Source organism: Roseateles sp. PN1 (assembly GCF_038419725.1).
Classification (GTDB): Bacteria; Pseudomonadota; Gammaproteobacteria; order Burkholderiales; family Burkholderiaceae_C; genus Paucibacter_A.
Genome location: NZ_JBCARA010000010.1, coordinates 57,094 through 113,531, shown reverse-complemented (window position 1 = coordinate 113,531; position 56,438 = coordinate 57,094). Strand labels below are relative to the sequence as shown.

Below are 56,438 nucleotides of genomic sequence, written 5' to 3'. Positions count from 1 at the left end.
CGGGAAAGGCATCGCGTAAATCCTGGGGATATCAGCGAATGGGCGATACGCCCTTCCTCCGGAAGCGTTACCGCCAGTGGCGGCTCCGCCTATGTTTTCTCGACGCGGGAAGGCCCCTTGTGGCACTCGGATTGCTCGGGTCTGTTTGCAGAGAGGGCATGAATGACCGTGAGGGCGCCGTGCTTGCCGCTCATTGGGTCATGGCCTCCAGATAGGGCTGCATGACTCGTTCAACCCGGTTGATCTTGGCGAATCGGCTCAGCTCAGCCATGGTGACCTTGCGGCTCCGCCATGCATCCTTCAGTGCCTCTAGTGCCACGTCCAGGCCAATCTTGTTGCGGAACTTGAAGCAGTCGGTCACTGTCTTGGCGGCGCTGTACACGCGGATGGGGGCGCCATGCTCGGACACCGTCTCGATACCGTCGCTGTACGCCGTGCCGCGCAGGCGCGTGATGCGCAGCGTCGGATAGTTCATCGCCGGGGTCTGTGTCGCCTCGGGCAGCGCGATCCACACTTCGTGTGGCATTTGCGTGCCGATCTCATGGAATTGCAGCGCACTCAGCAGGCACAGCACGCTCTTGGGCACACGCTGGCAGACCTCGATCAGCGTCTGGTGTTCGGTAATTTCGGCGTCGGGCAGTCCATACAAGCCACGCGCGATGCGTTGTAGCTTGCCGGTTTGGTGCAGCCGGATCAGCAGTTGTGGAGACCAACCGTGCGCACGCACATCCGCTGCCCGCAGTACACGCTGGTGCTGGGCTAGGTCGAGGATGCGGTCAGACTGGTTCATGAGACCGAAGTTTAATATTCGCATTACTTATATTCAAGTAATGCGAATATTAATCAGGCTGAGTTGTGCACTCAAAGCTCGCGTTCTGCGCATGGCTCCCCTTGCTTCTTCGATGGCACTGCGAACGAGTGCAACGATCAAACGGGCAGAGGCCTTTGCCAGTGAGCCCTAGTAAGTGATCGACTTTTCTAGTGTGACCGCTAGGCAAAGGCGCCCACTTGAGTCTCCCGATTGTCCACTTGGATGCTTGTGTCGGCGCTCTTGGGCTCAGCCGTGAAAGCGCACGCTGTCCGTCAAACTGGCGCGGCCCACACGGCATTGGTTCGCAGCCACGCCGGGGTCTTCGTAGCCGAAGGAAATGCCCAGCAGCAATTGCCGGCCTTCTGGCACGCCCAGAAGCTCGCGCAGGATGTGGGGCTGAAAACTCAGCGCCGTCTGCGGGCAACTGGCCAGGCCATGGGCCGTCAAAGCCAGCATCAAAGTCTGGGCGTACATGCCGCAGTCGGCGGCCTCGCGCAGGCCGAAGCCCGGCGGCAGGTAGATGAAGGCCGCATGCGGTGCATCGAAGCAGGCGAAGTTGCGCAGAAAGCCCGCGGCCCGGCCGGCCTTATCCTCGCGAGGAATCTGCATCGCGGCGTAGAGCTGCGCGGCCGCGTCGAACTGGCGCTCTTTGTAGACGCCGTCATAGCGGCCGTCGTAGGGCAGGTCGGGGCGGTGCTGGCTCGGATCAATGGCTGCGGCTTGCAGACGCTGGCGCAGTTGCTGCAACTGCGCACCGGAAACCACTTCGACCAGCCATGGCTGGGTATTGCAGTTGGACGGTGCGCGTTGCGCCAGCTCGAATACCTCGCGCAGCAGCGATTCGGGCACGGGTTTGGGCAGGAAGCCGCGCACTGCGCGGCGCTGCGTGATGGCCTCGGCCGTGTTCAAAAGCGTCGTGCTTGGGCTCATTGCTTGTTCGCAGTGCCTGCGCGCTCGCTGGGGTTGAGGCTGCCGCCCACCTGGCGGGGTGGGAAGGCGCGCAGGCTCATCGCGTGTTCGGTCAGCAGGTCTTGCATCTGGCCGCCGATCCAGGCCTTACGCAAAGCCAGGCGGTTGGAGTCCTTGCCAGTCGCGCTGCGCTCGTAGGGGTCCATGCGCAGATTGAAGAAGGCGAAGCTGGGCTTGAGCGGGTCGAAGAAGCCCTCACGTTCTTTGAACAGCCCCTTCCACGGGCCGATGCGTGCACCCACCAGCTCACGCTCGTTGTAGTAGACGAAGTGCTTGCGCGGGCCGGGGGCCTTGCCCTGCCAGTGTTCCAACTGGTCAATGCCGTCGATCTTGACCTTATGACTCTGCAGCAGTTGCTCATCCACCTTAGGAGCGCCGGCGGCATGGGCCAGGGTGCTGAACAGGTCGTAGTGGGTCTGAATGGCGTTGGACACGGTGCCGGGCTTGATCGCAGCTGGCCAGCGCACCAGCATGGGCACGCGGTAGCCGCCTTCCCAGGTGGACGACTTCTCGCCACGGAAGGGGGTGGTGCCGCCGTCCGGGAAAGTGAAATTCTGCGGGCCGTTGTCCGAGGTGAAGACGACGATGGTGTTCTTTGTCAGGCCCAGCTGATCCAGCTTGGCCAGGATCTGGCCGATATGGCTGTCCATCTCCATCATGCCGCTGCCAAACACATCCTCTTCCGATGAGTAAGCGGCTGCCAAATGGCGCGACTCTGGTTTCAGATGCGTGTTGACATGCATGCGCGTCGGGTTGTGCCACAGGAAGAAGGGCTGCTTGGACTTGGCCGACTCTTCCAGGAACTTGAGTGAGCGCGCCGTCGACTCGTCATCAATGGTCTGCATGCGCAGGGCCGTCAGCGGGCCTAGGTCCTTGGGCGTTTCGCCGGCGCGGGCTTCGATCACGCCGCGCGGGCCGTACTTTTTGCGAAAGGCCGGGTCCTGGGGGTAGTCCTTCTGCTCGGGTTCCTCTTCGGCATTGAGGTGATAGAGGTTGCCAAAGAAATAGTCGAAGCCATGCGAGGTGGGCAGGTGTTCGTCGCGGTCGCCCATATGGTGCTTGCCGATGTGCGCGCTGCGGTAGCCCAGCGGCTTGAGCACTTCGGCCAGTGAAGGATCGCGCTTGTCATGGCCGATGGGCGAGCCGGGCAGGCCGACCGTGGTCAGGCCGGTGCGGATGGGCATCTGGCCGGTGATGAAGGCGGACCGGCCGGCGGTGGAGGTGGGTTCGGCGTAGTGGTCGGTGAACAGCAGGCCTTCGCGCGCGATGCGGTCCAGATTGGGCGTTGGCGCCATCATGCCGTGCGTGTAGGCGCCGACATTGCTGGGGCCCACATCGTCGGCCATGATGACCAGGATGTTCGGCCGTGTGCCTGAGGCCTGCTGGGCCGAAGCTGCGTGCAGGCCGCCCAGCGCCAGGGCGAGAATGGCCGCAGCAACGCGGGTCTGGTGTAAATGCTTGCTCATCGTTGTGTCTCCTCGGAAGGCGGGGCGTTCTTGTTGTTAGTTGGCGCGTAGCTGCACCACGAAACAGCATGAGTCATGTCCATGCTACGGGTCGGGCGGGCAGCGCCGCCGCGAGATTACCCAAGATGGGCAATTCGGTGCCCGAGCCCTTGGCCCGGCGGCGAAATATTTTTTCGTGGGGATGGAATCGAAACGTCTTGCCGCTGCTCTTATGCATATGTTCGCCGCATTCCAGTCCGCAGAAAGCCGCTACCAGCAATGGGTGGCGGAGCACTATCGCTTCCTGCTGCGCAGCGCATGGGCGCTGACCGGCTCACGCGCTGTGGCGGAAGACGTGGTGCAGGATTGTTTTGCGCTGGCCTGGCGCCACCGCAAACAGCTACGCGATCCCACACTGGCGCGCGCCTGGCTGTTCCAGATCATGCGGCGCCAAGTGCAGCGCCATCGCTCGCCGGAGCAGCTACTGCCCTTGCATGAAAGCGAGGAGGCCGCCAGCGTACCGGCCCCTTGCGATGGGCTGGAGCTTCGCCTGGATGTGCTGAGCGCCATGGCGCGGCTGGCGCCCATCCACCGCGAAGTGCTGGTGCTCTATTACTTTGACGATATGCCGACCCAGCTGATGGCCGAGGCGCTGGAGATCGCGCCGGGCACGGTGTTGTCGCGCCTGGCACGCGCACGTGATGCCTTGCGCGCCGTGCTGGAACCGCCGTCGCCCGGGCGTGCGCCGGTGCCGGCACCGGCTCCCATCATGGCGCCCAGCGTGGCGCCGAGCGTCATAGCGCTGAGAAAGGTCTGAAAAGGAATCGCGATGGCCAGCAGTATCAACAAAGACGAGGACGACTTCGACCTGCGCGTGCGCATGGCCTTGCTCGACCAGACGCCGCCGTGCGAGCCGCCTAAGGCGCTGCAACGCGTCATCCCTTGGCATGCCCGGCTGCCGGCCCGTTTGGGCGGCGTGGCATTCATGCTTTTGGCACTTTTATTGCCGCTGGAGTTGATGCGGCCCGAAGCGCTGGTGCGTGACGCCATCGAGCACGAGTACTTTGAGCGCACCCTGCGCGGCCAGTTCATGTCGCCCCGCCCCTTGCTGGATCAGCTGGGTTTGGCGCCTGCCGCTGGTCTGCCTGGCTATTCGCAACTGGTGCGGCCTTGTGAGATTTCCGGGCGCGCCGCCTATCACCTGACCACCTTCTTCGAGAAGGGTGGTTTGGTGACGCTGTTTGCTTTCAAGGAGCCCACCACGCTGGCCGACGGTTCGGGCTGGTGGGGCAATGTGCATTGGCAGGTCATCCGCTCCCGCCATGGCCAGCCGCTCATTTTGGTGGCGCAGAAGCGCCAGGCGCTGGAGGCCGCGCAGCTGGCATTCAAGCAAAGCCAAGCGCCGCACTCCTGAAATTCCGAAGTTCCTGCCATCGGCGCCGTTACACACGGCGTCGGGGGATCGCTGCAGTCTGTTTCATCCAAACCAAGTAGAACAAGGAGACCCGATGTCTGACAAATCACTTCTGTCTGCGCCAGCACGGCGGCGCCTGCTCACCGGCAGCGCCACGGCCCTGGCCGCGGCTGGACTCGGCGGCTTCAGCCGCTTGGCACAGGCCAGCGGCGCTGCACCCAGCGGGCCGGCCCCCAAAGCCCTGCCGGCCTATGTGGGCTGGAAGGACGCCAACGCGCTGATCATCCACAGCAGCAGCACCATCGAAACCAAGCGCAGCGCCTTCGGTGCAGGCCTGATCACGCCGGTGCAGCAGCTCTATGTGCGCAACAACCTGCCCGCACCGGCGCCGACGATTCTGGAACAGCGCGAGGACTGGAGCCTGACGCTGGAAGGCGTGAAGTCGCCGCGTGCGTTGTCGCTGCGCGAACTCAAGAGCCTGGGCAGCGAGACCCTGCCCATGGTGCTGCAATGCTCGGGCAATGGCCGCGGCTTCTTCCCGAGCAAGCCAGCGGGCACCCCCTGGCAGGTGGGTGCGGCCGGCTGCGTGGTCTGGACGGGTGTGCCCTTGCGCACCGTGGTCGAGGCGCTGGGCGGCGTGCTGGATGGCATGCGCTTCATCACGGGGACTGGCGGCGAGCAGCTGCCAGCGGGCATCGACCCGCTGAGCATCATGGTCGAGCGCTCCCTGCCGCTGAAGGCGCTGGGTGATGCCATGCTGGCCTGGGAGCTCAATGGCGAGCCCATCACCCTGGCCCACGGTGGCCCATTGCGCCTGGTATTCCCCGGCTACACCGGCGTTAACCAGATCAAATACGTCAAACGCGTGGCCTTCACCGCCGAGGAAACTCAGGCCAAGATCATGAGCCACGGCTATCGCATCTCGCCGCCCGGCGGCAAGGCGGATCCGGCCCAGCCCTCGGTGCTGGAAATGGGCGTCAAGTCTTGGATCAACACGCCGCTGCCCGAGCAGGGCGAGCTGCGTGCCGGCCGCCATCAAATCCAGGGTGTGGCTTTTGGTGGAACGGAGGGCATTCGCAGCGTTGAAGTCTCCATCGATGGTGGCAAGACCTGGAAGCAAGCCCGTTTCACCGGCCCCGAGCTGGGCAAGTTCGCCTGGCGCCAATTCGCGCTCGCGGTGGATCTGCCGGCAGGTAGCCACGCCTTGGTGAGCCGCGCGGTGGACAAGGCTGGCCGCGTTCAGCCCGAGCAACGCATCGAGAACCTCAGCGGCTACAACAACAACAGCTGGGCTGACCATGGCGTGACCGTCACGGTTGCCGCCGCTTAGCGCCCCGCACGAGCTAAGCCCTTTTATCTGCGTATGCCCTGCGCCGCCAACGGCGCGGCAGGGCCGCGCCATGCCTGAAAACGGCCAGGCCCGGCTATTCCCCCTCTATTCCCTGAAAGCGCTCAGCGCCTGAACCCCAATGACTCCGACCATGAAAAACCGCTTTTCCATCCTGGCCCTGCTGTCCCTGTCTGCTCTGACTGGTGCCGCTCAAGCGGACGCCGAATTGGCCCTGGGCCGCAAGATATTTACCCAACAGGCCCAGCCGGCCTGTGCGCTTTGCCACACGCTGAAGGACGCCGGCGCCGAGGGTGCCATCGGCCCCGTTCTAGACGAAATCAAGCCGGATGCGGCCCGCGTGAGCCGTGCCGTCAAAGACGGCATCGGCGCAATGCCGCCCTTCAAGCAGCAGCTCAGCGATGCCGAGGTCAAGGCCGTGGCGCGCTATGTCTCGGTGGCCACCGGTGCAGCCAAGAAGTAACTTGTAAGTTCAACGCCCCAGGCGTTGACGCAGGGCCGGCATATCGGCCTGGACGCGTGCATAAAAGCGCATGAGCGCACTGCACAGATAGTTCAGGCCGGCCTCGCCATCGGGCGTACGCAGCAAGCGGTTCTTCGGGCATTCACCCCAGCACAGCTTGAGCTGCGGACAGCGGCGGCAGTAGGCCGGCAGGTTCTCGCTCTTGGCCAAGCCAAAGCGCACCTGTTTGGGCGAGAAGGCCAGGTCACCCTGGTGCTGCTCGCGGATATTGCCTAACTTGTATTCCGGGTAGACAAAGTGATCGCAGCTGTAGAGGCTGCCATCATGTTCCAGCGCCAAGGCCTTGCCGCAAATTGGGCCTGAGGTGCACATCTGCGCCGGCATGCCCAGCGACTGAGCCACGGCGGTTTCGAATAGGTTGACGTGCACGCGGCCAAAGTCTTGTGCCAGCCATTCTTCCCAAACTTCGCACAAGAACTGGCCGTAGTCTTCAGGATCCACTGACCAGTCGGTGACGATGGACAGCGGGTGGCCGGGCCGGGCCCGCTCGCTGCCCAGCTGTGGCAATTGCTCGGCCGGGATCAGCGCCGGCGCTTGTTCCTTGAACACGCGTGGCTCCACGCAGGGCGTGAACTGGATGCGCCAGCTGCCCACTTCGTCCACCAGAAAGCGGTAGACCTCGCGCGGCGCGCGGGCCACATCGCGATTGACCACGCACAAGGCCGCGAAAGGCACATCCGCCTGGCGCAGCAGCGCGGCGGCCTGCATCACCTTGTCGAACGTGGGCGTGCCGCCCTTGGTGGGCCGGTACTTGTTGTGCAGCTCGCGCGGGCCGTCAATCGACAGGCCGACATGGAAGCCCTCGCGCTTGAGGAAACCCACCCAGGCCTCGTCCAGCAGCAGGCCATTGGTCTGCAAATCGTTCTCGATGCGCTGGCCCGGCTTGGCGTGGCGGCGCTGCAGTGTCACCACCATTTCGAAGAAGGCCAGGCCCATGATGGTGGGCTCACCGCCTTGCCAGGAAAACACGACGGAATCGCCGGTATTGGCCTCGATGTACTGGCGGATGTGCTGCTCCAACAGCTCGGCATCAATGCGCGAGTTGGGCGTGTGCCCCAGCAACTCAGTTTTGTGCAGGTAGAAGCAGTAGGGGCAGTCCAGATTGCACAGTGCCCCGGCCGGCTTGACCATGGTGTGGAAGCGGTAGGCGCGGCCTGGCGGCAGGGCGGGTAACTGGCAGTTCGGCAGGCTTGAGGTCTCAGCGGGCATGGGAGGCGTGGGCTCGTTCCAGATCGTCGCGCACCGTGCGCGCGGCGCGGCCGAACAGTAGCACGGCAGGCAGGGTGATCAGCAACAGGGAAACCATGGCCCAGCGCACTGAGGCGGCACCGAATTGCGCCGCAAAACTGTCGCTCAGCACACCCGCCAGCGTCGGCCCGACACCGACCCCAATCAAGTTGAGCAGCACGATCAGCACCGACATCGACAAGCCGCGCATGCGCAGCTGCACCAGCGATTGCGACAGCGCATACGTGGGCCCGTTCAGGCCCGCCACGCAGGCGGCAAAGACCGCCAAGGCCAGCGCCACGGCAATGATGGAAGGCGCCAGCGCGACCACGCAGCCGGCCAGTGTCACGCCCAGCGCCAGGGCTGCCATCAGGTGCAGCTGGCGGCGCATGTCCGCAGCGCCAAGGCGGTCGCTGGCCCAGCCGAATAGCAAAGTGCCAAAGGCGCCGAAGCCGCCCATGCAGATGGCCGTTAGCAGGCCCACGCTGGGCAGATCAAGGCCGTGGCTGCGGATCAACAGCGAGCCGATCCATGACATCACCGCCGATGAGCTGATCGTCACCAGCACCGAGGCCGCGAACAGCTGCATCAAACTGGCCTGGCCGCGCATAAAGCGCAGCGTCACGGCCAATGGGGGCGGGGGCAGCGCGCTGACCTGGTGCTGGCCATCGCTGGCGCCGCGCACCGGCTCACGCACCAGCAGCATCAGCAGCAGGGCCAGCAGCGCGCCCAGCAGGGCCGCCACCATGAAGCCGCTGCGCCAGCCGTAGTGTGCCGCCAGCAAGGCGCCGCCCATGAAGCCACCCGCCATGCCCAACGGCACGCCCGCGTACAACACGGCCACAGCGCCGGCCCGGTGCTGGCGCGCATAGTGGTCGGCAATCATCGACACCGAGCAAGGTTGCCCGCCAGCATCCGCCGCACCTATGCCTACACGCATGCTCAGCAGTGCCAAGAAGCTGCCCGATTGACCGCAGGCGGCCACCAGCGCGCTCCAGGCCAGCAGCAGCCCGCTCAGCAAGCGCTTGCGGTTGACGCGATCCGCCAACCACCCCAGCGGAATACCCGCCAAGGCGAAGGCCACTGCATAGCTCAAGCCCGACAGCAGGCCCAACTGGGCATCACTGAGGCCGAACTCTTGCTTGACGGGCTCCATCACCACCACCATCAGCGCCCGGTCAAAGAACTGCACCGTCGCGATCAGGGTCAGGAGCATCAGGGTCAGATGTCGATGCATGGCCGGTCGCTCCAATCTCAGCGCGGTGCGCGCAGCGATTCAGTGAGGCGCTTGAGCCCGGCCAGCTGCGGCCCATCCACCAAGGCTGCGATGGGCTGCGGATGGCTGCTCAAGAGCACCACCACCAGCTCATCGTCTGGGAAGACATAAAGCCTCTGCCCATAAGCCCCCATGGCGGCGAATGAGCGCGGTGCTTGCGGGTTCACCCACCATTGGTCGCGGTAGGACCAGCCGGGGCGGGATTTCTCCAGGCCGGATGCCTTGAAGGCCTCGGTGCTGCCGCCGCGAATCAGTTGCTCAATGACTTTCTCAGGAATGATTTGTTGGCCGTCCCAGCGGCCGCGCTGCAGCAGCATCTGGCCGATGCGGCCGAGGTCGCGTGCGCTGGCGCTCATGCCGGCGAAAGCCACTTCGGTGCCAACCGGGTCCAGCATCACATTGCCCTCATGCTCCATGCCGAGGCGGCTCCACAGGCGCTGCTGCAGCCAGTCGCTGAGTGATTGCTGTGCCGCACGCGCCGCGATCCAGGCTGCCACATCGGTGGCGGCGCTGCGGTAGCGGAAGGCGCTGCCGCGCGCCTCGGGCTCCACCCGTTTGAGCGTGGGCAGCATGGCCTGAATGCCGAAAGGACTGCCTGGCTTGCGGAACTCGGGCGGCACCCAGCCCATCGCGGCAACGTAGGGAAAGATGTCCGAGCTGGGGTCGGTGTAGACCTCGGTGAAGCGCACGCCGTCGGTCATGTCCAGCACCTGGCGAACGGTAGCATCGGCCCAGGCGCTATCGGCCAACTCAGGCAGCACGGTGCCGACCTTGGCGTTCTCATCCAGGCGGCCTTCGGCAATCAAGGTGGCGCCCATCAGGCCCGCCATGCTCTTGGTGGCCGAGAACATCAGATGCGGTTCATGCGCCTGCATGCCCTTGAAGTAGCGCTCGTCGATGATGCGGCCCTTGTGCAGCACCAAGGCCGCATCGACATGGGTGGCGGCCAGCATCTGCGGCCAGGTCAGTGGCGCATCCGCGCTGCCGACTTGCAGCTGCGCCAGGCTGTCGCGGCTGCTCAGCGGCAGCTCGCGCACCGGGCCGGTGGGCTTGAGCGGGCGGGTGGGAAAGAGCTCGCGGGTATGGCGAAAAGACCAGAGCTTTTGCGGGTTCTGCTGCCAGTTGCCAATGTGCACGCGGTACTCGGGCGGTGGCGGGAAGCCCTGCATCAGTTTGCTCGGATCTAGAGCGGGCGCGGCAAGCTGCGCCCAGGCGGGCACGGTCAGGGCCAATGTCGCCATCGCTGTCACGGCGCCGGCAAGCCGGCTGGCTCGCCTCGCTAGGGCATTCGAAGGGCTCGTCATGGTCAGGTCTCCTTGCTGTTGTTGTGTTGGCATTGCGGCCTCGTGCCGGGCGACTGTAGGTCTTGCCCTCGGCCCGGCATCGTCCGCGCGGACGATGCTGTGCGCTTAGTGACGCGGCCAAGATAGGCGCATGAACCAGGCGCCACCCACAGCCCCGCCGAACGGCCAGGCGCACTCAGCTCCACGACCGCAGCTGCAACAGCAAGCCCAATCGCACTACACCTTGGCGCTGCTGACTTTGATGTCGGCCGTCGCCTTCATGGACCGTCAAATCCTGGCCGTGTTGATTCAACCGGTGAAGGCGGAGTTTGGCCTCAGCGATTTGCAAATTGGCCTGATCACGGGCCTGGGCTTTGCGCTCAGCTTTGCCATGCTCGGCGTGCCCTTGGGTCGCTTGGCTGATCGTGGGCGGCACCGCCGCTTGATCGTCGCTTGCCGCAGCCTGGGCGGCTTGTTGGCGGCCACCGGGGCGGCCGCTATGGGCTTTTGGAGCCTGATGCTTTCGCGCTGCGGCGGTGCCGTCAGCGATGCTGGCGCAGGCCCGGCTTCGATGGCTTTGTTGGCCGAGCTTTATCCGGTTGAACAGCGCTCCCGGGTGCTGAGTGTGTTCGGCACCGGTTCCAGCCTGGGCGCGCTCTTGGCCTTGTTGCTGGGCGCCTGGATTGCGCAGCAGTGGGGTTGGCGTTGGACCCTCGCCATTGTTGGTGCCAGCTCCATCGCGCTTGCGCTTTTGTTGCGCTTGAGCGTGGCGGAGCCGCAGTCAGCCAGTGACGCGTCGAACGCAGGGCGGGCCGGCCAGCAGCCCGGCGCGGTGCGCGAGCTGCTGGCCTTGCCCCTGACTCGTTGGCTTTTGCTGGGCGCAGCCTGCGCCTTTCTGGCCGGCTATGGCTTTGGCACCTGGAACTTCTCGCTGCTGGTGCGCCGCCATGGGCTGAGCTTGGCGCAGGCGGGCATGGTGTCGGCCGGCGCGGCCTTGGTCTCGGTGCTGGGTGGCTTGTGCTCTGGGGCGCTGACCGACCGCCTGGCCCGGCGCGACCCGCGCTGGCAGATCGGTATGCCGGCGCTGGGCCTGTTGTTGGCCACACCGTGTGGCCTGGCCTATCTGCTGCTGCCGCCCGGCCCCTTGCTGTTGGCAGGGCTGCTGATCTGGGCTTATGCCTTTTTTGTGATCTGGTGGGTGGCGCCGGTGTTCGCCGCCTTGAGTCTGGTGGTTGGGCCGGCGCGCCGAGCCACGGCCAGCGCGCTGATTCTGTTGACCGGTGCCTTGATCGGCAATGGCCTGGGGCCAATTGCCGCCGGCTGGCTCAGCGACATGTTGACTCGCACGCTAGCACTCAGCGGCCCCGGCGACGGCCTGCGTTGGGCCTTGGTGCTGATGGTTCTGACCTTGCTGCCGGGCGCCCTGGCTTTTGTGATGGCCTTGCGCAGCTATGGGCCCGCCTTGCAGCGTGCCCGCGCAGATGCTGCGCTGCGGGTGCAGGCGTGAGCGGACAACAGCAACAGCCTTTGCGTTAGGCCTTGCCTGCCTGCGTCTGAATTCGCAGTCGGGTTCTGGCACAAGGACTGCCCACAACCGACACCCACTACCTTTTCATCTTCACCCCTCACGAAACCATGAGCATCACGACGAGCGAAGCCCAGCGCGCCAGCGCCTGGAAGATGATCTATCTGGCGCGCCGCAACCCGCGCCTGGCCGCTGCGGACTTTGCGCAGGCCTGGCGCGAGCATTCGGCGCTGGGCCGGCAATGCCGCAATGTCGGCCAGCGCGTCAAGCGCGTCACGCAATGCTCACGCGTGCTTGATCTGCCCGCCCAGCCCGGCATCAGCCAGAACTATGACGGCGTCAATCTGCTGCTGCTGGCCGACCGTGAGGCCGCCACCGCGATTTGGAACGACCCGGAAACTCTGGCCATCATGAAGCCCGATGAGCCCCGCGTGTTCGACCGCTATGTGCGCGAGTTCAGCCTCGTCTGCGCCGAGCATGTGCTGCGCGACGGGCCGCACAGCGCCGTCGTGCTGCACGGCTTTCTGCGCCGCCGGCCTGCGCTGAGCTCAAACGCCTTTCGTCTGGCCTGGCGCGCCGCCAGCCCAGGCCGCCAACTGCTGCGCGGGGCGCTGGGCCAGGCCGACCGCTTAGTCGTCAACGAGGTGGTTGACGCGCCGCCTGAGGGCTACGAGTACGACATGGTGGTCGAGTGGTGGTTCGATTCCACCGAAGAGGCGCAGCAAGCGCTGGCCGGGCAAGACGTGCGCGCCCATCTTGCGCCCGCGCTGGCTGCACTGCTGGATGCTGACACCTCGGTCTTCGTGCTGACGCGGGTGACGCATGCGCGGCCGTGACATCCAGCGGACGGTTTGGGGATGCTCGTGGCCTCTGTTGCTGGCGGAGGTTTCGTGCCCGGAGCCGCCGTTCGCTGGTCAGCCAAAACGTCGTCGCGGAGTAGATGTGGCCTTGAGATTTAAGGCCTGACCCTCGCGCCTCGCATGCGCGGCCGTGACTGCTAGCGGACGGCTTCGTGCCCGGATCAGCCGTTCGCTTGCCAGCCAAACCATCGTCGCGGAGTAGATGTGGCCTTGAGATTTGAGGCCTGACCCTCGTGCCCCAAAGCCGTGCCTTGGGCTAACGCGAGGTACAAGTGGAAACGAGCGGGCCGACCTCGGCCACCTTGGTACGCGCTGCTATCTATGTATGAGATAGCCAGCGGCATGCGCCAAATTGTTGATGGTCACGAAACTGGTCGTGACCTCTTTGGCGACGAGGTTGTGATTGCCAGCAACAAGAGGCGGGGAAAGAGACTAAAGGCAAAGAAGGCGATGCAGCCTAACGTCGATCCCGAATGACTGAGAGAATGACTTGACCGAGCAAAGGGAGATATTGAATTGAACGAAAAGGAATGGTGGCTAGCCCCCCTAGGGGCTGGGCTTACTCTTTTGATTCTCGCCAGCTTTTTGTTGGTTGCCGCCGGGGGATGGGAGTGGTTCGCAGGCTTCCTGACTGGGCAAGCGTCTGGTTGGGCTCAGGCATTCGGTTCGATTGCCGCAATTCTGGCTGCTTACAAGATGGGGCGACATCAGATTGAAGCTGATCGCTTGCTTGAGGCTTCACGCCGAGCGGCTGAGGATTCGCGTCGACTCATGATCATCGACGCCATGCTTGCAAATGTCGGGACTAGCCTATCGCCCCTGATAGAAAAACTCCCTCAAGACCGCATCCCAGTCCGATACTTCTGTGTGGTTGATCACCTAGCACATACGTGCAAAGTCGTGAAGTCGATTGATCTTTTCCAATGTCCTTCGCCAGAAGTTGCTACAGAACTTGCATATCTTCCGACCATCTTGGACCACCTCTTTATCGCGATAGAACAGTACGACAAATCATTTGACGATTACAAAGGTGACGTAATGAAGGGGCATATCGGCCTTCAAAACTCCCTGACAGTGACCAGCATGTACATAGATAGGGCAAGAAAAGCATGTAGGAAGGCTCTTGCGGAGCTGCAGGCTGCACACGAGTAACACGGAATGCCATCAGAGGCCCTCTCATGCAAACTTCAGATCAAATCAACCTCGTCATTGCTGTCGCGACTTGTCTTTCGGTCTTAGGCTCACTGGCCGTTGCCTACCTAACACTGCACATCACCAAGGCCAATCGGCTCACCGCAGAGTTGATGAAAGAACAGCTAGAAGCCAGTACTCGCCCGTACATCCAAATCAGTCCTGCAGTACGTATAGGCTCCCAACTGATCGAGCTGCGCATTGCAAACACGGGCCAAAGCAATGCAGAGGATTTGAAGCTAGACCTTGCTCAAGACTATTACTTCAATGCAGAACCGAGCGAGGCAAAGAACATCCGCAAGTACACCGCGTTTGTTCATCCTATCTCGTCATTCTCACCTCGGGCTGAACTCGTGTTTGACTTAGGTGTGGGGCCCAAGATTTTCACCAACAGTGAGCGATGCCCTCAGCGTTTCACGATCACGGCAACGTACAAGCATGGCTCCAAGCAATACAGTGAATCGACAGCTGTTGACCTACAGCCTCTCCAGCTAACCTCGGTGCCTCATGATCCTGTCGCAGACCATCTTGAGGAACTTGTGAAAGCCGTTAAGCAAATTAGTTCAGAACTCAGGAGTCATCGAGACTGAGTAGCGAAGCTCAACGCCGTCCTCGAACATCCAGCACCCACTACTTGCCCATCGTTTGTGATCGGCCAAAACATGACCTCATTGACTCCGCCGTTTTCAGCTCGATTGGCCGGGCAGCATCGAAAGATCAACGAAGATTTCCCTGATGCGGCAAGGATCGGGCTACTGCACCTGATGTTGGACCTCGTGGAAAGAAACTACATAGCCGATTGGGCAGTTCTGGCGCGAGAACTGCACCGCATTGGCCGAAGATCGATCAAGACATACGATGTATCCTCGCTGAGAAGTATCGAAGAAGCCCAAGTTGACGTTGACTCAGTCCTGATGAAGCTGCAGTGGCCCAAAGTTTTCGACTTTTGCGAGCGACTGCACGGACACTTGGCAAACGAAGTAATTCACGAAGACAACTATGGAGGCCAAATAGTTGAGATAGCGCGAAGTGACTCCCAGGCATACATCGCCAATGAACTTCAGCGCCTTTTCTTGGAAGAAGGACTGGTTTACGAGTTTTCTGATGGCGCGGTCCGGCGTACCGGGCGCAAGCACACGGTGGACAAGCTAACCAAGTCACAGGCAGTACTTGGTGATCCACGACTGATCGATGCCCGCGGGCACTTTGATAAGGCCTTGAAGTTCTTTCGCCACGCGACAAATCCCGACCATGAAAACGCCGTAAAGGAAGCGGTCTGTGCAGTTGAGGCCGCTGGCAAAACACTGTTCCCGAAGGCAAGAGCTACAACGCTGGCCGATGTTATTCGGTGGCTGGAGCGACCATCTGAGGTCGCGTTGCCGAAGACGATTTGCCAAACGCTCACTGGCGTTTACGCCTTTCGCAGTGGCGGCGAAGGTGTCGCTCACGGAGGTGCAAACGGGGGGAAAGTCACACCAGAAATCGCTGAGTACATCCTGGCTATCTGCGCTTCTCAGATCATCCTGCTAGTCGACTTGGAAAGTGCGTCTGAAGCAGAGATTCCGTTCTAGTCATCAACTCCGAACCGGCACCCTCTCCTGTCGGTCCTTGCACATTGCCTCTTCCCAGGCCTCCCAAGTTGAATCGCTGACTTCGAGACCACGGATCGCTGGCTCACGGCGAGAGGGTCACCCATTAGCCGCCCCCGTCAAGTAGCAAACACACGCCCCTGCACCGCAAGAGCGCACTTGGTCTCCTCCTCATTCAAGACTGCATTCCCTGCTCGTCGAACTCACCGCGCACTTGGTTCTCAATGCATGGTTGCGCCGCAGCGCACCAGTCACCCATCAGGATCAAGGCTGCGCGTATTGGTTGACACGCGCGCCCCTGGCGGCTTGGGCCGCCCCAGAAAACCCTCTGTGCCGCGCCGTGTCCAATCATCGCGGGCATTGGGCCCCGCACAGGTCTTGTGGCTACGCCGCCGTGCCTCACGGTCTTGGCGCTCCAACCCCATTTGGCTCACGTGTCCGGGCATCAGGGTCAGGCCTTAAATTTCAAGGCCACATCTACTCCGCGACGACGTTTTGGCTGGCCAGCTAACGGCTGCTCCGGGGCACTCAGCTGCCTTAGGTGCGTTGCAGGCGATGTCTGCATCGGTACGACGCTTTGCCACTACGGGGCGTGCTTTCGTTCCCGCGCTGCTAGCCTAAACACCGCATGGATCAGCTGTCGGTCCACGTGTAATCGCTCCGGCCTCCGTGCAGGCGACATGTTGACGCGGGCGGTTAACGTCGTAGCCACCCGACTTGGCACCAGTAGTGGCAGAACAGCAGCTGGCAAACACAAGGCGCCTGCTTGCTTGTTGGTTGTCGCGATTCAAGGCTCGAAGCCCGAGTCCTGATGAGCTGGCAAGGCAAGACCAAGCAGCTTCATTGCCAAATGCGGGCGCGGGGAACCTGCTTGCGACGTGCAGGTTCTCGCCAGCAACAACTTTCAGTGCGCTCGTCTGGGAAGTCTAAGCAAGACGACGTATTCGTTCCTTGCCCGCGCCGCATCCTCACTGGGACAGTGCTGCCCGGACGTGCTACCCGAAATGGGTAACTGGACCCTCAGGGTCGTCTGATCGGACGATAGCCTTGCGTGGCTTCGCGCAGACCATTCACGCCTGCACGTTTGCACAGAACAGCGTCAAAGGAGACACGCGCATGGACACCACTGAAGTTGACATCGTCAGCCCTCATCTCTACGCCGACCCGGCGCTATTGCATGAGCGCATGGCGCGCTACCGGAATGAGGCGCCGGTCGCCTGGGTGGCGCAGGAGCCCTACCGCCCATTCTGGGCGGTCACCCGCCATGAGTTGATCGCTGAGGTTGAGCGGCAGAACCAGCTTTTCATCAACGAGCCTAGACAGAATCTTGTCCCGCGTGAAGTCGAGGATCGCACCATCGCCATGATGGGCAGTCGCACAGCTGCTGTCCGCACCATCATTGACATGGACGAACCGGATCACCGCAAGTACCGCAGTGTCACGCAGCAATGGTTCCTGGGGCCTGGCGTAGCGCGCTTCCAGGGCCGGGTGGAGGCGATCTGCAAACGCTGGATCGATCACATGCAGAGCCTCGGGACCGAGTGTGACTTCGCCGCCGATATTGCCAACTACATCCCTCTGTCAGTGATCATGTCCATCCTTGGCCTGCCAGAGGAGGATATGGAGTTTGTACTGCGCAGCACCCAGCAGCTTTTTGGTGCCAGTGATCCGGATATGCGCGGGGATGTGGATGACTATGGCGTGACTGTGTTCACCGAGCTGATGGCCTATCTGAGCCGCTTGGTCGAGGCGCGTCGCCGTGAGCCGACAGATGACCTCGCCAGCGTGATCGCCAATGGCATCGTTGATGGTGCCCCGATGGCAATGTTGGAAACCTTGTCCTATCTGTTGATCGCGACAACGGCTGGTCATGAGACTACCGCCTCCGCGATGGCCGGTGGCCTGCTGGCTCTGCTGCAGCATCCCGATCAGTTGCGGCTAGCCACCGAGCGTCCGGAGCTTTGGGACAGCACCGGCGCCGACGAGGTGGTGCGCTGGGTTACTCCGATTCGCCACATGTTCCGGACAGCCACTGAAGACTACGTGCTGGCTGGCCAGCAGATTCGCGCTGGTGACAACTTGTGTATGTTCTACCTGTCCGCCAATCGGGATGAGCGCGTCTTCTCGGAACCCTTTCGCTTTGATTTGCAGCGTGCCGCTGGCCGTCACTTGTCCTTCGGCATCGGCAGCCACTTTTGCCTGGGCCGCTTGCTGGCATTGACCGAGATTCGGACGTTGTTCAAGCAATTGCTGGCGCGCCTTGAATACATTGAATTGGCTGGCGAGGCTTTGCCTGCGCAAAGCAACTTCATTGGCGGACTGAAAAAGTTGCCGGTGCGTTACCGCTTCCGTGCCTGACCCGCGCCATGAACCAGGAAGTGTTCGATTACATCGTCATTGGCGCCGGTTCGGCGGGTGCCGTGCTGGCCGCCCGGCTGAGTGAAGACCCGCAATTACGGGTGTTGCTACTTGAGGCCGGAGGTAGCCATCGTCACCCGCTTGTCAATATGCCCGCAGGCTGGGGGATGTCTATGTACATGCCGCGCTTCAGCTGGTGCTACGAAACTGAACCGGAGCAATGGGCCGGCGGCAGGCGCGTCAAGCTGCCACGTGGGCGTGTTTTGGGCGGTTCCTCATCGATCAATGGCATGTTGTATGTGCGCGGCCACCGGTTGGACTACCAACGCTGGGTCGATCTGGGCGCCGAGGGCTGGAGTTGGCCAGAGTTGTTGCCTTACTTCTTGCGAAGCGAGGACCAGGGCCAGATCCGCAATGCGCTGCACGGCCGCGGGGGCGTGTTGGTGGCCGATGACCTGCCTCATCCGCATCCGGTCAGTCAGGCCATGGTGACAGCGGCTGGGCAGAACGGCCTAGCTTTCAGACGTGACTTCAATGATGGCGAGAACGAAGGTGCCGGCCTCTTGCAGGTTAATGCGCGCGGGGGGCGACGTGCGTCCGTGGCTCGCCTGGCGCTAGAGCCAGCGATGCGCCGCCCCAATCTGACGGTGCTCAGCCAAGCCCTGACGACGCGCATTGTGATGCAGGGTCGCCGTGCTATGGGGGTTTGTTACCGTCGCGGCGGCCGCGACATCGAAGTTCGTGCCCGGCGTGAGGTGCTGCTGTGCGGGGGCGCTATCAACTCGCCGCAGTTGTTGATGCTTTCAGGCATAGGCCCGGGTGAGCATCTGCAGGCTATGGGCATTCCGGTGCAACACGATCTGCCAGGCGTTGGTGCGAATCTGCAAGACCACGCCATCGTGCCCATGACCTGGAAACTACGGCCTGGCGTGGGCAGCCTCAATGAGCAATTGCGCGGCATTGGACTGCTGAAGTCCTTGCTGAGCTACGGTGTGCGCCGTCGGGGGGCGCTGACTTTGCCCGCAGCCGAGTTCACAGCCTTCTTCAAGAGCGACCCCGCACTCGCGCACGCCGACATCCAGGTCTTCGGCCTGCCGGTGACTGGTGACGTCGAGAAAGCCGTGCGAGAGGGCACTGGCCCCGCAACGGAGGCATTTCCAGGCTACACGCTGGCTCCCAATCAGGTCCGGCCCTTCTCGCGCGGCAATATCCGGTTGAAGTCAACAGACGCTGCTGCGGCGCCGGCCATACGCTTCAACTATCTCGCTGACGAGCGCGATCGCCAGGCGCTGCTGATGTCCATGCGCTGGCTGCGCCGAATGGCCCAACAGCCGGCGCTGGCCGCTCTCACCGACATCGAGACTCGACCTGGCCCGGCCGTGGACAGCGATGAGCAATGGCTGCAATACATCGCCGCCAACCTAACCACAGGGCACCACCCGACTTCGAGTTGCCGCATGGGCCGTGCTGATGACCCCATGGCAGTTGTCACTCCCGATCTTCGGGTGCGCGGCATCGAGGGCTTGCGCGTGGTCGACGCTGCCGTGATGCCGGAGTTGATCAGCGGCAATACCAACGCGACATCGGTTGCCATTGGCGAAAAGGCGGCTGACCTGCTACTTGGCCGCCCGCTGGCCACGGCCTTGGCCGTTCACACATCAAGAGGAGACACAAAATGAACCTGATTACCTGGATAGGACCCTTGCGGGCTAAGCTGATGCTGAGTCTGGTCTTGCTATTCGGCATGACTAGCCTGCGCGCCGGCCCGGGCGAGCTCAACGCGGCCTTCATCCGCAGCCAACAGGCGCATCACATTGGCACGCTGGCATATGTCTACGGCTATCCAATCGTCGACATGCTGCGGCAGATGCACAACGAAACGCAGCGCATTGCTGCCGGACAGCAAGCCTATGCGGCGCTGAACCATTTTTACAGTTACGACTATCTAGTCACGCCGAGTACGGCAGGCAACCTGCGCGGTCCCAACAATGACACCTTGTACTTCGGTGGCTGGTTTGATTTGAGCCGCGAACCAGTGATCGTGCACGCACCCGATACGGCCGGGCGCTACTACACACTGGCCGTGACCGATTTCTATTCGGAGGTCAGCCATGTCGGCCGTCGCACCACCGGGACGGGTCGCAAGTACTTTGCTCTGGTCGGGCCGGGCTGGAAGGGCACGCTTCCTCCCTATATGCACATTGTCAAGGTACCTACCCCACATGCGTGGATTCTCGGCCGCATGCTGGTCGATGGTGAGCCAGACTTCGCGGTCGCGCGTTCGCTTGTCAAGGCCTTTTGGGCTGCGCCTTTGTCAGACTTCAAGCCCGATGGCCCTGCGCCCGCGCCGCCTGCCGAGCGCCGTGCAGCGCCGCTGGAGCCGTTGGGTAAGCTGGAGTTCTTTGCTCAGCTCAACCGCTATTTGCGGCAGCACCCTGGTGAGCCGGGTGAAGCAGCCTTGATGGGTTTGTTTGACCAGATCGGTGTCGGCCCTTCGAAGGAGTTCCGTACAGAGTCCCTGGACCCCGACACCCGTGCCGGACTTGAGCGCGCCATCAGTGATGCCGAAGCCATGATCCAGGCAGCCCAACATCGGCCGATGCCTGATGTACGCAACGGCTGGATCTTTCCCACTGGGCTGGGCCGGTACGGTCAAGACTATTTGCTGCGCGCCGGCGTGGTCAAGGGCGGCTACGCCAACGCGGCCGAGGAGTCCACTTACGCGGCTAAGGTGTTCGACGATGCCGGCCACCCTCTCAGCGGAGCCAAGCGCTATGCGCTGCGCCTAAAGCCAGAACAGATTCCACCCGCAGGGGCCTTCTGGTCGCTGATCGCCTACGACTTGCAGACCATGCAGATGATTGAAAATCCGCTGCGCCGCTACAGCTTTGGCGATCGGACGCCCGGTGCCAAGCGCAATGCCGATGGCTCGCTGGACATCTGGATCCAGCGGGATCAGCCTGCTGAGGGAACATCGAACTGGCTCCCGGTCGGTGATCGGCCTTTCTATCTCGTCATGCGCATCTATGAGCCCGGCCCGGCCGTCTTCGATGGGCGATACCGGCCAGCAGCCTTGGTTGAACGTCGCTGAATGCCTGGAGTTCATTTCGCCATGTCACGTACCTTCAATTTGGCCGATCTATTCGAGATCGTCGCCGCAGCCGTCCCTGATCGCCTAGCCATCATCTATGGCACGCGCACGCTAAGTTTCGCCGCGCTCGACCAGCGGGCCACCCGTCTGGCCAACGCCATGTTGGCGAGCGGCGTAAAGCGCGGCGACCGCGTTGGTATCCAACTTCACAACTCGCCAGAGTATCTGGAGAGCTTTTTTGCCTGTTGCAAGATTGGCGCTGCGCCAGTCAATGTCAATTACCGTTATGTCGCCGAGGAGCTGGACTTCTTGTTGCGGTCTTTGGAGGTCAATGCCTTAATCCATGGCAGCGAGTTTTCCTCCACGGTGGCATCGGTTGCCGCAGCCTTGCCCGGGCTGGTGTTGCGCCTGGAGGTGGGCCCCAGTACAGAGGAGAGCCGGGCCGGCAGTTATGAGGCCGCCCTTGCTGAAAGTTCGGATCAACTACCAGTGCAGGCCCGCAGCGATGACGATCTCTACATCATTTGCACCGGTGGCACCACCGGTGCCCCAAAGGGGGTGATCTGGCCCCATAAGTCGATCTTCATGGCGGCCATGGGTGGAGGCGGCACCTATTTCGGTCGTGGCCCCATTGAACGGCCTGAGGAGCTCTCCGCCTTGGTCCAGCAAGGGCCGGCGCTGCGCTATTTCGCTGCCGCGCCGCTGATGCATGCTGCCGCCATGTGGGCTTCGCTGATCAGCCTGTTTGCCGGCCATTCGGTGGTTCTCAACGATCAGCAGAATTTCGACGCTGAGCATGTATGGGACTTGGTCTCGCAGCAGAGGGTTGACATCTTGTCCATCGTCGGAGATGCAATGGCCTTGCCCTTGATTCAGGCCTTGGAGCGTCACGCACAGCGCTGGGACTTGCTGCCACTGCGCATCGTGGGCAATGGCGGAGCTGTGTTTTCACTGCAGCTTCAGCAGCGGCTCAAGGCTCTGTTGCCCCACATTGCGATCAACAACGGCATGGGTTCTTCTGAATCTGGCCATATTGGCGCGGGAAACAAGCCGGCTGAGGGTGATGGCTTCATGCATCTGCCGCCGCGACCAGACCTAGCTATCGTGGGCGACCACGGTGCTTTGCTGCGCGTACCCGGTGAGGAGGGCATCTTGGCGCGGAGTGGCTATACGCCAATTGGCTACTACGGCGATCCCGTAAAGAGCGCCGAGACCTTTGTGCGCATCGAGGGCCGACTCTGGGCCCTCACTGGTGATCGAGCCCGCCTGGCAGATGACGGGGGCTTCATCGTGTTGGGCCGCGGTTCGCAATGCATTAACACCGGGGGAGAGAAGGTCTTTCCAGAGGAGGTGGAAGAAGTGGCTCGGCACTATGCTGCTGTGCATGACGTGCTAGTCGTCGGGCTGCCCGATGAGCGCTGGGGCCAACGGGTCTGTGCTGTGGTCGCCGTCGAGGCTGGGCAGCGCTTTGAGCTTGATGAGTTTCAGCGCATTTGTCGCCAGCATTTGTCAGCCTATAAAGTGCCAAAGCAGATTGTGTTGGCCGAGAAAATCGAGCGCAGCCCCGCCGGCAAGGCCGACTACCGCTGGGCGCGGCGTCATGCGCTAGAGGCAGACGCCTGAGCGGCTCTCTTGCGGCAGTACGACCCCTGCAACGGGCGAGGCCCTTGCCTCGGGGCGGCCTCGCTCTTTCGGATATCAGCTTTTCGATCGGCCGATCCTCAATCACATTTGGGCTCGTTGAACCTCTGACCGCCTTTCCACGGCGGCAATCGGTGTGCGGCCCGATGTGACGTATGACCCGAGGCGTTTCGGAATTTAAGATCTTTTTGTATTGGAGCGTCTAGGGGCGAGTTAGTTTCGGAATTTGATGAATTACAGGTTGTAAGAGCGAAGATGTGGCATGATTTCGGAATTCAAGAAATCGACCTTCTGGGCACGCACAGAAGGCCATCATCCCGGAAATTCCGAAATGACTTCCACCCCTGCTGCCCTACACAACCTCTTGCGCGTTACCGACGCCGCCACCGTTGGGCCGGCCATTCGCGCTCGTCGACGTGAGCAGTCGCTTCGAATCGACGACGCAGCTTCTTTGAGTGGCGTCTCCGTCGACCTGCTCTCTCGCCTCGAGAACGGCAAAGGCTCCGTTCGATTGGACAAGCTGCTGGCAGTATTGGACAGCCTCGGGCTCGCACTGATGCTCGGCCCCAAGGACCATCCCAGCATGCAAGCTGCCTCGCGTCCCGCCGTCGTGCGCCCGGAGAAGTCATGAGTTCGGCAACCGGCACATTGACCGACGCACCGAGTTCGCATGCTCTCAAGCTCTGGGCGGATGGCCGGAAGGTGGCGACGCTGGGCTACGAGCCCATGAACGACCGGTGGTCGCTGGACTACGACGCAGACTGGGTCGCGACGCCGGCGGCGTTTCCGCTATCGCCAGCGTTGCCCTTCCACCCCCCTGCCGAAGGCTATGCCGTCGGTGCTGTGAAGCGCTTCGTGGAGAACCTACTGCCCGAGGGCCGCGCGCTGGACATCGCGGCCACGACCTACCGGGTCTCCAAATCGAACATCTACGCGCTCATCAGCGCGCTAGGGACCGAGACCACCGGGGCATTCCGGTTCTGGCCTTCGGACGAAGTGCCACCCGCCGTCGCCGCCAAGCCGCCGCGTGAAGTGACCCGCGATGAACTGGACCAACGAATCGCCGACCGCGATGAGCTGCCGCTGGCGGTCTGGGATGGCAAGGTCAGGATGTCCATCGCGGGAGTGCAGGACAAGTTGATGGTCTATCTGGACCATCCGCTGGACGACGGTGGGCGCCTGTTCCTGGTCGAGCCCCCCTTGGCGTCGACACACATCCTCAAGCCCGACCCCGCGCGGCAGGTAACGCCCCATCTGGTCATCAACGAACACTTCTGCATGTCCCTGGCCCGGCGCATGGGGCTGCCCGTCGCAGACGTCAGCATCTACCGAACGCCGCGGCCGGTACTCGTCGTGCGCCGATTCGACCGGGTTGTCGTGCAGGGTGTCGGACAGGGCGCTAACGAGCCCACCGTGCAGCGCCTGCACATCATCGACGCCTGCCAGGCCTCGGACCTGCCCGAAAGCTTCAAGTACGAGCGTAACTTGGGGGGCGCAGAGCATGTCCGCAATATTCGGGAAGGTGTGAGCTTCGAAATGTTGTTCGAACGCGTGGAACAGACCGTGAACAAGGCCGTGGCAAGCATGACCCTGGTCAGGTGGGCCTTGTTCCAGTTCCTCATCGGCAACAGCGACGCGCATGGCAAGAACTTTTCGTTCTTCGTTCGACGCGAGGGTCTCGACCCGGCGCCTTGGTACGACCTGGTCAGCGTGGTGCAGTACCCGGACATCGACCACGAACTGGCAATGGCCTGGGGCGATGCCTTCTCGCTGGACGAGGTGGGGGCGTTCCAAGTGGCGGACTTTGCGCAGCGATGCGGCATCGACAGAAAGCTGCTCAAACGCGAGGCCGCGCGGCTAGCGAAGCTGGTCATGCAACACGCGCCGGCGCAGGCTTTGGCAGACGACTATATCGACGCCGGTGAGCGCGCGTTCGCGGGTCAACTCCGTGATTTCGTGATGGGACAGGCCGCCCGCCTGACCCAACTCGCCGGCGAGGCGGCCAAGATAAAGCCTGAATTTCTGTGACTTGGATGCCCGCCGGAGTGACGCGCCGTCGCGACCTGGCTCGCCTAATGAGCTACCGTCGGTCTAACCTTCTCTTCGACGACACGATCCTTCCGGTCGCGATGGGTCAATTCAAGATGGGATGGCCGGACGCATGCACCAAAGCTAGGTCTCGTGTTAGTTCTCAGTCGATTCACTGGCCTCTTGAGGCTTGGACAAAAGAGAATCCAACTTAGCTGATGTCTCGCGCAAGCGCTGTTGAGTCATTTTGCTCAGGTCATCGAACTCGGTTGCCACGTGGGGGTGCACATACAGATGCCCGAGCGCATCACGGTAGACCCAGCCCCGAGCGATCAATGTCTCGACACGGCGTCGTACCGTTTCGCGTGGTATGCCTGTTGATTCTGCAATCGACAGCGCATTACAAGGACGCAATACATCGCGGTAGCGACCTTGATCCTCCAGAGCGCTGGCGTCGTTGTCCCTATCTGAGAGCCAGACCCCTACATTGCGGACGCCGATCTCGCCCAGCACGATTGCAGCAATCAAGTCGCCATCGAAGCGGTGGTAGACGTCGAGCATCAATGGCAATGTGAACTGTGAGATCGTCTGCGTGATGCGGTGACGCTGGCGTTCGTAACGGCTGTTGGGATCTTCTTCGGCTTTATCCATCGCTTTTGACCAGCCTTTTGCTGCTGCCACTTTTCCTTGCTTGTTTGCGACCCAGCTTGTCGAGCTCGAAGTGAGCTGTCTGTGCAGAACAGTCAACATTGTCGTGCAAGGGTTTGGCACACGCAATTCGGTATGGCCGCGACGGTCTAGCAAGACGTTCACTCTTGGGAACGACTCTCGGCGTCAACTCCCGTCAGAGCTTGAAAGTCGCCACCGCCCCCTGCAGCTGTTGCGCCTGCTGCTCCAAGCTGCTGGCAGCTGCGGCGGCTTGTTCGACCAGGGCGGCGTTTTGCTGGGTCATTTGATCCAGTTGCACGACGGAAGCGCTGATGCGGACGAGGCCGCTGCTTTGCTCGCTGGTGGCGCTGGAGATTTCGCCAATGATGTCGGTGACCCGCTGCACGCTGCCGACGATTTCGTCCATGGTTTTTCCGGCGTCTTGTACCAAGCGGCTGCCGGCTGCGACACGCTCGACACTGCTGCCGATCAGACCTTTGATTTCGCGTGCGGCTTCAGCTGAGCGTTGGGCTAGGCTGCGAACCTCGCCGGCCACCACGGCGAATCCTCGGCCTTGTTCACCTGCACGGGCGGCCTCCACAGCGGCATTGAGCGCCAGGATATTGGTCTGAAAAGCGATGCCGTCGATCACGCCGATGATGTCCGAGATCTGCTTGGAGCTGCTGTTGATCTCGTCCATGGTCGTCACCACGCGGCCGACCACGTCGCCACCGCGGCGCGCCACATCCGTGGCGGAGCCGGCCAGTTGCTTGGCCTGGGCGGCGGCGTCTGCGCTGTGGCTCACGGCCTCGGTCAGCGCTTGCATGCTGCTGCTGGTCTGCTCCAGCGAGCCGGCTTGCAGCTCGGTGCGCACGGAGAGGTCGTGATTGCCGGAGGCAATTTCACGCGAGGCCAGGGTAATGGAATCGGTGCCGCTGCGCACCCCGGCCACGATGGCGGACAAGCCGGCGCTCATATCGCGCACGGCGGACAGCAGGCTGTCCTCAGCACCTGGCGCCACCTGAATGCTTTGCGACAGATCGCCACCTGCCATCAGCCGCATCACGTCGCGGGCGTATTCCGGCTCACCACCAAGTTGCCGCCAGACATTGCCAATCAGCAGCACCGAGCCCAGGCCCAGCGCGGCAATCACCACCACGGCGCTCAAAACAATGGCCCACAAGCCGCGCGTCACGCCCGCCCGGGCGCTGTTCAGCTCACCGGCGAAGCCGGCGGAGGCTTCTTCGCGAATCTGCTTCACATCGGCCTGCACGGCGCTCAGGGCTCGCTGCATGGGGTCGATGGCCGTCTGTGCGTCACCGGGCTTGATGCCAAGAATGAGTTCCGCTGCATGGATGGCCGCGGCCTCGTAGGCGCTGAAGCTGCCGCTCAGGCGGGCGACGGAGTCTTTGTGCGCGTCGAACCGGCCCATGCTGTCCAGCAGCTTGCGCAGTGCGCCAGCGCGTTCGCGGACTTCGTCCAGGCGCTTTTTCTCGCCTTCGGCCACGGCGCTCTGAATCGTCACGCCCATTGCCTCGAGCTGGTTGGCAAACTGGGTGGAATCGTCGAGGTAGGGGTAGGCGGTGTTGTGCACGGCATCAATCGCCGCAAGGGTTCGGTTAGACAGCCCCAGCACGATGGCAATGCCGATGGTGAAGATGATGGCACCGAACACCGGCAGCAGGGTGATGCGGGTTTTGATGTTCATTGAAACTCCTGGAAATCGGATGCGCGCAGCCCCGGTCTCGCCTGCTGGCGTATGACCGGGGCCGCTTGGCTTTACTGAACCGTCAGAACGACTTTGACGCTGCTGTCTGCGGAGCCGGCCGAGATGTAGCCGATGGCGCCTGGCTTGGCGGCCACTTGCTTCTTGACCTCCGCGTCATTGGCAAGCGCTTGTGGCGGCTTGGCCTTGCCGGTGAAGGTCAGGCGGGCCCAGTAGGCTTTGAGCTGAGCGGCGTCGCGGCCAGCGGCGGCTTTGTAAAAGCTGTCGCGCACGGCGCTGCCTTCGGCTTGGTCGATGGCGGTGAGATTGCTCGCGCCGCCCACGGCATCGCTCTTGCCGAGGAAAACATCGGCGATCTGCTCGGCCTTGGCGCCGCTGATCGACATGCTGGGATGCACGATCACGGCCACTTGCGCCAGCCCCAGCGAGGGCAGGGCAGCCAGGGCGAGTGCGGCGGCGGCGTGTTTGAGTTGAGTCATGGTTGTCATGTGATGGCTCCTCAGAACACGAAGTCCAGGTTCAGGCCCAGCACGTCAAAGCTGTCGCCTTGCTTGGGTCGGTTGGCCGGGTTCAGATTGGTCAGGAAGCTGACGCCTGATTTCGCATCCACGGTGACCCGGTCGTACTGCAGCTTGAGGGCCATATTGGGCTGGAAGTCCCAGCGCAGGCCGGCCGACACGGTGTGTTGAGCATTGGCGGTGTTGGCGGCATAGCCGGTGAAGGCGGCATTGAGCTGGGGCACGGCAAACTCGCTGACGACGCGCGGGGCGTCGGTCTTGCGCTTGGCATAGATGGCGTAGGGCGTCAGGGCGCCGGCGCGCCAGCCGCCCATCACGTAGAACGCATCTGCGCCAGGGACGACGGACTTGGCGCCCAGGCCCCAGCGGGTCATCGTGTACTCGGCCTGAATCAGCCAGCTGCCCGGGTCATAGACCAGGCCCAGGCCGGTGAAGGAGACCTTTTTGTCCGTCAGGCTGAGTTCATCGGCCAGGGCCGCGTTGACCAGCCCAGCATTGGTGTACAGCGGCTTGGCGGCGTTGGCGCTGAAGTCGCTGTGGCCGGTGTGATGGCTGAGCCTGAGCAGCAGGGCGCCGACTTCCCAGTTGATGTCGGCAAACATCAGCTTGCGGTACTTGCCCTTGTCCTCATCCGCCAGCGCGGCGTTCGAGGTGGGGTTGCCGTAGCTGGCCTCGCCCATGCCCGCTGTCATCACGGCATTGCCGCCGCCCAGCGCCATGCGGTGCGAGAGTTGCACCACGTCAGAGTTGTAGATCTGCGATTGGTTGTAGACCTCAGAGGGGCCGCGGGCAAAGGTGTTGGCGAAGCCGATCAGGCGCGTGTCCGATGCCAGGAAGAACGGGTGTGCGATGCGGCCGACGCGCAGGGATGTGGATTTGCTGAAGCTGTACTTCAGGTTGAGCATCTCGATCGAGGGCTTGTAGTTGTTGAAGCGGTTCTGCCGCGTCATCACCTGGCCGACAAAGTCCAGCTGCTCGCTCAAGGCGGCGTCGACCTGCAAGGCCAGGCGGCTGTCTTTGGCGCTGGTGGCGGCGCTGCGTCCGGCGCCATTGGGGACATCGGCGAAGGCGCCTTTGAAGTCGGCTTGGTCGCTGGACATATGGGTCAGCGCCAACGAGCCGAAGCCGCTGAACTTGATGCTGTTGTCGGCCATTGCCGGCAGGCTGGCGATGGCAAGGCAACTCGCGAGTGCGGCGCCTGTCTTCTTGAAACTACTCAAGGTCTAACTCCTGAAATTATTGGACTTGGGTTCGGCGCTGTGTCCCGCATTCGATGTGGACATGTGGGCTGCGCCCCTGCGGTGCCGAGGACGCGGGGGACTGCGTCTGCGGTGCGCTCATGGTCAGCGGGGGCTTGTGCCGAGAGAACCTGTAATCGGACATTGCCGCATCGGTGTGATCGTGTTAGCCAGCCCAGCAAAAGGCAGGGGGGCTCAGTCGCTGCGGGTACAGCGGAGGCCTGTTTTCATGGGAGAGGGGCGGCGAAGCTGGCGTGCGTGACCGGTTTTCTTGCGCTCGCTGCGCAGGGTTACGCCTTGCCCGTTTCGCCTGAATTGCCAGGACATTTCGGCCTTACTTGTGGCGGAGTTCTCAGTGCTGCTGCCGCGGCCGATGCCCGCTTGTTGCATCGAACCGACTGCCTTGCTTGGAACAAAGGCAGGCTTCGGGTGCATTTCAATTCGGGCCTTCCGCGCATGTTCGCGGGGCAGAAATTTCCTCGACCGAGGCCGCGCTTTTGTGGGTGTTCCTGCAGCTCATGCAGGCAGCTTTTGCAGGCGAAAAAAAGCCCGTCCAGGGACGGGCTTTTTGCTTGGCAGCGCCGCTATGTGATCGCAGCGCCATGCCAGTTCAGGCGGGCATCAACTAGCCAGCTTGGTCCGCCGTTTCGAGCGTGTACGCCGGGATGCCCTTGGGCACGTAGAGGCCCTCGCACTGCTCCAGATACTCGCTCTTCTTGGCGCGCGGATTGAAGAATTGCTTGTACCAAATGCGGGCCTTCATGAAGGCGCCATCGCTGGGAATGAACAGGCCGTTCAAGCAAGGGGCCTTGTGGTTCCAAACGTCCATGTCTTGCACGAAGGCGGTCAAGGCCATTTGCTGGAAATGCGCCGCCTCGATGGTATCGGTCTTGCTGGCAACGGCCTGGCCGCTGGGCGACTTGACCACCAGGGAGTGCCAGACCTTAACCACGCCATCGTCGATGGGCGTGTGGGTGATCAGCATCACCCCTTCGTACATGCCGGTGAGGTTGGAGATCAGGCAACCCGGGCCGTGGTAAATCGTGATGGTGTGGAGGTCGGCACTCACGCCATCGGGGCCAACCAGCGTGCGGTGGCCGCCGCACTGACGCTGAATTGCCAAGTGTCCCTTGAACTCGTTCTCGAAGCGGGTCACGGTGGAGCCATGGATGGGGCTCAGGTGGCCGTAGTCACAGATGTTGTCCACCAACTCCTGCGGGTGTTGGTTCAGCACACCCAGGTGATCCCATTTGGGGTGCACCCAGGCCGGGTCGCTCCACTGGGGAATGCTGGGGTGCGCCCACTCAGGCTCGCCACCTTCGGGGTCGTACCAGACCCAGACGGCGCCCAGGCTTTCCACCACTTGCCAGCTCTTCACGCATGCGGCGGCGGGGATGGGGCCTTCGTGATACGGGATGTCATCGCACTTGCCGTCCGGGCCGAAGCGCCAGGCGTGATAGGGGCAGCGAATACCGTCGCCTTCGACATTGGTTCCCATGCCATCCAACACCACATAGCTGGTGGTGTTGGGCGCGGCCAGATGGGTTTTCATATGCGGGCAGTAAGCGTCCAGCAGCACGACCTTGCCAGTGGCGCGGCCGCGATAGAGCGCGAAGTCTTTGCCGAAAAAGCGCACCGCCAAGGGCTTGTGCGTGTCCAGCTCGCAGGCCTCAGCGATCATGAACCAGCCGCGCGGGTAGGTGAATTCGCCGAGTCGATAGTCTTTGGTGGTGGCCATTGCTTTTTGTCTCCATGCCTAGGGGTCAAGATAGGGTGATGCTGAGGCGCCGCGGCTTGATGTGCATACCCTGTTTGGACGATGGGCGCGTCGCACTTGATCTCGCGCAAATGGCGCCTGCCTGCCGACTTGCCAATCTGGCGCTAGCGCGGCGTTCAGCTGAGGCTGTGCTGCTTGACCAGGTCCTGCAGATCCAGCATCACCGGGCTGCGCGCCAAGGCGGGTGCAGCGGCGTCGGTGGCCAGCCACAGCAGGGCGGCGGCAATCGCCTCCGGGCCGACGGCGCCGAACTTGCGCGCCAGCGCGCCGTCGTCGCCGAGCGTGGCTGTGACCGCCTCGGTGTTCACCAGCCCGGGGTTGACGCTGTAGGCGCGCAGCCCTTTGTCGCCATGCTCTCGGTTGATCACGCCGGCCAGCCGAGCCAGCGCTGCCTTGGACGCACCATAGGCAAAGCCCCAGCCGCCTTGGTCGGCCGGCAGCGGTGGATCGAACTTGCCTGCGCCGGAACAGACATTGATGACTTGGCCGCTGCCCTGGGCCAGCATGGCGGGAAGCAGGCGGCGCACCAAGCGGGTGGGGGCGGCGACATTGCCTTGCAAGGTGCGCATCAGCGCGGCGTCGTCCAACTCGGCCAGCAGGGCATTGGACTCGCGGTCCTGGTAGACCGCGTTGTTGATCAACAGGTCCACCCGGCCGTAGTGTGCGAGCACGGCATCGGCCGCATCGTCCAGCGAAGACGGATCCAGCAAATCCATCGGCAGGGCCAGGACCTCAGCACCCAAAGCCCGGATCGCCTCAGCCGTCTGGGCTAGGCTGCCGGCGAGCAGGCTGCCGTCAGGGCGGCGCAACTGGTGGCTCAGTTGCTGCCCGGCAAGCTGGGTGCGTGCGCTGATAGCGATGCGCCAGCCAGCTCGGGCAAAGTGAATGGCGGTGGCGGCACCGATGCCGCGGCTGGCACCGGTGATGAAAACGATGGGAGAGCTCATGGTGGAGATGGGTGCGCCAATTCGGGCGAGGTGGGCTGGCGGGCTGTGAGCGCGCCGGGATGAAGTGCGGGCTGGCTGAGCAAGTCCAGGGCATCGCGCCGCAAGGTGTCGCACAGCTGGATCTGGCCGCCATCCAGCCACAGCTGCTGGGCGCCCAGCAGTTGATCGAGCTGCTGCAGGCGGGCGCGCAATTCGGCGTGTGAGAGATGCAGCCGCCGTGCCAGATGGGCGAAGTCCGGAAAGGCGAGCGCCGTGCGCAGGCAGCGCCAAGCCGAGCGATGCTGAATTCGCAGCAGGGTCAGCGGGATAGGTGGCGTGCGGGTAGCGCAGGCCTTGGGTGCAGTGGCTATGGGCTTGCGGACGGGCGGCGTAGGCATGTGCGCATGCTCAAGGCTGGGCTGGGTCTCGCCATCGTCCTTTCGGACGACGCTGGGGCAAACCTCTAGCGGTAGCGTGCGCAGCAGCAGGCAAGATCGCGCCCGCACTCGCTTGACGAGATCAACCTCCCCAAGGAAACCTAGAAATGACCACAGCAGCATCCACCCGCGCCCTGCTCGATGTGCAGCAGGCCGCATTCCGCGCCGAAGGTCCGGTCAGCGCGCAAACCCGCCGAGATCGCCTGCAGCGCGTGATCGATATGCTGGTTCGCCATAGCGATGCTCTGTGCGCGGCCATGGGTGAGGACTTCGGCGGCCGGCCGACCGTGTTCTCGATGATGAACGATGTGGGCGGCTCCCTGTCTTCGCTCAAGCATGCGCGCGACCACTTCGAGGCCTGGATGCCGGACCAGCCGCGCGCCAGCGTGGCGCCCTTCGACAATTTCGGCGCCAGCGCCTGGGTCAAGTACCAACCCAAGGGGGTGGTGGGCATCATTGGCACCTGGAATGCGCCGCTGTTCACCTTGTTCTCGCCTCTGGCCTGTGTGCTGGCGGCGGGCAATCGCGCCATCCTCAAGCCCAGCGAGATCACGCCGCGTACTGCCGCCGTCGTTGCGGCTGCGGTGGCTGAAAGCTTTTCGCCTGAGGAATTGACGGTGGTGCTTGGCGGCCCCGAGGTGGCCAGCGACTTCGCGCACCAGCCCTTCAATCACCTGGTCTTCACGGGTGCCACGGCGGTGGGCAAGCTGGTCATGAAGGCAGCGGCCGAGAACTTGGTGCCAGTGACCCTGGAGTTGGGCGGCAAGTCACCGGTGCTGATTGGCCAAAGCGCTGATATCCACAGCGCTGCTGAGCGCATCGCGGTGGGCAAGGCTTTGAATTCCGGCCAGCTTTGTGTCTCGCCGGATGTGGTGTGGGTGCATGAGTCGCAACGCGAGGCCTTGATTGACGGTTTGCAGACCTGCTATGCCGGGCAATACCCCAGCATGGGCGGCAATGGCGATGTGACGCCGGTGGTGAATGAGCGCCACTTCGCTCGCGTCGAAAGTTATGTGGCCGATGCCGGTGCGCGCGGGGCGCGGGTGGTGATCGCGGGTGACTGGCCCAGTGAGGCGGCCGTGGCTGAGCGCCGCATGCCGCTGCGCATTGTGGTGGACCCGCCGGCCGAGGCTGAGATCTCTTGCCACGAGGTGTTTGGCCCGGCCATCGTGCTGCGCAGTTACCGGCAACTGACTGAAGCCGTGGCGGCGCTGAACCAGGATGAGCGCCCGCTGGCCCTGTATTACTTTGGCCAGGATGCGGCGGAACAGCAGTGGGTGCTGGATAACACCCTGTCGGGCGGCGTGGCCATCAACGATGTGACCATGCACGCGGCCTTGCATGACGCGCCTTTTGGCGGTGTTGGTGCCTCGGGCATGGGCCACTATCACGGCCGTGAGGGCTTTCTGGAGTTCAGCCATGCGCGTTCGGTCTACAGCCATTGCGCACATGACCCACGCCGCGAGTGGGGCATGCTGCCGCCCTATAACGACAACTTCGTTCAGATGATTCGCGGCACGATCACGCCCTGATGGGCTGGCCTTTGGTGTGGGCCGGGCGCAGCGCGGCAAACACTATGGTCGGCTGCAGGGTTAGCGTCAAGATGGCGGCATACGCCGCCTTCAGCCAGGCGTAGTCATGGCCTGTGAAGGCCGGTTGACCGAGCAGGCTGGCCGCCAGTGCAGCCGTGCCGCCCAGCAAGATCATGCCAAGCAAGCCAATCGTTAGGCAGCCGCCCCAGCGCGAGGACGGCATCCAGGCCAATAGACGTGGTCGCCGCAAACCGTTCAAGCTGGGTGCCGTGCCCTGTGTGCGCTGGTGCTGCAGCAGGGGCAGCAAGATCAGCCAGCTGATCGCCGGCAGCAAGAAACCGGTGGCCAGCAAGTCCGTTCCGTAGGCGCCGCTATCCCAGAGCCCAACGGCCGGCGACTGGGCGTGCTGCGCCCAGGCGATGCCGCCGTTCAGTGCGGCGTTGATCAGGCCGGGTATCAGTTGCTGGCTGAGGAAAAAGCGAGAGGGCGTCATACGGTCGGCAGGGTGAGGCGATCAGGGACCTGCAGGGTAGCGCCCCAGCGGTGGCTGCCATCGTCTGTTTGGGTGAGTTCAAACCCTTGGCGCGGCCTGAGCATATGGGCTCGCTGCTTCATTCCTTTGTTCACCTACTCCTTGCTGCTATCAGCACCCTGACCATGAGTTCTCAAGTTTTTCCCGCTGGCCTTGACGCTTTGTTTTCACTGCAAGGCCAGGTGGCCATCGTCACTGGCGCCGGCCGCGGCATAGGCCGGGCTTGCGCATTGATGCTGGCCCGGGCCGGCGCCGATGTGGCGCTGGCGGCCCGCACGGCCGCAGACTTGGACGCCGTTGCGGCCGAGATCCAAGCCCTGGGCCGCAAAGCCATCGTTGTGCCGACCGACGTCAATGACGACGCGGCCTTGGATCAGCTGGTGGCTCGCACCGTGGCCGAACTTGGCCAGATCAATATCCTGGTCAACAACGCCGGCGGCGCCGGGCCCAACAACCCCCGCAAGATGAGTGGCGCCGAGCTTGGCGCGGTGCTGGCCTGGAATGTGGTGCCGGCCTATGCCTTGACGCAGAAGTGCGTGCCGGCCATGAGCGCGGCGGGCGGCGGCGCGGTGGTGAATGTCTCCTCCGTCGCCGCGCGCTATGCGCAAAAGAGCTTCAGCGCCTATGGTGCGGCCAAGGCGGCGCTGAATCAGCTGACGCGTAACTTGGCACAGGACTTCGGCCCGACCTTGCGTGTCAACGCGATCGAGCCCGGCACCATCATGACCGATGCCCTCGCACCCTTCCTGACGGCTGACCGCTTGGAGCGCATGACCCGCAGCACGCCCATGGCGCGGCTGGGTCAACCAGAGGACATTGCCGCTGCCGTGCTCTTCCTGGTCAGCCCGGCCGCCGCCTGGATCACCGGCAAGGTGCTGGGCGTGGACGGCGGCGTTGAGGCGCCCAATTTCTGAGCGCAGCGGCAGGCGCGCGGGGGGGGGCTGCGGGGCACCACGCCAGTAGCCGCTCGATACCGTCTTGTGCGCAGGGGTAACTGCCCACCATGCCCTGACGCCGTGCCGGGTATATTCCCCGAGCGGTTGCTCGCGAGTGGGGAGTTAGCAGATGGCCGAAGTGCCCTTGCAGGTGAACGAGTCGATGAGCTTTCGTGCCGACCGGCGCGTGCGCTGGTTGCGCCTGCTGGCGGCGTTGGCGGGGCTGGCGGCGCTGTTATGCCTGTATTTTCTACCGACCCAGCGGGTGCTGCTCGGCTTGGCCGGCGGTGTCTGTCTGACCTTGTTGGTGGGCGCCCAGCAATTGGCACGTGCCGGTGTGGCCTTGCGGCAAAGCGCGGATCGCGCCTCTCGCAGTGAGCAGCGCCTGCGCCTGATCTTCGACGCCTTTCCTAACCCGGTCGTGGTGTCCACGCTGGCGGAGGGCCGCTATTTGGAAGTTAACCCTGCGGCAGCGAAGCGCCTGGGGCGTGAGCGTGGCGAGTTGATCGACCACACCATGCGTGATGTGGGCGTGGTGATATCGGAGTCGGAGCGCTTGCTCAGGGTCCGCGAGTTGGAGGCTGCCGGCCAGATTGAAAGTGCCCAGTCGCGCATACAGCTGCCCGATGGCCGGGTGCTCTGGTCCCTGTACTCGGCGCGCTTGATCGAGCTCGACGGGGTCAAGTCGGCGATTTCCGTCAGCACCGACATCACCGCCTTGAAGCAGGCTGAAGAGCAGTTGCGGCAAAGCGAGAAGAGTTTTGAGGAGCTGTTCGAGAGCGCACCGGTGGCGATGTCTTATTCCCTGCTGGGCGCTGACGGCTTGCCCGAGGCCAGTTACTGGAACCGCGCCTGGTGCGAGACCTTTGGCTTTGAGTCCGCAGCCGTGCAGGGCCGGACCGGCGTCAGCCTGAATTTCTGGATCGAGGAGGCGCAGCGCCGCAGCTTCCTGAAGCCCGCCGCCGAGAACAAAAGCGTGCTGGCTACTGAGGTGCAGCTTCGCCATGCCGACGGGTCGGTGCGCACGGTGGTGGTGTCGGCCCGTGGGATCGATCGATTGGGGCGGCGGCAATTGCTGGCTAGCTATCAGGACATGACCCAGGCGCGGCGAGCCGCACGGCGGCTCAATGAGTTAGCCGAGATGGTGGAGAGTGCGCATGACGCCATGCTGCTGATCGACGACGGCCTGATCGTCGAATGCAATGAGGCGTCTGGCCGGATCTTCGGACGTAGCCGTGCCAACGTCCTGGGTCGCTCGCCGGCAGAGCTTTCGCCACTGCTGCAGGATGACGGCAGGCGCTCCGATGAGCTTGCTCGGGTCTTTCTGTCGGCAGTTTTCGAGGGGCACCCGCAGCGCTTTGTCTGGCGGCATCTGCACGGTGATGGCGGCAGCTTCGAGGCCGAGGTGTCACTCGTTGCGGTTCGCGCAGCGGATGCGTCGAGTGCCAGTGCCAGCGCCAAGCGGTGTATCGCCGTTGTGCGCGACATCACCGAAGCTCGCCGTGCTGCGCAGGCCCTTGCTGCGAGCGAGCAGCGTTTTCGGCAATTGTTTGAGCATTCTCCGGTGGCGCTGGTTCTGTTGGCGCCGGGGGGGCGCCTCGTCATGGTGAACCGAGTCTGGACGAGCTTGCTGGGCTATTCGGCACAGGAGGTCGGGTCGATCGAGCAGTGGTGGACGCTTGCCTACCCGGACCCTGAGTACCGGGCCCGATCGAGAGAGCGCTGGACAGCCGAGCTGGCGCGTGCAAAGAGGGCTGGCGGAGAGCCGGAGGCGGCCGAGTACGAGATTTGCTGCAAAAGTGGCGAACGTCGCCATGTGCTGATCGGCGCCGCATGGATTGGCGATGACTTGCTGGCCAGCTTCCATGACATCACTGAGCAAAAGCTCGCCCAGGCGCAGTTGGAGGCGCTCAACACCGGGCTGGAGGGGCGAGTGAACGAGCGAACTCGTGAGCTGAGCGAGGCGCTCGAGGTGCTCAAGCAGGCGCAGGAGGATCTGGTGCGGACGGAAAAGCTGGCCGGGCTTGGTGCATTGGTGGCGGGTGTTTCCCATGAGCTGAACACACCGATTGGCAATGCGGTGATGGTGGCATCCACCCAGCGCGAGCGCCTGCAGCGCTTCGAAGGGGAAACGGCTGCGGGCCTGCGGCGCTCACAGCTGAGTGCCTTCCTCAGTGACGCTAAAGAGTCTGCGGAGGTTGTGGAGCGTAATCTTCAGCGTGCGGCAGAGTTGGTGAATAGCTTCAAGCAGGTGGCTGTTGATCAATCTAGCTACCAAAGGCGGGGCTTCGGCTTGCAAGATTTGCTGCATGAATTGAGCTTGATGCTCAGCCCGACCTTGCGGCGTAACCAAGTGGCCCTTTGCGAGGAAGTGCCAGCCGGACTGTTCATGGACAGCTATCCCGGACCCATGACGCAGGTGCTGATGAATTTGGTCAATAACTCGGTGGCGCATGCCTTTGATGGCATTGCCGATGAGCGCCGGGTGCGCATTGTGGCGAGTGCCCTGGGGGCAGATCGGCTGCGCGTCGCGGTTGAGGACAATGGCGCGGGCATTCCGGCGGAGCATTTGTCGCGGGTCTTCGACCCTTTCTTTACGACCAAGCTCGGACGCGGCGGTTCGGGCCTGGGTTTGCACATCGTCTATTCACTGGTGACTGAGCTCCTTGGGGGGACGGTGCGCATCGCGAGCAGCGTCGGCAAAGGCACGCGGGTGATTCTCGAATTGCCAAGGGCTGCGCCCGGCGCAACGGCAAGCCATCAACAGGGGGTCTCCAATGAGCGGCAATGACGAAACGTCCAAGCCTTTGATCGACGACGACTACATCCTCATCGAGGACGAAGCGACGGCCTTGTTGCCACCCCGGTGTGAAAGAGAATGGTTGGTCCTGGTGGTGGATGATGACCCGGACGTTCACCAGGCCACCGAGTTTGCTTTGCGCGGAATGGAAGTCGAGGGGCGATCCTTGCGATTGCTGCATGCACACTCCGCTGCTGAGGCCAGGCAGCGCATCGTTGAAATCGACGACCTCGCCGTCTTGCTGCTCGATGTGGTGATGGAGTCCGAAGACGCTGGGCTTAAGCTAGTGGAGCATGTGCGGCGCGATCTCATGCGCAAGGCCCTGCGGATCGTGTTGCGCACCGGACAGCCTGGCTATGCCCCCGAGCAAGAGACTATTCGTGATTACGACATCAACGACTACAAGACCAAGTCAGAGCTGACCCGCATCCGCCTGTACACGATGCTGACAACGGCGGTGCGCGCCTACCGACAGATGCGCGCGCATGAAGATATGCGCAGGGGCTTGGAAACAGTGGTGCGGGCCAGTACTGAACTGACCAAGTTGCGCGGCATGCAGTTGTTCGCGCAAGGCGTGGTCGGGCAGCTGTGTGCCTTGCTTGATGTGCAGCCCGCAGGATTGATTTGCGCGCAGGAAGCGCATCCCGGCGACTTGATGTCGGCGCGGGTGATCGCCGCAGCGGGGCCCTTCCAACACTTGATCCAGCGTCCGTTGGAAGAGCTTGAGGTGGCTGAGATCCAGAGCTCCCTGAAGGCATGCCTCGCAGAGCGCCGCAGCTACTTCGGAGCGACGCTGACACTCTATTTCGCCTCCGAATCAGGCTGCGGCCTGGCTGCCTACGTGGAAGTGCGGCGTGAGCTCGATGAGCTTGATCGGCATTTGCTAGAGGTGTTTTGCGCCTCGATGGCCGTAGGCTTCGAAAACGTGCAGCTGTATGCGCGCTTGGTCGATCAGGCCTATGTTGACCCGCTGCTGAAACTCCCCAATCTCAATCGGCTGCTCGAAGTCCTGGATCAGGCTCAGTCCGCGAGCGGGGATTTGACGCTGGCCCTGCTGGACGTGGATCAGTTTTCGGCCATCAATGACACGCTTGGCCATGCTTATGGCGATATGGTGCTGCGAGCTATTGCGGCCCGACTGATCAAGGGCTTGCCGGGCTGCACGGTCGCACGCATCGGCAATGACGTGTTTGGGGTTCTCGGCCCCGGCACTCAGGTGCATGCGGATGCGCTAACCCAGTTGCTGGTCGAGAACTTCGAGATTGAAAGCCAGCCGGTACGGCTGACGGCTTGTCTCGGGCTCGTCGAGCAGGCTGGCAGTAAGCGGCGTGGTAATGAATTGCTGTCGGACGCCCACGTGGCGCTCAAACAGGCCAAGCAGCATCAGCGTGGCAGTTCGGTTTGCTACTCGCAAAGCATGGGGCAGGATGTGCGCGAGCGCATGCACTTGCTGACGGGGTTGCGCGATGCCTATGGGGCGCATCACCTATTCCTCGTTTATCAGCCCAAGGTGAAGCTGTCGGATGGCTCGCCTAGCGGCATCGAGGCTCTGATGCGCTGGCGCAAAGACGACGGGCAATATGTTTCGCCCGACCGCTTCATTCCACTGGCCGAGCAGGCCGGCATGATGGCCACGCTGGGTACTTATGTACTCCGATCTGCTTGCCAGCAACTGGCGCGGCTGCGCGTGGCTGGCTACACACAGCTCTCCATGGCTGTCAATGTGTCGCAAGCCCAGCTCCGAGAGCCCGATTTCATCTCCGTTCTGCGCAAGGCCATCGAGGACAGCTGCCTTCCTCCGGAGCAGCTTGAGCTTGAAATCACGGAATCTATGGCTGCCGAGGACTTAGCGCTATTACGCCATCTGCTAGGCGAGATCTCAGCGCTGGGAGTTAAGGTGGCGATCGACGATTTTGGCACTGGCTTTTCGTCCTTGAGCGTCTTGCGCCATCTGCAAGCTCAGCGCCTCAAGATCGACCGCAGCTTCATCAGTGAGATGGCGCAGGACGACAGCATTGCGCGCATGGTGATTGGGCTTGGCCACACCCTGGGCATGAGTGTGACGGCGGAAGGCGTCGAGACGCCCGAGCAGGCCCAGGCTTTGCGCGAGATGGGTTGTGAAGAGGCGCAGGGTTTCCATTTTGGCCGGCCCATGGAAGAGCTAGCCTTGCTGCAGTGGCTGGCAGCGCCAGGGCCCAGAGTCTGAAGCTTTGAGCGCTCAGCGCAGGCTGCGGCCAGCCCCATTCCCCGCGTGCATGGCCCCTTCGATATAGCTGACGCTGGCGCAGTCGCCGATGCGCTGCAAAGGCAGGCCGCAGTCGGCCAGGGCTTGTGCCACGCTGTCATCGGCCTCGGCGCCGATGGCCAGCACCACCGAGTCGGCAGGGCTGCTGTGCTGAACTCCGCCCTTATCGGTCCAGACCACCGCTTTGGCGGTGATGGCCTCGGTTTGTGCTTTTAGATGCAGCGTGCCATGGGCCTTGACGGCCTCCAGCACGCGCCAGCGGCGCACGATGGCCAGTTCGCGGCCGGCGTGGCTGCCGGGCTCCAGCACCGTCACTTCGCGGCCGCGTGCAAGCAGGAATTCGGCCAGTTCCAGGCCCACCAAGCCGCCACCCACCACCACCACGCGCTTGCCCAGCGGCATCCATAGCTTGGACAGGCTCTGTATCGCCTGAGTGCTGTCGGTCACCTTGAGCATGCCGCCCGCTTTGAACATGGCGCGCTCGGCGAGGTTCAGCTTGGCTTTGGCGATTTCATCGGCGCGGTCGCCGGTCATCAGGCGGCGCAATTCGTCGCCGCTCCAGACATGGCTTTGCTCGGCCCCCGGAATGGCCGGTGCCGCCCGTTTGGCGCCTGTGGCGACGATGATTTCGTCGGGCTTGAGTTCGGCGACCAGTGCGGCATCGGCCGCACAGTTGAGGCGCACGGTGATGTTGGGATGCTTGACCTGCCCCAGCAGATAGTCGAGCAGGCGGCCGTTCTCCGGATAGGCCAGGGCGGCAAAGAACAAGGTGCCGCCCAGCCGGTCGCTGCGTTCCAATAGCGTGACGTGATGGCCACGCAGGGCCGCGACCCGTGCCGCCTCCATGCCCGCGGGGCCGCCGCCGACGATCAGCACATGGCGCGGGCTTTGCGCGCGAACGAGCGGGTACTCGTACTCATGCCCGGTCATGGCGTTGACCGCGCATTTGACGCGGCGGCTGACGAAAATTTCACTGACGCAGGCGTAGCAGTAGATGCACGGGCGGATGTCCTGGGGGCGGTTCTCGCTGAGTTTGAGCGGGATCTCAGGGTCGGCCAACATCTTGCGTGCCATGGCCACGAAGTCCAACTCACCTGCCGCGATGGCGCGGGCACCGGCCTCCGGCTCGATGCGGCCGGTGGTGATGATGGGCAAGTTCACGGCCTGCTTGAAGGCGGCGGCATAGCTCAGAAATGCGCCCGGCGCTTGCGGGATGGGCGCTTCGGTGAAGGCCGAGCCATTGACCATTTGGGCATAGGCCGAGACGCTGATGGCGTCGGCACCTGCCTCTTCGCAGAGCTTGGCCGTGCGCAGCGCTTCGTCCATGCTGATGCCGCCTTGGGTGTGCAGTTCTGCCGCGTCCAGGCGCACCCAAAGCGGGAACGCCGACCCGACGCGCTGGCGCACGGCGCGCAGCACCTCCAGCAGCAGCCGCACGCGGTTCTCGTAGCTGCCGCCGTACTCGTCCTCACGCTGGTTGTAGTAGGGGGAGAGGAAGCCCGCGAGGATGTAGTTGTGCGCGGCGTGAAGCTCCACGCCGTCGAAGCCGGCCTTGACGGCCCGCTCTGCTGCGGCCGCGAACCACTCGATCATCTGGGCGATATCGGCCTGGTCCATCACACGCAAGCGCGGCTTGTGTGGGCCTACGCCGACAAAGGTGGCCAGCTCTTCGCGGGTGACAGCCAACATCGCCTCATTCGGTGGCGGTGGCTTCGGCGTGGAGGGCACCCAGATCTCGCGCCCTTGCGCCAGGCAGGTGACGGCGTTCTTGCCGGCATGTTGCAGCTGCATGGCGATCTTGGCGCCATGCGCGTGGGCGCGCTCGGCCAGGCGGGCCAGGCCGGGGATGAAGCGGTCTTCGGACACGCCCACCTGGTAGGGCTCGCAGCTGCCAAGCGGAAAGGCCACACCGCAGACGCCCATGATCAGCAGGCCGGCGCCACCCTTGGCACGGGCCTCGTAATAGGCCTGAATGCGCTCGCCGCAGCTGCCGTCGCTTTCCGCGAAGTTGGAGCCCATGGGCGCCATGATGATGCGGTTGCGCAGTTCCAGCGTGCCGATGCGGCCCTGTTGCAAGAGCGGGGAATAGGGGTTGGCCATGAGCGGAAGTGTCCTAGCGAAGCAAGGCCTTGATTGTGTGGGGCGGGCGCCGGCGGGCATCGTCCGTTCGGACGCTGACCGCGCGGCCTTGATGCTTGACAGTGCACAGCAAACAAGCGCCCCCGGCAGCCCGGCCGGGGGGCATTTTTTCTGGAGTTACCGATGAAAGCACTCGTCGCTGTGAAGCGGGTGATTGATTACAACGTCAAGGTGCGCGTCAAGAGCGACGGCTCTGGCGTTGACCTGGCCAATGTGAAGATGAGCATGAACCCCTTCGATGAAATCGCCGTCGAAGAGGCGGTGCGCTTGAAGGAGAAGGGCGTGCTCAGCGAGGTGATCGCTGTTTCCTGCGGCCCGGCCCAGTGCCAGGAGACCTTGCGCACGGCCTTGGCCTTGGGGGCGGACCGCGCTATTCTTGTGGAAACCGAGGCTGAGTTGCAGCCGCTGGCCGTGGCCAAGCTGCTCAAGGCTCTGGTCGACAAGGAGCAACCCCAGCTCATCATTCTGGGCAAGCAGGCCATTGACGATGACTGCAACCAGACCGGCCAGATGTTGGCCGCCTTGGCCCATTTGCCGCAGGCGACATTTGCTTCCAAGGTCGAGGTGGCCGATGGCCGTGTTGCCGTGACGCGCGAGGTGGATGGCGGGCTCGAGACCCTGAGCCTGAGCCTGCCCGCCGTCATCACCACCGATCTGCGCCTGAATGAGCCGCGCTATGTGACGCTGCCCAACATCATGAAGGCCAAGAAGAAGCCCTTGGCCCTGTGCACGCCCGCCGAACTGGGCGTGGACGTAACGCCGCGCATCAAGACCTTGAGCGTGCTCGAGCCAGCCAAGCGTGGCGCTGGCATCAAGGTGGCCGATGTGGCCACGCTGGTGCAAAAACTCAAACTTGAAGCAAAGGTGATCTGAGCATGAGCGCACTCGTTATTGCCGAACACGACAACGCGACCCTCAAGGGCGCAACCCTAAATACCGTCAGCGCGGCGGCCGCCTGTGGTGGCGACGTCCATGTGCTGGTGGCCGGCCACCATGCCGGTGCTGCAGCGGCTGCTGCGGCGCAGATCGCCGGCGTCAGCAAAGTACTGCACGCCGACGACCCCGCGCTTGCCGACGGCTTGGCTGAATGCTTGGCGGCGCAAGTGGTGGCGCTGGCGGGCAGCTACCAGCACATCCTGTTCCCAGCCACGGCCGCGGGCAAAAATGTGGCGCCGCGTGTCGCGGCCTTGCTGGATGTGGCGCAACTCAGCGATGTCAGCCGCGTCATCAGCGCGGACACCTTCGAGCGGCCGATCTACGCCGGCAATGCGGTGGCCACGGTGCAAAGCAGCGACGCGATTCGCGTCATCACCGTGCGAAGCACCGGCTTTGATGCCGCACCGGCGAAGGGCGGAGCCGCCGCTATTGAGGCGATTGCGGCGGTGAGCGCCAGTGCTGCCAGCCGCTTTGTGAGCCGTGAAATCAGCCGCAGTGACAGGCCGGAGTTGACCGCCGCCAAGATCATCGTTTCAGGCGGACGAGCCCTGGGCTCCAGCGAGAAGTTCGCTGAAGTGCTGACGCCGCTGGCCGATCAGCTCGGCGCCGCCTTGGGCGCAAGCCGCGCCGCCGTCGATGCGGGCTATGCGCCCAATGACTGGCAGGTGGGGCAGACCGGCAAGATCGTGGCGCCGCAGCTCTATGTGGCCTGCGGCATCTCTGGCGCCATCCAGCATCTGGCCGGCATGAAGGACTCCAAGGTGATTGTGGCCATCAACAAGGACGCGGAAGCGCCGATCTTCGCGGTGGCCGACTACGGCCTGGAGGCCGATCTGTTCACCGCCGTGCCTGAACTGGCGAGCGCACTGGGTGAGGCGGGCTAAGGATTGCGCCGGGGCTGGCGCGCCAGCCCTGCAGGTCTACAAGCTCAAAGCCAGCTGGGTGCCTTGCTCGATGGCGCGGCGGGCGTCGATTTCCTGCGCGACATCGGCGCCGCCGATGACGCTGACAAGCGCGCCGCTGGCGCGTAAGGGCGCGGCCAGCCCGCGCACGCTGTCCTGGCCGGCGCACACCACCACATGGTCGACAGGCAGGCAAAGCGCTTGTCCGTCCTTGAGCAGATGAAGGCCGGCATCGTCGATGCGTAAGTACTCGACGCCGCCTTGCATTTGCACGCCGCGCCGCTCCAGGCGCAGCCGGCGGATCCAGCCGGTGCTGCGGGCGAGGCGCCGGCCGGGCTTGCCGGGGCTGCGCTGCAGCAGCCAGACCTCTCGGCTGGATGGCCGTGCCGCCGCCGGCTTGAGGCCGCCCGCGCTGCCGGTGCCGCGGTCTATGCCCCATTCCTCAAGATAAGCGTGGACCTCGGCTTCATTGCGTGGGGGTGTGCTCTGGCCGCAGCCTTCGGCTTCACTGAGCAGTTCCGCCACATCGAAGCCGATGCCGCCGGCACCGATCACCGCCACCCGCTTGCCCAGGGCTTGCGGTGCCATGATGGCCTGCGCATAGCTGCGCACTTTGGCGTGGGCGATGCCGGGAATCTCTGGCGTGCGTGCTTGCACACCCGTGGCCAACACGATGTGGTCGAAGCCGGCCAGCTCGGCCAGGCCTGCGCGGGTGCGCAGGTGTAGACGGACGCCGTGGCGCTGCAGTTGGCCGCGCCAGTAGTTCAGGGTCTCGGCAAATTCCTCCTTGCCGGGAATGCGCCGGGCCAGCTGGAACTGGCCGCCGATCTCGTCACCGGCTTCGAACAGGGTCACCAAGTGGCCGCGTGCCGCCGCTTGTGTGGCGCAGGCCAGGCCGGCAGGGCCCGCGCCCACAACCGCGATGCGCCGCGGCTGCTGTGCGGGCACGAGCTGCCATTCTGTTTCGCGGCAAGCCAGTGGGTTGACCAGGCAAGAAACGGCGCGCTGCTCGAAGGCGGCATCCAGGCAGCTTTGGTTGCAGGCGATGCAGGTGTTGATCTGCTCGGCCTGGCCGGTGGCGGCCTTGCGCATCAGCTCGGGGTCGGCCAGAAAAGGCCGCGCCATCGAGATCAGGTCTGCATCGCCGCGTGCCAGGATGAGTTCGGCCACTTCCGGCCGGTTGATCCGGTTGCTGGCCACCACTGGGATGCTGACGGCCTCGCGCAGCTGGCGAGTTGCCCAGCTGAAGGCGGCGCGCGGCACCAGGGTGGCAATGGTCGGGACCCGCGCCTCATGCCAGCCAAAGCCGCCATTGATCACATCCACACCGGCTTGCTCCAGGGCACGGGCGCAGGCCAGCACCTCATCGCGGCAACTGCCGTCCTCCACCAGATCCAGCAGCGAGAGGCGAAACATTAGGAGGAAGTCTGGGCCGAGGCGTTCGCGGATGCGACTGACGATGCTGAGCGCAAAGCGCCAGCGACCCTCGGGGCTGCCGCCCCAGCGGTCGCGGCGCTGGTTGCTACGCGGCGCCAGGAATTGATTGATCAGATAGCCTTCACCGCCCATCACCTCAACGCCGCCATAGCCGGCCAAGCGCGCCAGCGCGGCGCTGTCGGCATAGGCCTGAACCAGCGCCTCAATCTCGGCCTCGCTGAGTTCGCGCGGCGTATGCGCCGACAAGGGCGAGCGCAGCGCCGAGGCCGAGACGCCGCCACTGGCATGGTCATAGCGGCCCACATGCAATAGCTGGGCCAGCACATGGCTGCCTTCACGATGCACGGCCTCGGTCAAGAGGCGGTGGCGCAGGGCCTGCGCCGGGGTGCACAGCGTCGAGTGTTCGGCATGCTGGGGCATGCCCAGGGCCTCGGGGCTGATGCCCAGGCCGCCGGTGATGATCATGGCCGCACCGCCGCGCGCCCGAGCCGCGTAGAAGGCGGCCAACTTCGCCATGCCGTCGGGCTGCTCCTCCAGGCCGGTGTGCATGGAGCCCATGATGCTGCGGTTTTTCAGGGTGAGGCGTCCCAGTTGGTAGGGGGCCAGCAGATGTGGAAACTGGGCGCTGGCTTCAGCGGGCTTGGGGTTTGTGTGCAATCTCATCGTCCATCACGAAGAGGACCCTGCTGATCCGATGCGGCAGACTACCGAGGCGGGGGCATACGGCATCGTCCGTTTGCATGTGGTGCGGACATGGGCTCTCGGGTCAGATAGACGAGTGAAATACGAATGACGAGTGTGCCGAGCGTGCACCCCAGGGCGGATCGGGTGCCAGCCAAGCTCACATCACAGCCACGACAGCATTGAATTGCCACAGGACCAGAACACTATGCCAACTACTCTCATCACCGGATCGGCCTCGGGCATCGGCGCGGCCTGCGCTGCGGCATTGAAGGCGGCCGGCCATCAAGTCATCGGCCTTGACCTGCGCAATGCCGACATCATTGGCGACCTTTCTACCCCGCAAGGCCGCGCGAGCGCCATCGAGCAGATTCTGGCGCGCTGCGAAGGTCAGCTGGACGGGGTGCTTTTGTGCGCGGGCTTGGGGGCGCAGGTCAATCCGGCCTCGCTGACCGTTTCGGTGAACTACTTCGGTGCGGTCGAGTTGCTGGACGCGCTGCTGCCGGCGCTGCGGCGCGGCAGCCAGCCCTCGGCGGTGGTGATTTCCTCGGTGGCCTCGGCCCATCTGCCTTGGGACAAGAACCCGCTCGCGGCCGCGCTGGAAGCCGGCGATGAAGCCCATGCGCATGCCATCGTGATGGGAGCCGGCCCCGCCGGTGGCCACCTGGCTTATGCGGGCTCCAAGAATGCCGTGACCGTGGCGGTGCGCAAGCGTGCCCAGGCCTGGGGGCAGGCCGGCGTGCGCTTGAATACGGTAGCGCCGGGCGCCACCGAAACCCCGCTGCTGCAAGAGGGCCTGAAGGATCCGCGCTTCGGCGAGGCCATCAAGAACTTCGTCCCGCCACTGGGCCGCCGCGCCGAGGCGCAGGAGATTGCTGCGGTCGTGACCTTCCTGTTCAGCCCGGCTGCAAGCTATGTGCATGGCGCCCAAATCGTCGTTGACGGCGGCATTGACGCGGCCGGCCGGCCGACTCAGTTCTGATGCGCCAGGAGCTAGCGATGCCAGATCCCGCTCAGATGGAAGCTGCGGTGCATGAGTACCTGCGCGCACTCAATGCCGCGGACCTTGATGCGGTGCTGGCCTTGTTCGATGCCGATGCCAGCGTGGAAGATCCCGTGGGCAGCCCGCCCAAGCGCGGGCATGCCGAGATCCGCGCCTTCTACGCGACCTCGCTGGGCATGCAGCTGACCTTGGCTTTGGAGGGGCAGGTGCGCGTGGCCGCCAAGGAGGCCGCGTTTGCATTCAGCGTCAGCTTGCAGCATGAGGGCCAGCAGATGGTGATCCGGCCCATCGATGTGTTTCGCTTCAATGAGGCCGGCAAAGTGGTGTCCATGCAGGCCTTTTTCGGCCCAGCCAATATCGGCGCAGGCTCTTGAGCCTGCTGATGTCGTTCAGCGCCCCTCGAACTTGGGGCGGCGCTTTTCGATGAAGGCTTGCATGCCTTCTTTCTGATCGCGGGTCGCGAACAGCAGCTGGTTGGCTTTGCGCTCAAGCATCAAAGCCGTTTCCAGTGAAGCGTCTACGCCGGCCAGCACCACTTCTTTGATCTGCTGGGCGGCGAGGGGGGGCATGGCGGCGATCAGCGCGGCCATCTTGATGGCTTCATCCACCACCTGATCATCTGCCACCACCTGGCTGACCAAGCCCATCAGCCGCGCTTCGTCGGCGCCGATGGGTTTGCCAGTTAGCAAAATTTGCATGGCGTTGAACTTGCCCACCGCGCGAACCAGGCGCTGGGTGCCGCCGATGCCGGGCATGATGCCAATGCGGATCTCGGGCTGGGCAAAGCTCGCGCTGGTGCCGGCAATGATGATGTCGGCGTGCATGGCCAGTTCCGCGCCGCCGCCAAAGGCATAGCCGCAGACGGCCGCGATGATGGGCTTGGGGCAGCGCTCGATCGGTGCCCAGACGCGTTCGGTGTGGCGCTGCATGATCTCGATCGGGCCGCAGTCGTCCATGCTTTTGATGTCGCCGCCGGCCGCGAAGACCTTGTCGCCGCCGGTCAGCACGATGGCGCGCACCGCCGGATCTTGGCTGAGTGCGTCGAAGGTGCGCGACAAGGCTTGCTGCAGTGACAGGCTCAGGGCATTGGTGGCCGCGGGGCGATTCAGGCGCACGAGGGCGACGCCGTCTTCAGGGGTTTCGAGCAGCAGCTCGTCGGTGCAGGCAGTAGCTTGGGTCATAGAGATCTCGTTCGGGATGGCCCTGCGTTGGGGCGGTGTCCATCGTCGGCGCCGCAGCCTTCGACAACATCGTCCTTTTGGACGTATCTGCGCCGGCGCGGCTTCTCTAGATTCCAGGGCATGAACCCGAATTCTCAAGAGTATGCGCAACGTGTGGTGCTGGTCACCGGCGGCACCAAAGGCATTGGTCGCGGTATTGCCGAGCACTTCCTCGCCGCAGGTGCCACCGTCGTCGTGTGCGGCCGTAATGCCCCGCCGGAGTTGCCGGCGGTGATTGATGCCGGCGTGATGCGGCAGGCCGAGTTTCTGAGCTGTGATGTGCGCGAGGCCGAGGCTGTGCGTGCCATGGTGGCGGAAGTTGTGCGTCTACATGGCCGGCTGGATGTGCTGGTCAATAACGCCGGTGGTGCGCCCGAGGTGGAAGCGGCCACGGTGTCGCCGCGCTTCCATGAAGGCGTGCTGCGTCTGAATCTCTTCGCCACCTTGCATGCTGCTCAAGCCGCCAACGCGGTCATGCAGCAGCAGGACGAGGGCGGGGTGATCGTCAATATCGGCAGCATCAGCGCCTTGCGGCCTTCGCCAGGAACTGCGGCCTATGGCGCGGCGAAGGCGGCTGTGCTGAGCCTGACCGGCTCGCTAGCGGTGGAGTGGGCACCGAAGGTGCGCGTCGTGGCGGTGAGCCCGGGCCTGGTGCGAACCGAGCAGTCGCATCTGCACTTTGGCAATGAGGCCGGCATCACTGCGGTGGCCGCCACCATTCCCGCCGGCCGCTTGGCCGAGCCGGCCGACATCGCTCAAGCCTGCCTCTACGTGGCCTCGCCGCGAGCGGCCTATATGAGCGGTAGCAATTTGCTGCTGCATGGCGGCGGTGAGCGACCCGCATTCATGTCCGCGGCCAAGCCCACGGACAAGCACACGGACAAGTCCTGAGCCCGGCGCGGCTCGCTACGCAATAACAAGGAGCATCTCTTGGCCGAACAAGATTGGATGAAGCGGGCACGAGCCCTGGTGGGCAAGCAATACGGACGTGTCTATGCCTGGGACAAGGTCAATGCGCCGATGATTCGCCAATGGTGCGAGCTCATGGGTGTGGCCGTGCCGGTGGATGCCGACGGCACGGTACTGGCGCCAGCCGCCATGCTGCAAGTCTGGTGCATGGAAGGACCGGTGGCGAACAACTACCCGCCGGGTTCGACCACCGAGAACCCCTACGAAGTCCTCAAGCTCATGGAGACCGAGGGCTTCGCGTCGGTGGTGGCGGTGAACTCCGAGCTCAGCTTCGAGCGCATGGTGCGTGAGGGTGAAAAGCTCTACTACACCACCCGACTCGATTCGGTGGGCGAAGAGAAAACCACCGCCTTGGGTACAGGATTCTTCGTCACCCTGGTGATGACTTTTTTCTCTGAGCGGAGCGCTGGGGACGAGAAGGTCGGCGAGTTGCTGTTCCGCGTCTTCAAGTTTCGACCGGCCAATCCGGTCAAGCCTGCTGATGGCAGCAGCGGCAGCAAGGCAGATGTGCCAGCCGGCCCGCCCAAGATCAAGCGCTCGGCCCCCGGCATCAGCGATGACAACCGATTCTTCTGGGACGGCGTGCGTGAAGGGCGGTTGCTGATTCAACGCTGCAAGAGTTGCGGCAGCTTGCGCCACCCGCCCGGCCCGGTCTGCCCGAGCTGCCATTCCTTCGAGTGGGACACGCTGCAGGCCAGCGGCGGCGGCACGGTCTATTCCTTCGTGGTGATGCACTACCCCGAGGTGCCGCCCTTTGACCATCCCAACCCGATCGGCCTGATCGAGCTGGACGAGGGCACCCGCCTGGTGGCGCAACTGGTGGGCATTAAGCCGAGCGAGGTGCAGATCGGCCAGCGCGTGCAGGTCGAGTTCAACGCCTTCAATGACGGTGAGCTGGTGCTGCCGCAATTCCGGCCCGTGCCGGCCTGAGCGAAAAGGGTAGAGCCATGGATTTCCAATTAAGCGAAGACCAGCGGGCATTTGCCGATATGGCGCAAGGCCTGTTCGCTGACTATTGCGGCGACGAGCAACTACGTGCCCATGACCTCGGCGGCAGCGCCTTCATGAGCGCGCTGTGGCAGCAATGCGTGACTTCAGGTCTGCACAGCATTCTTGTCCCGGAAGCCTTGGGCGGTCTCGGCCTGGGTATGACCGAGTTGATGGCGGTGCTGGAACAGCAGGGTCGGGCCCTGGCCTTGGTGCCTCTGTGGGAGCAGCAACTGGTGTGCGCGGCCTTGGCGCGTTATGTGCCTGAGGCGTCGGCTGCGGTGCTGGAACGTGCCATCCAGGGCGAGGTGATGGCGCTGTCGCTGACCGCCTTGATGGCAAGCCATGGCCCCAGCCTGCGGGTTCAGGACGGTGTCTTGCATGGCAGCACTCTGGCTGTGCCTCTGGGTGACCTGGCGGGCCATGCTTTGCTGGCCGTTGAAGCGCGCGGCCAGTACCGCTTGGCGCTGGTTGACTTGACGCAGCCTGGTGTCACTCGCGATCCCGGCTTGAGTCAGCATCACCAGGGCCTGGCCGACTTGAGCTTCGCCGGCGTGCCGGTGCTGGCCCTCTTACCTGCGGAGGCTTGCGCCTGGGTAGAGCAGCGCGCTATTGCCTGCGCCGCAGCGCTGCAGCTGGGCGTGACCCAGCAGCAGCTGCGCGCCACCGTGGCCTATGTCAGCGAACGTCAACAGTTCGGTCGTGCCATCGGCAGCTTTCAATTGGTGGCGGGGCAGATGGCCGATGGGCATATCGCCACCGAGGCACTGCGGGCATCGCTGTGGCAATTGGTCTGGCGTCTGGATCAGGGGCGCCCCAGCGCACCGCAGGCTCATGCGACGCGGGCCCTGGCCAATGAACTCGGCCACCGTACCGGCCATATGGCCCAGCACGTTCACGGCGGCATCGGTGTTGACGTGACCTATCCCATGCACCGCTATTTGTATTGGAGTCGCGCGCTCGGCGTTCTGCTGGGTGGCAGTGAACACCATCTGGCCATTCTGGGCGACTGGTTGGCCGACAACGACACGCTGGGCTGGAAGTACGACCTGCCCGAAGACTGCTGAGTAAGTGAGCGAGCAAGCAACCATGACGACTAAAAATCAAAACTCCGCAACGCCTCGCTTCGATGCCGTCCAGCTCGGCGATGAGCTGCCCGGCCTGGCCGTGCCAATCACGGTGCCCCTGATCGCCGGTGGCGCCATCGCGACGCGCGACTACTTTCCGGGCCATCACGACCTAGAGGCCGCCCGCGCCCTGGGTTCGCCCCACATCTTCATGAACATCCTGACCACTAACGGCTTGGTTCAGCGCTTCATTGAGTCCTGGGCAGGTCCACAAGCCAGGCTCTTGGATCTGAAGATCAAGCTGGGTGCGCCCAACTATCCGGGCGACACCATGAGCTTCAGCGGCGCCATCACCGACAAGCGCGCCAGCGACCGCAGCGTCGATATCACGCTCAAGGGCAAAAACTCCATGGGCAGCCACGTCACCGGCACGGTACGTGTTGCCCTGCCTTGAAGCGAAGGAATCTCGACCATGACTGACTTCAATATTTCCGGCCGCACGGCCATTGTTGGCCTGGGCGCCACCGAGTTCTCCAAGAACTCCGGCCGCACGGAGCTGCGCCTTGCTCTGGAAGCCACGCTACAGGCCTTGGCCGATGCCGGCATTGACCCCAAGGACGTGGACGGCTTCTCGTCTTACAGCGTCGACAAAGTGCCCGAATACGAGATTGCCCGCCTGCTCGGCGCCCGCGACGTCAAATTCTTCTCCCAAGTGCCGCATGGCGGCGGCGCGGCCTGCGGGCCCGTCTTGCATGCGGCGATGGCGGTGGCCAGTGGCATTGCCAAGACGGTGGTGGTTTACCGCGCCATGAACGAGCGCAGCTGGTACCGCTTCGGCACCGGCAGCTATGGCTTCGGTGCTACGCCCTTGTTCGATAACGTTAATTACGGCTGGTATATGCCGCACGGCTTTCATACGCCGGCGGCCTGGGTCGGCATGTTCGGCCGGCGCTATATGCATGAGTTTGGCGCGACCAGCGAGGACTTCGGCCGTGTGGCCGTGGCCGCGCGTGATTTCGCTGCCACCAACCCGGCCGCCTTTTTCTACGGCAAGCCGATCACGCTGGAAGAGCATCAGGCCAGCCGCTGGATCTGCGAGCCGCTGCATCTGCTGGACTGCTGCCAGGAGAGCGATGGGGCGGTGGCCATGGTGATCACCTCGGTCGAGCGCGCCCGGGACCTCCGCGCCAAGCCGGTGCTGATCAAGGGCGCAGCCCAAGGCATCAGCGATGGCCAGCAGAGCATGACCTCCTTCTACCGCCCCGAGATCACCGGCCTGCCCGAGATGGGCTTGGTGGCCAAGCAGCTATGGGCTCAGAGTGGCCTGGCGCCTGAGGATGTGCAGACCGCGGTGATCTACGACCACTTCACGCCTTTTGTGTTGCCGCAGCTGGAGGAATTTGGCTTCTGCAAGCGAGGCGAGGCCAAGGACTTTGTCCGCGCCGGTCATCACGCCCGCGGCGGCCGACTGCCCATCAATACCCACGGCGGCCAACTCGGCGAGGCCTATATCCACGGCATGAATGGCATCGCCGAAGCCGTGCGCCAGGTGCGTGGATCGGCTGTCAATCAGGTGGCCGATGTGCGCAATGTGGTGGTCACTGCCGGCACCGGTGTGCCCACCAGCGGCCTGATTCTGGGCCAGGCCTGAGCGCCGCAACGGGAGCACTGCAGATGTATATCGACCTGAGCCCTGAGCAACATGCCCTGCGTCTGCGGGTGCGTGACTATTTCAATGAGCTGATGACGCCTGAGCTGCGCGTCAAGCTGCGCGGCGCCGAAAGCGGCACAGAGTTTCGCGACACCATTCGCAAGATGGGGCGGGATGGCTGGCTGGCCGTGGGCTGGCCCAAGGAGCATGGCGGGCAGGGTTTTGGCCCGACCGAGCAGCTGATCTTTTTTGAAGAGGCCAATATCGCCGGCGCGCCGCTGCCCTTTGTGACCATCAGCACCGTCGGGCCTGCCTTGATGGCGCATGGCACCGAGGCCCAAAAGGCGGCCTATTTGCCTGGTATTGCCAGCGGCGAGATCATCTTCGCGATTGGCTACTCCGAGCAGCAAGCCGGCTCTGACTTGGCGACGCTGAAGACCACTGCGCGGCTGGAAGGCGATTTGCAGAGCGGACACTTTGTCGTCAATGGCGCCAAGCTCTGGACCTCCGGCATCGAGGCGGCTGACTACCTCTGGCTGGCAGCGCGCACCAGCCCCGAGTTGGCGCGCCACAAAGGCATTTCCATCATGGTGATGGACACGGCCGCAGCCGGCTTCTCCCACACCTTGATCGAGACGGTGGGCAACTTCACCGCCGCCACCTACTACGACAACGTGGAAGTGCCAGCTGGCAATTTGATCGGCGAATTGCATGGCGGCTGGAAGCTGATCACTGCCCAGCTCAACCATGAGCGGCTGGGCCTGGGCTCGTGGGCCGACAAGGTGTTTGGACCCTTCCGCAAGGTCTTGCTATGGGCCAAGGCGCGGGACGAGCAAGGCCGTCGCGCTGTTGACCAGGCCTGGGTGCGGCGCGCTCTGGCCGAGTGCTATGTGAGGCTGGAAGCCATGCGCATCACCAACTTCCGCATCGCCGCTGATTTGGAAGCGGGCGGCATGGATGTGGCCCTGGCCTCGACCACCAAGGTCTATGGCTCCGAGAGCGTGGTGGAAATTCTGCGCCGCTTGATGGACATCGTTGGCCCCAGCGCATTGGTGCGCTCAGGCAGCAGTGCGGCCTTCCTGATGGGTGAGCTGGAGTTCGAACTGCGCGCCGCAACCATCAACACTTTTGGTGGTGGCGTGAATGAGATCCAGCGCGAACTGATCGCGCAATTCGGCCTCGGCATGCCGCGGCCGGTGCGTTAAGCGGCCACTGCCTTGCTGCAAAAACTGCCAGAACAAGGAGCTTGCGTGATAACTAGCGAGACATCGGCCATCGTGCCGCGGGAAGTGACTCAGGCCAAGCTGGACCGACGTGCTGCGATTGCCGCGAGCTACCTGGCCTCCAGCCCCTTCACCACGGCGGACCGGGTCGAAGCCAGTGCGCGCGAGTTTGGCCAACGCCCCTGCGTGCGCTATGGCGAGCAGACCTGGACCTATGCCGAGTTCAATGCGGCCGTTAACCAAGCGGCGCATGCGGCCAAGGCGCTTGGCGTGCGCTGCGGCGATGTGGTGGCGTTGGCCCTGGAAAACCGGCCGGCCTTCTTCTTCGCTTGGTTGGGGCTCAGCAAGATTGGCGCCGTGGTGGCGTTTTTGAATACGCATCTCAGTGGCAAGCCTCTGCTGCATGCGCTGGAGGTCACGGCTGCCCGGACGGTGATTGTTGGCGAGGAATGCCTGCCCAATTTTTCTGCCAGCGGCGAGCTGCCGCCGCAGTTGGCGCTATGGCTCTGGCCCGATCCTGAGCGCCCGGCTGACGCCCAGGCCCAGGGCCTGTGTAGTCTGGACTTCGCTGCCTTGGTGGCCCAGAGCGGCACTGACAACCCACCTGCTGACTGGCGCGCTGGCTTGAATGCTGGCGCCACGGCGCAATACATATTCACCTCTGGCACCACCGGCCTGCCCAAGGCCGCCATCATCAGCCACGGCCGTTGGCTGATGGCCGGCGACAGCATGAAGACGGTCTGGGAGATCACACCGGATGAGGTGTTCTATTGCTTCTTGCCGCTCTATCACGGCGCTGCGTCAATGTCGGCCACGGCCACGGCCTTCAGCGCTGGGGCCAGCTTGGTGCTGCGGCGCAAATTCAGCCGGCGTGAGTTCTGGCCCGATGTGCGCCGCTACCGCATCACCATGTGCCAGTACGTCGGCGAGATCTGTCGCTTCTTGTTGAGCGCTGCACCGGCAGCACATGAGCGCGATCACAGCCTGCGCAAGATGACAGGCACCGGCTTGAGCCCAGAGATCTGGACACAATGGACGCAGCGCTTCGGTGAAATGCAAATCTACGAGGGCTGGGGTTCCACCGAGTCCAACACCAGCACCCTCAATTTGGAGAACCGGGTCGGCGCTTGCGGGCGGGTACCGTTTTGGGAAAAGACCAATCTGCGCTTGCTGAAGTACGACCAGGAAAACGGCTGCCATGTGCGCGACGCGCAGGGCTTCTTGCAACTGGCCGCGCAAGATGAGGCTGGCGAGGCCATCGGCCAGATTCACAGCTACCCCGACATCATCGGCGGCCGCTTCGAGGGCTACACCTCCGCCGAGGCTTCCGAGAAGAAGATCCTGCGTGATGTGTTCAGCAAGGGCGATGCTTGGTGGTCCTCGGGCGATCTGTTGCGCTGTGATGGCGACGGCTATATCTGGTTCGTTGACCGCATTGGCGATACCTTTCGCTGGAAGAGCGAGAACGTCTCCACCACCGAGGTGCAAGACGCCTTGGGTGACTTCCCGGGCCTGGATGCCATCAATGTCTACGGTGTGCGCGTCCCCGGCTGTGAAGGCCGTGCCGGCATGGCCGCGCTGGTGCTGAACGAGGGCGCCCACTTCGATCTCCAGGCCTTCTGGGCGCTGGCGATGGCGCGCCTGCCCAACTACGCGGTGCCGCTTTTCCTTCGGCTCACGCCCACGGCCGATATGACCGGCAACTACAAGCTGCGCAAGGTTGATCTGCAGCGCGAGGGCTTTGATGCCAGCCTGGTCAAGGATCCGCTCTTTGTGCGCGATGACGGCGCGCAGGCCTATGTCGCTCTCAGCCCTGCAGCGCTTGCGAAGGCCATCGGTGTCTGAGGCGGGCGACAGCCCGGTGGGCCATACGCGGGCAGCCCGTCTGCCGCGGCGCGCCGCGAGCGCGGCGCTGGACTACCCCTTCACGCCGCCGGCAGCGGATGGCTCGGTGGTCGAGGTGGCGCCGGGCATCTTGTGGTTGCGCCAACCCATGCCCATGTCGCTGGATCACATCAATGTCTATCTGCTGCGCGATGGCGAGGGCTGGACTCTGGTGGACACCGGCCTCAACACAACGCGCAGCCAGGAACTGTGGCGGGAGATTGTGGCGACCCGGCTGGGCGGCCTGCCGCTCAAACGGCTGATCTGCACGCATAGTCATTACGACCATGCGGGTCTGGCCGCCTGGTTGATGGAGAGCTATCAGATTCCGCTGCTGATGAGCTATGGCGAGTACTTCATGATGCGCGGCGTCTCCACCTTGCCCGAGCCGCTGCCTGACAGTCATCTGCGCTTTTACCAACAGGCCGGTATGCCGGCCGATGTGG

At 63.5% G+C, this 56,438-nt stretch carries 49 protein-coding genes and 1 pseudogene (2 of these 50 only partly in view); 32 read left to right on the top strand and 18 right to left on the bottom strand.

The annotated features are described in order from the left end of the window. From AABB87_RS16060 to AABB87_RS16045, 4 genes and pseudogenes are all read right to left on the bottom strand, one after another. Positions 1–31, bottom strand: a pseudogene (locus AABB87_RS16060) (hypothetical protein); its annotated part reaches 173 nt to the left of the window's first position; the annotation flags it as partial. 159 nt (positions 32–190) lie between these two features. Continuing rightward, a complete protein-coding gene (locus AABB87_RS16055) occupies positions 191–790 on the bottom strand; it encodes a type IV toxin-antitoxin system AbiEi family antitoxin domain-containing protein (protein WP_341972195.1) in 600 nt (199 codons plus the stop codon). Between the two features lie 267 nt (positions 791–1,057). Continuing rightward, positions 1,058–1,741, bottom strand: a complete 684-nt coding sequence (locus AABB87_RS16050) for a nitroreductase (protein WP_341972194.1) — start codon at positions 1,739–1,741, stop codon at positions 1,058–1,060. Further along, positions 1,738–3,246 carry an arylsulfatase gene (locus tag AABB87_RS16045; protein ID WP_341972193.1) on the bottom strand — a complete coding sequence of 503 codons (1,509 nt, stop codon included), beginning with the start codon at positions 3,244–3,246 and terminating at the stop codon, positions 1,738–1,740. Before AABB87_RS16045 ends, AABB87_RS16050 begins: the two co-directional genes overlap by 4 nt. A gap of 211 nt (positions 3,247–3,457) precedes the next feature. On the opposite strand from AABB87_RS16045, the gene AABB87_RS16040 reads away from it, so the two are divergent. From AABB87_RS16040 to sorU, 4 genes are all read left to right on the top strand, one after another. After that, the gene (locus AABB87_RS16040; RefSeq protein WP_341972192.1) at positions 3,458–4,042 is read left to right on the top strand and encodes an RNA polymerase sigma factor; all 585 of its coding nucleotides are present in this window, start codon (positions 3,458–3,460) and stop codon (positions 4,040–4,042) included. A gap of 12 nt (positions 4,043–4,054) precedes the next feature. Beyond that, positions 4,055–4,639: a hypothetical protein gene (locus AABB87_RS16035; protein ID WP_341972191.1), complete on the top strand. Its 585-nt coding sequence runs from the start codon at positions 4,055–4,057 to the stop codon at positions 4,637–4,639. Between the two features lie 94 nt (positions 4,640–4,733). Beyond that, positions 4,734–5,969: a SorT family sulfite dehydrogenase catalytic subunit gene (gene sorT, locus AABB87_RS16030; protein WP_341972190.1), complete on the top strand. Its 1,236-nt coding sequence runs from the start codon at positions 4,734–4,736 to the stop codon at positions 5,967–5,969. A gap of 151 nt (positions 5,970–6,120) precedes the next feature. Beyond that, complete coding sequence (gene sorU, locus AABB87_RS16025) at positions 6,121–6,450, top strand: SorU family sulfite dehydrogenase c-type cytochrome subunit (protein WP_341972189.1); 330 nt, start codon at positions 6,121–6,123, stop codon at positions 6,448–6,450. 9 nt (positions 6,451–6,459) lie between these two features. Here sorU and AABB87_RS16020 read toward each other — a convergent pair whose 3' ends face one another. The 3 genes from AABB87_RS16020 to AABB87_RS16010 are packed head-to-tail and all read right to left on the bottom strand — an operon-like array spanning position 6,460 to position 10,317. Beyond that, positions 6,460–7,719 carry an anaerobic sulfatase maturase gene (locus tag AABB87_RS16020; protein ID WP_341972188.1) on the bottom strand — a complete coding sequence of 420 codons (1,260 nt, stop codon included), beginning with the start codon at positions 7,717–7,719 and terminating at the stop codon, positions 6,460–6,462. Next, positions 7,709–8,974 (bottom strand): MFS transporter, encoded by a 1,266-nt coding sequence (locus tag AABB87_RS16015; RefSeq protein ID WP_341972187.1) that lies wholly within the window; start codon positions 8,972–8,974, stop codon positions 7,709–7,711. Before AABB87_RS16015 ends, AABB87_RS16020 begins: the two co-directional genes overlap by 11 nt. 17 nt (positions 8,975–8,991) lie before the next feature. After that, positions 8,992–10,317: a serine hydrolase domain-containing protein gene (locus tag AABB87_RS16010; protein WP_341972186.1), complete on the bottom strand. Its 1,326-nt coding sequence runs from the start codon at positions 10,315–10,317 to the stop codon at positions 8,992–8,994. 130 nt (positions 10,318–10,447) lie between these two features. On the opposite strand from AABB87_RS16010, the gene AABB87_RS16005 reads away from it, so the two are divergent. The 12 genes from AABB87_RS16005 (at position 10,448) to AABB87_RS15950 (ending at position 24,579) form a co-directional block, all read left to right on the top strand. Further along, a complete protein-coding gene (locus AABB87_RS16005) occupies positions 10,448–11,803 on the top strand; it encodes an MFS transporter (protein WP_341972185.1) in 1,356 nt (451 codons plus the stop codon). 128 nt (positions 11,804–11,931) lie between these two features. Continuing rightward, entirely contained in the window at positions 11,932–12,657 is a 726-nt protein-coding gene (locus AABB87_RS16000) for an EthD domain-containing protein (protein WP_341972184.1), read from the top strand. Between the two features lie 345 nt (positions 12,658–13,002). Beyond that, entirely contained in the window at positions 13,003–13,158 is a 156-nt protein-coding gene (locus AABB87_RS15995; RefSeq protein WP_341972183.1) for a hypothetical protein, read from the top strand. A 39-nt stretch (positions 13,159–13,197) separates the two neighbouring features. Beyond that, positions 13,198–13,833: a hypothetical protein gene (locus AABB87_RS15990; RefSeq protein WP_341972182.1), complete on the top strand. Its 636-nt coding sequence runs from the start codon at positions 13,198–13,200 to the stop codon at positions 13,831–13,833. 26 nt (positions 13,834–13,859) lie between these two features. After that, entirely contained in the window at positions 13,860–14,462 is a 603-nt protein-coding gene (locus AABB87_RS15985) for a hypothetical protein (protein WP_341972181.1), read from the top strand. Between the two features lie 72 nt (positions 14,463–14,534). Beyond that, entirely contained in the window at positions 14,535–15,443 is a 909-nt protein-coding gene (locus AABB87_RS15980; protein WP_341972180.1) for a hypothetical protein, read from the top strand. Between the two features lie 969 nt (positions 15,444–16,412). Then, positions 16,413–17,819, top strand: coding sequence for a cytochrome P450 (locus AABB87_RS15975; RefSeq protein WP_341972179.1), 1,407 nt, complete (start codon positions 16,413–16,415; stop codon positions 17,817–17,819). Positions 17,820–17,827: 8 nt separating this feature from the next. After that, on the top strand, positions 17,828–19,498 hold the full coding sequence (locus AABB87_RS15970) for a GMC family oxidoreductase (RefSeq protein WP_341972178.1): 1,671 nt from the start codon (positions 17,828–17,830) through the stop codon (positions 19,496–19,498). A 65-nt stretch (positions 19,499–19,563) separates the two neighbouring features. After that, positions 19,564–20,910: a DUF1254 domain-containing protein gene (locus tag AABB87_RS15965; RefSeq protein ID WP_341972177.1), complete on the top strand. Its 1,347-nt coding sequence runs from the start codon at positions 19,564–19,566 to the stop codon at positions 20,908–20,910. Positions 20,911–20,931: 21 nt separating this feature from the next. Then, on the top strand, positions 20,932–22,533 hold the full coding sequence (locus AABB87_RS15960) for an AMP-binding protein (protein WP_341972176.1): 1,602 nt from the start codon (positions 20,932–20,934) through the stop codon (positions 22,531–22,533). Between the two features lie 280 nt (positions 22,534–22,813). Next, a complete protein-coding gene (locus tag AABB87_RS15955) occupies positions 22,814–23,182 on the top strand; it encodes a helix-turn-helix domain-containing protein (protein WP_445944880.1) in 369 nt (122 codons plus the stop codon). Then, complete coding sequence (locus AABB87_RS15950; RefSeq protein WP_341972175.1) at positions 23,179–24,579, top strand: HipA domain-containing protein; 1,401 nt, start codon at positions 23,179–23,181, stop codon at positions 24,577–24,579. Before AABB87_RS15955 ends, AABB87_RS15950 begins: the two co-directional genes overlap by 4 nt. Positions 24,580–24,735: 156 nt before the next feature. Here AABB87_RS15950 and AABB87_RS15945 read toward each other — a convergent pair whose 3' ends face one another. The 7 genes from AABB87_RS15945 to AABB87_RS15915 form a co-directional block, all read right to left on the bottom strand. Further along, positions 24,736–25,329, bottom strand: coding sequence for a helix-turn-helix domain-containing protein (locus AABB87_RS15945; protein WP_341972174.1), 594 nt, complete (start codon positions 25,327–25,329; stop codon positions 24,736–24,738). Between the two features lie 94 nt (positions 25,330–25,423). Next, the gene (locus AABB87_RS15940) at positions 25,424–26,935 is read right to left on the bottom strand and encodes a methyl-accepting chemotaxis protein (RefSeq protein ID WP_341972173.1); all 1,512 of its coding nucleotides are present in this window, start codon (positions 26,933–26,935) and stop codon (positions 25,424–25,426) included. 71 nt (positions 26,936–27,006) lie between these two features. After that, positions 27,007–27,441: a hypothetical protein gene (locus AABB87_RS15935; protein WP_295082187.1), complete on the bottom strand. Its 435-nt coding sequence runs from the start codon at positions 27,439–27,441 to the stop codon at positions 27,007–27,009. 11 nt (positions 27,442–27,452) lie between these two features. Next, on the bottom strand, positions 27,453–28,691 hold the full coding sequence (locus AABB87_RS15930) for a hypothetical protein (RefSeq protein WP_341972170.1): 1,239 nt from the start codon (positions 28,689–28,691) through the stop codon (positions 27,453–27,455). Positions 28,692–29,334: 643 nt separating this feature from the next. Beyond that, positions 29,335–30,447, bottom strand: a complete 1,113-nt coding sequence (locus AABB87_RS15925) for a Rieske 2Fe-2S domain-containing protein (protein WP_341972169.1) — start codon at positions 30,445–30,447, stop codon at positions 29,335–29,337. Positions 30,448–30,602: 155 nt separating this feature from the next. After that, complete coding sequence (locus AABB87_RS15920; RefSeq protein ID WP_341972167.1) at positions 30,603–31,433, bottom strand: SDR family NAD(P)-dependent oxidoreductase; 831 nt, start codon at positions 31,431–31,433, stop codon at positions 30,603–30,605. Beyond that, positions 31,430–31,810 (bottom strand): hypothetical protein, encoded by a 381-nt coding sequence (locus tag AABB87_RS15915; RefSeq protein WP_341972166.1) that lies wholly within the window; start codon positions 31,808–31,810, stop codon positions 31,430–31,432. Before AABB87_RS15915 ends, AABB87_RS15920 begins: the two co-directional genes overlap by 4 nt. Before the next feature lie 146 nt (positions 31,811–31,956). Between AABB87_RS15915 and AABB87_RS15910 the strand changes: the two genes are divergently transcribed. After that, positions 31,957–33,381: a coniferyl aldehyde dehydrogenase gene (locus tag AABB87_RS15910; protein WP_341972165.1), complete on the top strand. Its 1,425-nt coding sequence runs from the start codon at positions 31,957–31,959 to the stop codon at positions 33,379–33,381. On the opposite strand, the gene AABB87_RS15905 is transcribed toward AABB87_RS15910, so the two are convergent. Further along, entirely contained in the window at positions 33,371–33,874 is a 504-nt protein-coding gene (locus AABB87_RS15905) for a hypothetical protein (protein ID WP_341972164.1), read from the bottom strand. The two genes, AABB87_RS15910 and AABB87_RS15905, sit on opposite strands and share 11 nt — an antisense overlap. 164 nt (positions 33,875–34,038) lie before the next feature. Between AABB87_RS15905 and AABB87_RS15900 the strand changes: the two genes are divergently transcribed. The 3 genes from AABB87_RS15900 (at position 34,039) to AABB87_RS15890 (ending at position 39,854) form a co-directional block, all read left to right on the top strand. Continuing rightward, a complete protein-coding gene (locus AABB87_RS15900) occupies positions 34,039–34,827 on the top strand; it encodes an SDR family NAD(P)-dependent oxidoreductase (RefSeq protein ID WP_341972163.1) in 789 nt (262 codons plus the stop codon). Positions 34,828–34,978: 151 nt separating this feature from the next. Beyond that, complete coding sequence (locus AABB87_RS15895) at positions 34,979–37,639, top strand: PAS domain-containing sensor histidine kinase (RefSeq protein WP_341972162.1); 2,661 nt, start codon at positions 34,979–34,981, stop codon at positions 37,637–37,639. Beyond that, the gene (locus AABB87_RS15890) at positions 37,626–39,854 is read left to right on the top strand and encodes a putative bifunctional diguanylate cyclase/phosphodiesterase (RefSeq protein WP_341972161.1); all 2,229 of its coding nucleotides are present in this window, start codon (positions 37,626–37,628) and stop codon (positions 39,852–39,854) included. The genes AABB87_RS15895 and AABB87_RS15890 overlap by 14 nt, the downstream gene beginning before the upstream one ends. Positions 39,855–39,866: 12 nt before the next feature. Here the strand turns inward: AABB87_RS15890 and AABB87_RS15885 are convergent, their stop codons facing one another. Next, positions 39,867–41,993: an oxidoreductase gene (locus tag AABB87_RS15885; RefSeq protein WP_341972160.1), complete on the bottom strand. Its 2,127-nt coding sequence runs from the start codon at positions 41,991–41,993 to the stop codon at positions 39,867–39,869. Between the two features lie 162 nt (positions 41,994–42,155). On the opposite strand from AABB87_RS15885, the gene AABB87_RS15880 reads away from it, so the two are divergent. Together AABB87_RS15880 and AABB87_RS15875 are read left to right on the top strand one after the other, a co-directional pair. Next, on the top strand, positions 42,156–42,905 hold the full coding sequence (locus tag AABB87_RS15880) for an electron transfer flavoprotein subunit beta/FixA family protein (protein ID WP_341972159.1): 750 nt from the start codon (positions 42,156–42,158) through the stop codon (positions 42,903–42,905). 2 nt (positions 42,906–42,907) lie between these two features. Continuing rightward, entirely contained in the window at positions 42,908–43,852 is a 945-nt protein-coding gene (locus AABB87_RS15875; protein ID WP_341972158.1) for an electron transfer flavoprotein subunit alpha/FixB family protein, read from the top strand. Between the two features lie 36 nt (positions 43,853–43,888). Here AABB87_RS15875 and AABB87_RS15870 read toward each other — a convergent pair whose 3' ends face one another. Further along, positions 43,889–45,970 carry an NADPH-dependent 2,4-dienoyl-CoA reductase gene (locus AABB87_RS15870; RefSeq protein ID WP_341972157.1) on the bottom strand — a complete coding sequence of 694 codons (2,082 nt, stop codon included), beginning with the start codon at positions 45,968–45,970 and terminating at the stop codon, positions 43,889–43,891. A 226-nt stretch (positions 45,971–46,196) separates the two neighbouring features. On the opposite strand from AABB87_RS15870, the gene AABB87_RS15865 reads away from it, so the two are divergent. Both AABB87_RS15865 and AABB87_RS15860 read left to right on the top strand, forming a co-directional pair. Next, positions 46,197–46,970 (top strand): SDR family oxidoreductase, encoded by a 774-nt coding sequence (locus AABB87_RS15865; RefSeq protein WP_341972156.1) that lies wholly within the window; start codon positions 46,197–46,199, stop codon positions 46,968–46,970. Positions 46,971–46,987: 17 nt separating this feature from the next. Next, positions 46,988–47,365 (top strand): nuclear transport factor 2 family protein, encoded by a 378-nt coding sequence (locus AABB87_RS15860; RefSeq protein WP_341972155.1) that lies wholly within the window; start codon positions 46,988–46,990, stop codon positions 47,363–47,365. Between the two features lie 15 nt (positions 47,366–47,380). Here AABB87_RS15860 and AABB87_RS15855 read toward each other — a convergent pair whose 3' ends face one another. Next, positions 47,381–48,172, bottom strand: a complete 792-nt coding sequence (locus AABB87_RS15855; protein ID WP_341972154.1) for an enoyl-CoA hydratase — start codon at positions 48,170–48,172, stop codon at positions 47,381–47,383. A gap of 120 nt (positions 48,173–48,292) precedes the next feature. Here AABB87_RS15855 and AABB87_RS15850 point away from each other — a divergent pair, with 120 nt between their 5' ends. The 8 genes in view from AABB87_RS15850 to AABB87_RS15815 are tightly spaced (at most 45 nt apart) and all read left to right on the top strand, a layout consistent with a single transcriptional unit that may run on beyond the window. Next, entirely contained in the window at positions 48,293–49,102 is an 810-nt protein-coding gene (locus tag AABB87_RS15850; protein ID WP_341972152.1) for an SDR family oxidoreductase, read from the top strand. Between the two features lie 39 nt (positions 49,103–49,141). Further along, a complete protein-coding gene (locus AABB87_RS15845) occupies positions 49,142–50,110 on the top strand; it encodes a Zn-ribbon domain-containing OB-fold protein (protein ID WP_341972151.1) in 969 nt (322 codons plus the stop codon). A gap of 17 nt (positions 50,111–50,127) precedes the next feature. Continuing rightward, positions 50,128–51,234 carry an acyl-CoA dehydrogenase family protein gene (locus AABB87_RS15840; RefSeq protein ID WP_341972150.1) on the top strand — a complete coding sequence of 369 codons (1,107 nt, stop codon included), beginning with the start codon at positions 50,128–50,130 and terminating at the stop codon, positions 51,232–51,234. 22 nt (positions 51,235–51,256) lie between these two features. Next, the gene (locus tag AABB87_RS15835; RefSeq protein ID WP_295082255.1) at positions 51,257–51,688 is read left to right on the top strand and encodes a MaoC family dehydratase; all 432 of its coding nucleotides are present in this window, start codon (positions 51,257–51,259) and stop codon (positions 51,686–51,688) included. 18 nt (positions 51,689–51,706) lie between these two features. Further along, positions 51,707–52,885, top strand: a complete 1,179-nt coding sequence (locus AABB87_RS15830) for a lipid-transfer protein (protein ID WP_341972149.1) — start codon at positions 51,707–51,709, stop codon at positions 52,883–52,885. Positions 52,886–52,908: 23 nt separating this feature from the next. Then, positions 52,909–54,090 (top strand): acyl-CoA dehydrogenase family protein, encoded by a 1,182-nt coding sequence (locus AABB87_RS15825; RefSeq protein ID WP_295082259.1) that lies wholly within the window; start codon positions 52,909–52,911, stop codon positions 54,088–54,090. 45 nt (positions 54,091–54,135) lie between these two features. After that, positions 54,136–55,953, top strand: a complete 1,818-nt coding sequence (locus AABB87_RS15820) for a long-chain-acyl-CoA synthetase (protein ID WP_341972148.1) — start codon at positions 54,136–54,138, stop codon at positions 55,951–55,953. Then, on the top strand, positions 55,907–56,438 hold the beginning of the coding sequence (locus AABB87_RS15815; RefSeq protein ID WP_341972147.1) for an MBL fold metallo-hydrolase. It continues 599 nt past the right edge of the window; the window shows 532 of its 1,131 coding nt (coding positions 1–532); it begins with the start codon at positions 55,907–55,909; its stop codon lies beyond the right edge, outside the window. The genes AABB87_RS15820 and AABB87_RS15815 overlap by 47 nt, the downstream gene beginning before the upstream one ends.

What these genes read in the sequence shown, in the direction of transcription:
- AABB87_RS16055 (WP_341972195.1), bottom strand. Translation starts at nt 790, where the DNA reads ATGAACCAGTCTGACCGCATCCTCGACCTAGCCCAGCACCAGCGTGTA.
- AABB87_RS16050 (WP_341972194.1), bottom strand. Translation starts at nt 1,741, where the DNA reads ATGAGCCCAAGCACGACGCTTTTGAACACGGCCGAGGCCATCACGCAG.
- AABB87_RS16045 (WP_341972193.1), bottom strand. Translation starts at nt 3,246, where the DNA reads ATGAGCAAGCATTTACACCAGACCCGCGTTGCTGCGGCCATTCTCGCC.
- AABB87_RS16040 (WP_341972192.1), top strand. Translation starts at nt 3,458, where the DNA reads ATGCATATGTTCGCCGCATTCCAGTCCGCAGAAAGCCGCTACCAGCAA.
- AABB87_RS16035 (WP_341972191.1), top strand. Translation starts at nt 4,055, where the DNA reads ATGGCCAGCAGTATCAACAAAGACGAGGACGACTTCGACCTGCGCGTG.
- sorT (WP_341972190.1), top strand. Translation starts at nt 4,734, where the DNA reads ATGTCTGACAAATCACTTCTGTCTGCGCCAGCACGGCGGCGCCTGCTC.
- sorU (WP_341972189.1), top strand. Translation starts at nt 6,121, where the DNA reads ATGAAAAACCGCTTTTCCATCCTGGCCCTGCTGTCCCTGTCTGCTCTG.
- AABB87_RS16020 (WP_341972188.1), bottom strand. Translation starts at nt 7,719, where the DNA reads ATGCCCGCTGAGACCTCAAGCCTGCCGAACTGCCAGTTACCCGCCCTG.
- AABB87_RS16015 (WP_341972187.1), bottom strand. Translation starts at nt 8,974, where the DNA reads ATGCATCGACATCTGACCCTGATGCTCCTGACCCTGATCGCGACGGTG.
- AABB87_RS16010 (WP_341972186.1), bottom strand. Translation starts at nt 10,317, where the DNA reads ATGACGAGCCCTTCGAATGCCCTAGCGAGGCGAGCCAGCCGGCTTGCC.
- AABB87_RS16005 (WP_341972185.1), top strand. Translation starts at nt 10,448, where the DNA reads ATGAACCAGGCGCCACCCACAGCCCCGCCGAACGGCCAGGCGCACTCA.
- AABB87_RS16000 (WP_341972184.1), top strand. Translation starts at nt 11,932, where the DNA reads ATGAGCATCACGACGAGCGAAGCCCAGCGCGCCAGCGCCTGGAAGATG.
- AABB87_RS15995 (WP_341972183.1), top strand. Translation starts at nt 13,003, where the DNA reads ATGTATGAGATAGCCAGCGGCATGCGCCAAATTGTTGATGGTCACGAA.
- AABB87_RS15985 (WP_341972181.1), top strand. Translation starts at nt 13,860, where the DNA reads ATGCAAACTTCAGATCAAATCAACCTCGTCATTGCTGTCGCGACTTGT.
- AABB87_RS15980 (WP_341972180.1), top strand. Translation starts at nt 14,535, where the DNA reads ATGACCTCATTGACTCCGCCGTTTTCAGCTCGATTGGCCGGGCAGCAT.
- AABB87_RS15970 (WP_341972178.1), top strand. Translation starts at nt 17,828, where the DNA reads ATGAACCAGGAAGTGTTCGATTACATCGTCATTGGCGCCGGTTCGGCG.
- AABB87_RS15965 (WP_341972177.1), top strand. Translation starts at nt 19,564, where the DNA reads ATGACTAGCCTGCGCGCCGGCCCGGGCGAGCTCAACGCGGCCTTCATC.
- AABB87_RS15960 (WP_341972176.1), top strand. Translation starts at nt 20,932, where the DNA reads ATGTCACGTACCTTCAATTTGGCCGATCTATTCGAGATCGTCGCCGCA.
- AABB87_RS15955 (WP_445944880.1), top strand. Translation starts at nt 22,814, where the DNA reads ATGATTTCGGAATTCAAGAAATCGACCTTCTGGGCACGCACAGAAGGC.
- AABB87_RS15950 (WP_341972175.1), top strand. Translation starts at nt 23,179, where the DNA reads ATGAGTTCGGCAACCGGCACATTGACCGACGCACCGAGTTCGCATGCT.
- AABB87_RS15945 (WP_341972174.1), bottom strand. Translation starts at nt 25,329, where the DNA reads ATGTTGACTGTTCTGCACAGACAGCTCACTTCGAGCTCGACAAGCTGG.
- AABB87_RS15940 (WP_341972173.1), bottom strand. Translation starts at nt 26,935, where the DNA reads ATGAACATCAAAACCCGCATCACCCTGCTGCCGGTGTTCGGTGCCATC.
- AABB87_RS15935 (WP_295082187.1), bottom strand. Translation starts at nt 27,441, where the DNA reads ATGACAACCATGACTCAACTCAAACACGCCGCCGCCGCACTCGCCCTG.
- AABB87_RS15925 (WP_341972169.1), bottom strand. Translation starts at nt 30,447, where the DNA reads ATGGCCACCACCAAAGACTATCGACTCGGCGAATTCACCTACCCGCGC.
- AABB87_RS15920 (WP_341972167.1), bottom strand. Translation starts at nt 31,433, where the DNA reads ATGAGCTCTCCCATCGTTTTCATCACCGGTGCCAGCCGCGGCATCGGT.
- AABB87_RS15915 (WP_341972166.1), bottom strand. Translation starts at nt 31,810, where the DNA reads ATGCCTACGCCGCCCGTCCGCAAGCCCATAGCCACTGCACCCAAGGCC.
- AABB87_RS15910 (WP_341972165.1), top strand. Translation starts at nt 31,957, where the DNA reads ATGACCACAGCAGCATCCACCCGCGCCCTGCTCGATGTGCAGCAGGCC.
- AABB87_RS15905 (WP_341972164.1), bottom strand. Translation starts at nt 33,874, where the DNA reads ATGACGCCCTCTCGCTTTTTCCTCAGCCAGCAACTGATACCCGGCCTG.
- AABB87_RS15900 (WP_341972163.1), top strand. Translation starts at nt 34,039, where the DNA reads ATGAGTTCTCAAGTTTTTCCCGCTGGCCTTGACGCTTTGTTTTCACTG.
- AABB87_RS15895 (WP_341972162.1), top strand. Translation starts at nt 34,979, where the DNA reads ATGGCCGAAGTGCCCTTGCAGGTGAACGAGTCGATGAGCTTTCGTGCC.
- AABB87_RS15890 (WP_341972161.1), top strand. Translation starts at nt 37,626, where the DNA reads ATGAGCGGCAATGACGAAACGTCCAAGCCTTTGATCGACGACGACTAC.
- AABB87_RS15885 (WP_341972160.1), bottom strand. Translation starts at nt 41,993, where the DNA reads ATGGCCAACCCCTATTCCCCGCTCTTGCAACAGGGCCGCATCGGCACG.
- AABB87_RS15880 (WP_341972159.1), top strand. Translation starts at nt 42,156, where the DNA reads ATGAAAGCACTCGTCGCTGTGAAGCGGGTGATTGATTACAACGTCAAG.
- AABB87_RS15875 (WP_341972158.1), top strand. Translation starts at nt 42,908, where the DNA reads ATGAGCGCACTCGTTATTGCCGAACACGACAACGCGACCCTCAAGGGC.
- AABB87_RS15870 (WP_341972157.1), bottom strand. Translation starts at nt 45,970, where the DNA reads ATGAGATTGCACACAAACCCCAAGCCCGCTGAAGCCAGCGCCCAGTTT.
- AABB87_RS15865 (WP_341972156.1), top strand. Translation starts at nt 46,197, where the DNA reads ATGCCAACTACTCTCATCACCGGATCGGCCTCGGGCATCGGCGCGGCC.
- AABB87_RS15860 (WP_341972155.1), top strand. Translation starts at nt 46,988, where the DNA reads ATGCCAGATCCCGCTCAGATGGAAGCTGCGGTGCATGAGTACCTGCGC.
- AABB87_RS15855 (WP_341972154.1), bottom strand. Translation starts at nt 48,172, where the DNA reads ATGACCCAAGCTACTGCCTGCACCGACGAGCTGCTGCTCGAAACCCCT.
- AABB87_RS15850 (WP_341972152.1), top strand. Translation starts at nt 48,293, where the DNA reads ATGAACCCGAATTCTCAAGAGTATGCGCAACGTGTGGTGCTGGTCACC.
- AABB87_RS15840 (WP_341972150.1), top strand. Translation starts at nt 50,128, where the DNA reads ATGGATTTCCAATTAAGCGAAGACCAGCGGGCATTTGCCGATATGGCG.
- AABB87_RS15835 (WP_295082255.1), top strand. Translation starts at nt 51,257, where the DNA reads ATGACGACTAAAAATCAAAACTCCGCAACGCCTCGCTTCGATGCCGTC.
- AABB87_RS15830 (WP_341972149.1), top strand. Translation starts at nt 51,707, where the DNA reads ATGACTGACTTCAATATTTCCGGCCGCACGGCCATTGTTGGCCTGGGC.
- AABB87_RS15825 (WP_295082259.1), top strand. Translation starts at nt 52,909, where the DNA reads ATGTATATCGACCTGAGCCCTGAGCAACATGCCCTGCGTCTGCGGGTG.